At 69.9% G+C, this 56,580-nt stretch carries 49 protein-coding genes, 1 tRNA gene and 1 pseudogene (2 of these 51 only partly in view); 23 read left to right on the forward strand and 28 right to left on the reverse strand.

The genetic code is table 11. The annotated features are described in order from the left end of the window. Positions 1-15 carry the end of a histidine phosphatase family protein gene (locus B5557_RS27950; RefSeq protein ID WP_079662045.1) on the forward strand. The gene continues 579 nt to the left of window position 1, outside the view, so 15 of the gene's 594 nt are visible here — the last part of the coding sequence; its start codon lies beyond the left edge, outside the window; its stop codon occupies positions 13-15. A gap of 68 nt (positions 16-83) precedes the next feature. Here B5557_RS27950 and B5557_RS27955 read toward each other — a convergent pair whose 3' ends face one another. Continuing rightward, complete coding sequence (locus B5557_RS27955; RefSeq protein WP_079662046.1) at positions 84-1,544, reverse strand: hypothetical protein; 1,461 nt, start codon at positions 1,542-1,544, stop codon at positions 84-86. A 256-nt stretch (positions 1,545-1,800) separates the two neighbouring features. Here B5557_RS27955 and B5557_RS27960 point away from each other — a divergent pair, with 256 nt between their 5' ends. Continuing rightward, positions 1,801-2,190, forward strand: a complete 390-nt coding sequence (locus B5557_RS27960; RefSeq protein WP_079662047.1) for a hypothetical protein — start codon at positions 1,801-1,803, stop codon at positions 2,188-2,190. A gap of 130 nt (positions 2,191-2,320) precedes the next feature. Further along, a complete protein-coding gene (locus B5557_RS27965) occupies positions 2,321-3,190 on the forward strand; it encodes a spermidine synthase (protein WP_079662048.1) in 870 nt (289 codons plus the stop codon). 27 nt (positions 3,191-3,217) lie between these two features. Here B5557_RS27965 and B5557_RS27970 read toward each other — a convergent pair whose 3' ends face one another. Next, on the reverse strand, positions 3,218-3,796 hold the full coding sequence (locus tag B5557_RS27970; protein ID WP_079665038.1) for a hypothetical protein: 579 nt from the start codon (positions 3,794-3,796) through the stop codon (positions 3,218-3,220). A gap of 143 nt (positions 3,797-3,939) precedes the next feature. On the opposite strand from B5557_RS27970, the gene B5557_RS27975 reads away from it, so the two are divergent. The 9 genes and pseudogenes from B5557_RS27975 to B5557_RS28015 all read left to right on the forward strand — a co-directional run bounded on the left by B5557_RS27975 (position 3,940) and on the right by B5557_RS28015 (position 14,350). Next, positions 3,940-4,647 carry a response regulator transcription factor gene (locus B5557_RS27975; protein ID WP_079662049.1) on the forward strand — a complete coding sequence of 236 codons (708 nt, stop codon included), beginning with the start codon at positions 3,940-3,942 and terminating at the stop codon, positions 4,645-4,647. Beyond that, positions 4,644-6,014 (forward strand): sensor histidine kinase, encoded by a 1,371-nt coding sequence (locus tag B5557_RS27980; protein ID WP_079662050.1) that lies wholly within the window; start codon positions 4,644-4,646, stop codon positions 6,012-6,014. Before B5557_RS27975 ends, B5557_RS27980 begins: the two co-directional genes overlap by 4 nt. Continuing rightward, a pseudogene (locus B5557_RS27985) lies at positions 6,010-6,220 on the forward strand (hypothetical protein); the annotation flags it as partial. The gene B5557_RS27980 and the pseudogene B5557_RS27985, both read left to right, overlap by 5 nt. Positions 6,221-6,472: 252 nt before the next feature. Continuing rightward, a complete protein-coding gene (locus B5557_RS27990; protein ID WP_079662051.1) occupies positions 6,473-7,798 on the forward strand; it encodes an ABC transporter substrate-binding protein in 1,326 nt (441 codons plus the stop codon). Positions 7,799-7,939: 141 nt separating this feature from the next. Beyond that, the gene (locus B5557_RS27995; protein ID WP_443031369.1) at positions 7,940-8,917 is read left to right on the forward strand and encodes a carbohydrate ABC transporter permease; all 978 of its coding nucleotides are present in this window, start codon (positions 7,940-7,942) and stop codon (positions 8,915-8,917) included. After that, complete coding sequence (locus B5557_RS28000) at positions 8,914-9,798, forward strand: carbohydrate ABC transporter permease (protein WP_079662053.1); 885 nt, start codon at positions 8,914-8,916, stop codon at positions 9,796-9,798. The genes B5557_RS27995 and B5557_RS28000 overlap by 4 nt, the downstream gene beginning before the upstream one ends. Before the next feature lie 63 nt (positions 9,799-9,861). Next, entirely contained in the window at positions 9,862-11,886 is a 2,025-nt protein-coding gene (locus tag B5557_RS28005; RefSeq protein WP_079662054.1) for a beta-galactosidase, read from the forward strand. An 89-nt stretch (positions 11,887-11,975) separates the two neighbouring features. Then, complete coding sequence (locus tag B5557_RS28010) at positions 11,976-13,067, forward strand: hypothetical protein (protein WP_079662055.1); 1,092 nt, start codon at positions 11,976-11,978, stop codon at positions 13,065-13,067. A gap of 377 nt (positions 13,068-13,444) precedes the next feature. Continuing rightward, positions 13,445-14,350: a hypothetical protein gene (locus B5557_RS28015; protein WP_079665039.1), complete on the forward strand. Its 906-nt coding sequence runs from the start codon at positions 13,445-13,447 to the stop codon at positions 14,348-14,350. An 83-nt stretch (positions 14,351-14,433) separates the two neighbouring features. Here B5557_RS28015 and B5557_RS28020 read toward each other — a convergent pair whose 3' ends face one another. From B5557_RS28020 to B5557_RS28035, 4 genes are all read right to left on the reverse strand, one after another. Further along, positions 14,434-15,864 carry a GH1 family beta-glucosidase gene (locus B5557_RS28020; protein WP_079662056.1) on the reverse strand — a complete coding sequence of 477 codons (1,431 nt, stop codon included), beginning with the start codon at positions 15,862-15,864 and terminating at the stop codon, positions 14,434-14,436. Between the two features lie 134 nt (positions 15,865-15,998). Beyond that, positions 15,999-16,916 carry a carbohydrate ABC transporter permease gene (locus B5557_RS28025; RefSeq protein WP_443031277.1) on the reverse strand — a complete coding sequence of 306 codons (918 nt, stop codon included), beginning with the start codon at positions 16,914-16,916 and terminating at the stop codon, positions 15,999-16,001. A gap of 11 nt (positions 16,917-16,927) precedes the next feature. Next, positions 16,928-17,938, reverse strand: coding sequence for a carbohydrate ABC transporter permease (locus B5557_RS28030; protein WP_079662057.1), 1,011 nt, complete (start codon positions 17,936-17,938; stop codon positions 16,928-16,930). A 5-nt stretch (positions 17,939-17,943) separates the two neighbouring features. Further along, positions 17,944-19,275, reverse strand: coding sequence for an ABC transporter substrate-binding protein (locus B5557_RS28035; protein WP_079662058.1), 1,332 nt, complete (start codon positions 19,273-19,275; stop codon positions 17,944-17,946). 404 nt (positions 19,276-19,679) lie between these two features. Here B5557_RS28035 and B5557_RS28040 point away from each other — a divergent pair, with 404 nt between their 5' ends. Further along, on the forward strand, positions 19,680-20,735 hold the full coding sequence (locus B5557_RS28040) for a LacI family DNA-binding transcriptional regulator (RefSeq protein WP_079662059.1): 1,056 nt from the start codon (positions 19,680-19,682) through the stop codon (positions 20,733-20,735). A gap of 60 nt (positions 20,736-20,795) precedes the next feature. Here the strand turns inward: B5557_RS28040 and B5557_RS28045 are convergent, their stop codons facing one another. The 5 genes from B5557_RS28045 to B5557_RS28065 all read right to left on the reverse strand — a co-directional run bounded on the left by B5557_RS28045 (position 20,796) and on the right by B5557_RS28065 (position 24,204). After that, positions 20,796-21,311 (reverse strand): GNAT family N-acetyltransferase, encoded by a 516-nt coding sequence (locus B5557_RS28045; RefSeq protein ID WP_079662060.1) that lies wholly within the window; start codon positions 21,309-21,311, stop codon positions 20,796-20,798. A 75-nt stretch (positions 21,312-21,386) separates the two neighbouring features. Then, positions 21,387-21,459, reverse strand: a tRNA-His gene (locus tag B5557_RS28050). Between the two features lie 106 nt (positions 21,460-21,565). Continuing rightward, on the reverse strand, positions 21,566-22,168 hold the full coding sequence (gene orn, locus B5557_RS28055) for an oligoribonuclease (RefSeq protein ID WP_079662061.1): 603 nt from the start codon (positions 22,166-22,168) through the stop codon (positions 21,566-21,568). Between the two features lie 153 nt (positions 22,169-22,321). Beyond that, complete coding sequence (locus B5557_RS28060; RefSeq protein ID WP_079662062.1) at positions 22,322-23,557, reverse strand: helix-turn-helix domain-containing protein; 1,236 nt, start codon at positions 23,555-23,557, stop codon at positions 22,322-22,324. Positions 23,558-23,934: 377 nt separating this feature from the next. Beyond that, complete coding sequence (locus B5557_RS28065) at positions 23,935-24,204, reverse strand: hypothetical protein (RefSeq protein ID WP_079665041.1); 270 nt, start codon at positions 24,202-24,204, stop codon at positions 23,935-23,937. Positions 24,205-24,668: 464 nt separating this feature from the next. On the opposite strand from B5557_RS28065, the gene B5557_RS28070 reads away from it, so the two are divergent. Both B5557_RS28070 and B5557_RS28075 read left to right on the forward strand, forming a co-directional pair. Further along, on the forward strand, positions 24,669-25,196 hold the full coding sequence (locus B5557_RS28070) for a universal stress protein (RefSeq protein ID WP_079662063.1): 528 nt from the start codon (positions 24,669-24,671) through the stop codon (positions 25,194-25,196). Between the two features lie 118 nt (positions 25,197-25,314). After that, positions 25,315-25,881 carry a GPR1/FUN34/YaaH family transporter gene (locus B5557_RS28075; protein ID WP_079662064.1) on the forward strand — a complete coding sequence of 189 codons (567 nt, stop codon included), beginning with the start codon at positions 25,315-25,317 and terminating at the stop codon, positions 25,879-25,881. A 177-nt stretch (positions 25,882-26,058) separates the two neighbouring features. Here B5557_RS28075 and glmS read toward each other — a convergent pair whose 3' ends face one another. Then, a complete protein-coding gene (gene glmS, locus B5557_RS28080; protein WP_079662065.1) occupies positions 26,059-27,876 on the reverse strand; it encodes a glutamine--fructose-6-phosphate transaminase (isomerizing) in 1,818 nt (605 codons plus the stop codon). A 24-nt stretch (positions 27,877-27,900) separates the two neighbouring features. Then, positions 27,901-28,158: a hypothetical protein gene (locus tag B5557_RS28085; RefSeq protein WP_079662066.1), complete on the reverse strand. Its 258-nt coding sequence runs from the start codon at positions 28,156-28,158 to the stop codon at positions 27,901-27,903. Between the two features lie 185 nt (positions 28,159-28,343). On the opposite strand from B5557_RS28085, the gene B5557_RS28090 reads away from it, so the two are divergent. After that, a complete protein-coding gene (locus tag B5557_RS28090) occupies positions 28,344-29,906 on the forward strand; it encodes a purple acid phosphatase family protein (RefSeq protein ID WP_173877742.1) in 1,563 nt (520 codons plus the stop codon). Between the two features lie 75 nt (positions 29,907-29,981). Here B5557_RS28090 and B5557_RS28095 read toward each other — a convergent pair whose 3' ends face one another. The 11 genes from B5557_RS28095 to B5557_RS28145 form a co-directional block, all read right to left on the reverse strand. Then, a complete protein-coding gene (locus B5557_RS28095) occupies positions 29,982-30,854 on the reverse strand; it encodes a DUF4429 domain-containing protein (protein ID WP_079662068.1) in 873 nt (290 codons plus the stop codon). A 70-nt stretch (positions 30,855-30,924) separates the two neighbouring features. Beyond that, a complete protein-coding gene (locus B5557_RS28100) occupies positions 30,925-32,694 on the reverse strand; it encodes an IucA/IucC family protein (protein ID WP_079662069.1) in 1,770 nt (589 codons plus the stop codon). Beyond that, the gene (locus B5557_RS28105; RefSeq protein WP_079662070.1) at positions 32,691-33,248 is read right to left on the reverse strand and encodes a GNAT family N-acetyltransferase; all 558 of its coding nucleotides are present in this window, start codon (positions 33,246-33,248) and stop codon (positions 32,691-32,693) included. The genes B5557_RS28100 and B5557_RS28105 overlap by 4 nt, the downstream gene beginning before the upstream one ends. Further along, positions 33,245-34,525 carry a lysine N(6)-hydroxylase/L-ornithine N(5)-oxygenase family protein gene (locus B5557_RS28110; protein ID WP_079662071.1) on the reverse strand — a complete coding sequence of 427 codons (1,281 nt, stop codon included), beginning with the start codon at positions 34,523-34,525 and terminating at the stop codon, positions 33,245-33,247. Before B5557_RS28110 ends, B5557_RS28105 begins: the two co-directional genes overlap by 4 nt. Further along, positions 34,509-35,951, reverse strand: coding sequence for a lysine decarboxylase DesA (gene desA, locus B5557_RS28115; RefSeq protein ID WP_079662072.1), 1,443 nt, complete (start codon positions 35,949-35,951; stop codon positions 34,509-34,511). The genes B5557_RS28110 and desA overlap by 17 nt, the downstream gene beginning before the upstream one ends. Positions 35,952-36,043: 92 nt before the next feature. Next, positions 36,044-36,853, reverse strand: coding sequence for a siderophore-interacting protein (locus B5557_RS28120; RefSeq protein ID WP_079662073.1), 810 nt, complete (start codon positions 36,851-36,853; stop codon positions 36,044-36,046). Positions 36,854-37,001: 148 nt separating this feature from the next. Then, entirely contained in the window at positions 37,002-38,051 is a 1,050-nt protein-coding gene (locus tag B5557_RS28125) for an ABC transporter substrate-binding protein (RefSeq protein WP_079662074.1), read from the reverse strand. A gap of 168 nt (positions 38,052-38,219) precedes the next feature. Then, the gene (locus B5557_RS28130) at positions 38,220-39,380 is read right to left on the reverse strand and encodes an acyl-CoA dehydrogenase family protein (RefSeq protein ID WP_079662075.1); all 1,161 of its coding nucleotides are present in this window, start codon (positions 39,378-39,380) and stop codon (positions 38,220-38,222) included. A gap of 6 nt (positions 39,381-39,386) precedes the next feature. Further along, on the reverse strand, positions 39,387-40,322 hold the full coding sequence (locus B5557_RS28135; protein ID WP_079662076.1) for a hydroxymethylglutaryl-CoA lyase: 936 nt from the start codon (positions 40,320-40,322) through the stop codon (positions 39,387-39,389). Between the two features lie 8 nt (positions 40,323-40,330). Continuing rightward, complete coding sequence (locus B5557_RS28140; protein WP_079662077.1) at positions 40,331-42,508, reverse strand: acetyl/propionyl/methylcrotonyl-CoA carboxylase subunit alpha; 2,178 nt, start codon at positions 42,506-42,508, stop codon at positions 40,331-40,333. Positions 42,509-42,522: 14 nt separating this feature from the next. Next, positions 42,523-44,139 (reverse strand): carboxyl transferase domain-containing protein, encoded by a 1,617-nt coding sequence (locus B5557_RS28145; RefSeq protein ID WP_079662078.1) that lies wholly within the window; start codon positions 44,137-44,139, stop codon positions 42,523-42,525. 109 nt (positions 44,140-44,248) lie between these two features. On the opposite strand from B5557_RS28145, the gene B5557_RS28150 reads away from it, so the two are divergent. The 4 genes from B5557_RS28150 to B5557_RS43910 all read left to right on the forward strand — a co-directional run bounded on the left by B5557_RS28150 (position 44,249) and on the right by B5557_RS43910 (position 47,695). After that, the gene (locus B5557_RS28150; RefSeq protein WP_079662079.1) at positions 44,249-44,842 is read left to right on the forward strand and encodes an SACE_7040 family transcriptional regulator; all 594 of its coding nucleotides are present in this window, start codon (positions 44,249-44,251) and stop codon (positions 44,840-44,842) included. Positions 44,843-44,972: 130 nt separating this feature from the next. Continuing rightward, positions 44,973-46,130, forward strand: coding sequence for an acyl-CoA dehydrogenase family protein (locus tag B5557_RS28155; RefSeq protein ID WP_079662080.1), 1,158 nt, complete (start codon positions 44,973-44,975; stop codon positions 46,128-46,130). 46 nt (positions 46,131-46,176) lie between these two features. Further along, positions 46,177-47,049: an acyl-CoA thioesterase gene (locus tag B5557_RS28160; protein ID WP_079662081.1), complete on the forward strand. Its 873-nt coding sequence runs from the start codon at positions 46,177-46,179 to the stop codon at positions 47,047-47,049. 322 nt (positions 47,050-47,371) lie between these two features. Further along, positions 47,372-47,695: a hypothetical protein gene (locus B5557_RS43910; RefSeq protein WP_159424438.1), complete on the forward strand. Its 324-nt coding sequence runs from the start codon at positions 47,372-47,374 to the stop codon at positions 47,693-47,695. Between the two features lie 67 nt (positions 47,696-47,762). Here B5557_RS43910 and B5557_RS28170 read toward each other — a convergent pair whose 3' ends face one another. Then, positions 47,763-48,554, reverse strand: coding sequence for a phosphatase (locus tag B5557_RS28170; RefSeq protein WP_079665042.1), 792 nt, complete (start codon positions 48,552-48,554; stop codon positions 47,763-47,765). 227 nt (positions 48,555-48,781) lie between these two features. Between B5557_RS28170 and speB the strand changes: the two genes are divergently transcribed. After that, positions 48,782-49,762: an agmatinase gene (gene speB / locus B5557_RS28175; protein ID WP_079662082.1), complete on the forward strand. Its 981-nt coding sequence runs from the start codon at positions 48,782-48,784 to the stop codon at positions 49,760-49,762. Continuing rightward, entirely contained in the window at positions 49,759-51,450 is a 1,692-nt protein-coding gene (locus B5557_RS28180) for a thiamine pyrophosphate-binding protein (protein WP_079662083.1), read from the forward strand. The genes speB and B5557_RS28180 overlap by 4 nt, the downstream gene beginning before the upstream one ends. Before the next feature lie 41 nt (positions 51,451-51,491). Here the strand turns inward: B5557_RS28180 and B5557_RS28185 are convergent, their stop codons facing one another. Further along, entirely contained in the window at positions 51,492-52,031 is a 540-nt protein-coding gene (locus tag B5557_RS28185; RefSeq protein WP_173877743.1) for an ATP-binding protein, read from the reverse strand. A gap of 239 nt (positions 52,032-52,270) precedes the next feature. Between B5557_RS28185 and B5557_RS28190 the strand changes: the two genes are divergently transcribed. Further along, positions 52,271-53,041 (forward strand): GntR family transcriptional regulator, encoded by a 771-nt coding sequence (locus B5557_RS28190; RefSeq protein ID WP_079662084.1) that lies wholly within the window; start codon positions 52,271-52,273, stop codon positions 53,039-53,041. Positions 53,042-53,639: 598 nt separating this feature from the next. Here the strand turns inward: B5557_RS28190 and B5557_RS43915 are convergent. Together B5557_RS43915 and B5557_RS28195 are read right to left on the reverse strand one after the other, a co-directional pair. Beyond that, entirely contained in the window at positions 53,640-53,822 is a 183-nt protein-coding gene (locus B5557_RS43915; protein ID WP_143688236.1) for a hypothetical protein, read from the reverse strand. A 185-nt stretch (positions 53,823-54,007) separates the two neighbouring features. Next, positions 54,008-56,580: the end of an RHS repeat domain-containing protein gene (locus B5557_RS28195; protein ID WP_231976054.1), read on the reverse strand. It continues 3,961 nt past the right edge of the window; 2,573 of the gene's 6,534 nt are visible here — the last part of the coding sequence; its start codon lies off the right edge, out of view — the gene reads right to left on this strand; the stop codon is at positions 54,008-54,010.

Consider the following 56,580-nt stretch of genomic DNA (forward strand, 5'->3'; position numbering starts at 1 on the left):
GGGCACCTCGCGTAGGGACGGCCTTGGCTGCCCGGCCTGCCAGGGCGGTGACGCGAGGGCGGTGCGAGGGAGCGAGCCGGGGTTCACACCGTTCGCGGGGTCGAGGCGTGCCGTTCCAGGAACGTCGAGACGCCCGCCGCCCGCCGGTGCGGCAGCAGGACCCGCGCCGTTCCGGCCAGCATCGTCTGGATCCGGGACGACTGGACCTGGTCCAGCAGGTCCAGGACGCGCATCCCGGCCACCGCAGCCTCGTCGGGGCGGCCCCCGCGCGCGAGGTCGTCCGCCAGCTCGGCCGTGTACAGCGCGATGTTGCGGGTGAAGTGCGGGTCCTGGAGTTCCGCCGCCCGTCCCGCGTGCCGGGCCGCGCGCGGCCAGTCGCCCAGCGTCGACCAGCACTGTGCCTTGAGCCCCTCCAGCTCGGCCGCGCCGTAGAAGCTCATCCACTCGGGGTCGTCGTCACAGGGGCCGCGGTCGTAGAGGGCCTGCGCGCGGACCAGGGCCTGCTCGCAGCCGGTGCGGTCGGCGAGCCCCGCCCAGCCGCCCGCCTCACGCAGCGCGAGCAGCGACATCAGGCGCGGGGAGCCCAGCGGGCGGGCGACGCGCTGGGCGGCCTGGGCGGCGCGGACGGCCTCGCGGGGGCGGCCCGCGTCCCGGGCGAGGAACGCCGTGTTGCAGAAGGCGTGCGCCTCCAGCGCCTGGTCGCCGGTCATCCGGGCGGTGGCGAGGGCCTCCGCGTAGTGCGAGCGCGCGTCGTCGAACCGTCCCGAGTCGTGGGCCAGCCAGCCCACGGAGATGGCGAGCTCCCCGGCCCCGGAGTGGAGCCGGTCGGCGGTGGTCTGCCGGGTCGTCCCGGCGTCCAGCAGTGCGTAGGCGGCGCGCAGTGGAGCGGCCGCGCGCCGGTAGAGGCCGTCGGCCCCGTGCCGGTCGTCCAGCAGCCGGATCCGGCGGACCGCTTCTTCGAGGGCGCCCGCCTCGCTCGTCCCCGCGCGGCGCCCGGGCCGTGCCGCCGCCGACGCGTCGGGGGCGAGCCCCAGGGGGCCCAGTGTGGCGGCGGCCATCGTGGCTCCTCCGCCGGTCATGAATGCGCGACGCAGCACGTCGCTCTCCTCGTCGTTGTGGTGCGTGTCGTACGGGTCCTGCGTGTCATACGGCTCGTGCGCCCTGCCCGTCTCACCCGTGTTCCGCCCGTCACTCGTGGTGCGCTCCGGTCTTGTGGTGTGCGTGGAGGGCGCGTCCTCGGTGATGCGCGCCCCCCGTCCGCGAACGGACGAGCGGGGCGCGAACCCCAGATCGGTCAGCGTGCGGCCGGGGAACATGTGCAGGAACACCCGTTCGTACGCGTAGTTGGGGCAGCGGATCTCCCCCGCCTCGACCCGCCCGATGTAGCGCGCGTCACAGCTGACCCGCTCGCCGATCTCGCGGGCGGCCCGCCGTACGAGCGCGGCGAACTCGGCCGGCGAGCGCCGTCCACGCACCTGCCGGAAGGCGAGGTTGGGCCGGGCCGGCCGGTCGGGCCGAGGTGGGGGCACCGTTGACGACGCCATGGCCGGGTCCTCTCGTGCGAACCGTCGAACCATGCCGGAGTCGGGGTGAGTTGTCCGTGTGGCACCCTTGTTCCCGGCGGGCAAGAACGTACCTGCTGTGCTCGGGCCGTCATGCGCTGTTTGGCTACAAACCGGATATCTCATCCGTGATCTGCCATGAACTGCCATCCTTTGCGGCGGACTTCCGCCGTAGCCCTTGACGCCGTGCCGCGTTGAGCCTTGCGGACTACAGGCGGGCTGCGCGGTGGAGGCCGGGATGGAGACCAGCCAGAGCAACGATCCTTGTGTGCCGTCGGGGGCGGCGTGCGACCTGGTGACGGTGCCGACCCGGCAGGGGCTGGAGGCCGTCGACATCCTGCGGAGGGCGTCGGCCGGGGACGGGGTGGGGCCCGTCCTGCACGACGACGGCGGCGGCACCCTCGGCTTCGTGGTCCCGGCCGGGACGGCGGCGGCCTGGGACGTACCGGGCAGCACCTGCACACAGACCGACGGCCGCGGACTGAGACTCGCCCCCGAGCCCCCCGTCAAGGGCTCGGACTGGCTGGTGCCCCCCGGCGAGGCAGACCTCGCGACGGACCCGGCGGTGCTGCGACAGGCGTTGGGCGAGGCAGCCCGAATGATCGAAGCAGCAGACAGCTGCCGCTGAGCCGCGACCGGTCGGCACGGGCGCACCGGGCCGCTGCTGCCCCGCAGGCGGTCGGCAGTCGGCGCCGTCCCCGCAGGGGGTGGCTCGGCTGGGCGCGCGGGGGGTCTTCGGGGGCTGCGAAAATGTTGTCATGGGAAAGTCCAGGAACACCCGGCGTGAGCGGGACGCCGAAGCCGCTGTCGTCGAGACCGTCGACGGCGGACTCGCCCAGCTCATCCCCGACCGGGATCGGGCGCGGGCCTGGACGCTGCTCATAGACGGAGCCCCCCAGTCGCACGTCGACCTCGACGACCCTGCCCACCTCTCCTTCGAGTACCAGCGCCGTCTCGGCCATGTCATCGACCTCACCGCACCGCCCGGCAAGCCGCTGCACGCCGTGCACCTCGGCGGCGGCGCCTTCACCCTCGCCCGGTATGTCGCCGCCACCCGCCCCCGCTCCACCCAGCAGATCGTCGAACGGGACGCGGCCCTCGTCCAACTGGTGCGCCGGGAGTTGCCGTTGGATCCGGGGGCGCGGATCAGGGTCAGGTCGGCCGATGCGCGCGAAGGGCTCGCCAAGGTGCCCGACGGGTGGGCCGACCTCGTCATAGCCGACGTGTTCAGCGGCGCCCGCACCCCCGCCCACCTCACGTCGACGGAGTTCCTCGACGAGGTCCGCAGGGCGCTGAAGCCCGGCGGGCGCTACGCCGCCAACCTCGCCGACGGCCCGCCGCTCGCCCACCTGCGCGGCCAGATCGCCACCGCCGCCGCCCGCTTCCCGGAACTCGCGCTGGTCGCCGACCCGACCGTGCTGCGGGGCAAACGGTTCGGTAACGCCGTACTCGTCGCCTCCGACCTGCCCCTGCCGATCGGCGAACTGACCCGCCGGGCCGCCTCCGACCCGCACCCCGGGCGGGTCGAGCACGGCCGCGCCCTCATCGACTTCACCGGCGGGGCGGTGCCGGTCGCGGACGCGTCGGCGGTGGCCTCCCCGGCCCCGCCGCCGTCGGTGTTCCGCTAGCGGAACAAGCGCATCGGCGGTCCTCGTCTAGTACGTGCCCACCTCGACGTGTGGTGGGCCGTCGTGCCAGGTGCAGAACACCGAGACGCGGTCCGCGCCGGAGCTGAACTCCACCCGGATCCATGACTCCGTCTTCCACACCTGCATCGACCAGCCCGCGCCCGGGGTCGCCGAGACGAGCGTCGCGGAGGTCGTGCCGAGGTCGAAGACGACCCGGCCGCCGTCGGTGTCGTAGCTCTTGACCGTGCCGGCGGGGGTGGGGGAGGACGGCTTCGTGGGGGTCGTCGGGGCGGGCGCGGGGGAGGTGCGGCTGGGCGTCGGGGACGTGCTGGACGTGCTGGACGTGCTGGACGTGCTGGACGTGCTGGACGTGCTGGACGTGCTGGACGGACTCGGTGAGCGCGACGGCGGCCGGCTGGGCGTCGGGGTAGGTGTCGTCAGGGGTTTCGCGTCCTGGGTGGTCGCCTCGCCCGCCGTCAGCGGCAGGGCGCGCGGCGGGTCGTAGGCCGTCCCCGCCATCACCGCGTGGACGCCCCACCACGACAGCGTGACCGCCGCGCCCGTGGCGAGCGCCCAGGCCAGCAGGTGTAGGAGTCCTCTGCGCATCGCGGCCATCTTGCCCCACGCGCCTCACCCGTGTCGCACAGATGTCCCCTCCACCACGCACGGCCGCCTCACCGGTTGTCCACAATCGCTTGGTTGTCCACAGGCCCGGATGGGGCTCGGCGGTATGGCGTAGGTTGCGGCGCATGGCAAGTGTGCTCGTGGTCGAGGACGACCAGTTCGTACGCTCGGCGCTCATCCGGCAGCTGACCGACGCCTCGCACACGGTGCGCAGCGTCGGCACGGCGCTGGAGGCGCTGCGCGAGGTCGCCCATTTCCGCTTCGACGTGGTCGTCCTCGACCTCGGACTGCCCGATCTGGACGGCTCCGAGGCCCTGAAGATGCTGCGCGGCATCACGGACGTGCCGGTCATCATCGCCACCGCGCGCGACGACGAGACGGAGATCGTGCGGCTGCTCAACGCGGGCGCGGACGACTATCTGACGAAGCCGTTCTCGGTGGAGCACCTGTCGGCCCGGATGGCGGCGGTGCTGCGGCGGGCCCGGCCCGGCGCCGGGGAGCCCCCGCCCTCCGCCGTCCTGCGCGTCGGCGGCCTGACCGTCGACCCGCTGCGCCGCCAGGCCGAGTTGGACGGCGTACGGCTCGAGCTCACCCGCCGCGAGTTCGACCTGCTGGCCTTCCTCGCGGGCCGGCCGGGGGTCGTCGTCCCGCGCCGGGAGCTGCTGGCCGAGGTGTGGCAGCAGTCCTACGGCGACGACCAGACCATCGACGTCCATCTGTCCTGGCTGCGCCGCAAACTGGGCGAGACGGCGGCCCGGCCGCGCTATCTGCACACCCTGCGGGGCGTCGGCGTGAAGCTCGAACCACCGGGGGAAGCGGAGCCGGCACTATGAGGTGGGCGCTGGTCAAGGTCTGTCTGGCGGTCACCATGATGGTCGTGGTCGCCTTCGCGGTCCCGCTCGGACTCGTCATCAAGGAGATGGCCCGCGACCGCGCGTTCTCCAACGCGGAGCGGGAGGCCGCGGTCGTGGTCCCGGCGCTGTCCATCACGACCGACCGCGACCAGCTGGAGCGGGTCGTCGCCTCGGCCGGGTCCGACGACGGCATGGCCGTGCACCTGCCGGCGAGCGACGGCCGGACCGCCGTCGACCTCGGCCGGCAACGCGCCGCCGACCCCGACATCGCCGCCGTACGGAAACTGGGCCGCGTCTCCACCGCCGAGGTCCCCGGGGGTTCCGCGCTGCTCCAGCCCGTCGCGCTGAGCCTGGGGACGGCGGTGATCGAGGTGTACGTCCCCGAGTCCGAGGTGAGCAACGGCGTCGGCACGGCCTGGGCGGTGCTCGCGGCCGTCGGGATCGCGCTGGTCGTCGGCTCGGTCGCGGTCGCCGACCGGCTGGGCGTACGGATGGTGCAGCCGGCGAGGCGACTGGTCGAGGGCGCGCACGAGTTGGGGGAGGGAAAGCTGGGGGCGAGGGTCCCGGAGGAGGGCCCGAACGAACTGCGCCTGGCAGCGGCGGCGTTCAACGCCATGGCCGACCAGGTAGTACAACTGCTGGCGAACGAACGGGAGTTGGCGGCAGACCTGTCGCACCGCCTGCGTACCCCGCTCACCGTGCTCCGGCTCAACGCGGCTTCCCTCGGCGACTCCCCGGCGGCCGAGCAGACGAGGACGGCGGTCGCCCAGTTGGAACGCGAGGTGGACACCATCATCCGTACGGCGCGGGAGGCGAAACCGCAGACGACGGCCCTCGGTCCGGGCGCCGGCTGTGACGCGGCGGAGGTGGTCCGGGAGCGGATGGCGTTCTGGTCGGCACTCGCGGAGGACGAGGGCCGCAAGGTGCGCACGGCCGGCGTCGACCGCCCGGTCCGCATACCCGTGGCCCGCACCGATCTGGCCGCCGCCCTAGACGCCCTCCTCGGCAACGTGTTCCGGCACACCCCGGAGGGCACGGCCTTCGCGGTCGACGTCCACAACGGCGAGGACGCGGTGATCGTCCTGGTCTCGGACGCGGGGCCCGGCATACCCGACCCCGAGTCGGCGATGGCCCGCGGCCGTGGCTCGGGCGCCACCGGCTCGACCGGCCTGGGCCTGGACATAGTCCGCAGACTCGCCGAGTCGACAGGCGGCGACGTCCGTATCGGCTCATCGGTGCTGGGTGGCACGGAGATACGCGTCTGGATCCAGCTGGGCGGGCGGGAGCCGGTGCGCAAGGGGCATCGGGGGGCGGTGCGGAAGCGGAGACGGGCGGTGGTGAAGTGACACCCGCCGCGCCCAGGCGATCGCCAGGCTCCAGCAGCAGCACCCGGGCCTCGATGTCTCCTTCACGCTCCCCGTCATGCCCGAGGGGCTGACCCAGGACGGTGGAGATCGAGGACGCCACCCAGCTCGTCGTTTTCGCGAAGTCGAAGGGTCTCGGCCGGCTCTCGATGTGGTCGGCGACCCGCGACAAGCAGTGCCCGGGCGGGGAGTTGAGGAGGTGATCAAGAAAACGATCAGGAAAACGATCAGAAAAACGATCAAGGAGGGTGGGTGTATGTGACCAACGGGTGATCAAGGTGTGTCGATTACGTTTCGACAAATGAGGTCAGCGGCTCTTGACGCATGGCCGGACATAAGGCTGTTATTGCGCCACCCCGTGTTCGGTCAAGTTGATTTCTGGTCGATTGAGATCAATTTTCAGCCAATCTCATGGCCGAACCTCGCGTCAGGAGCCGTTCATGCACCACCTCACCCCCTCCGGCCGCCTCTCCCTCCCCTCGCTGCCCTCGGCGAGTCGCCGCTCGGTACTGCGCGGCATGGGCGCCGCGGCCGCCCTGGGCGCCGGCATACCCCTGCTGTCGGCCTGCGGCGGCAGCGGCACGGCGACGGACTCGAAGACGGTCACCCTCGGCTCCAACGCCTCCGACGCCGTCCCGAAGAACGCCTTCGCCGAGATCTACGCGGCGTTCAAGAAGCAGTCCGGGATCACGGTCGACGTGAACACCAAGGACCACAACACGTTCCAGGAGCAGATCAACTCCTACCTCCAGGGCACCCCGGACGACGTGTTCAACTGGTTCGCCGGCTACCGCATGCAGTTCTTCGCGGCCAAGAAGCTCGCCACCCCCATCGACGACGTGTGGCAGACCATCGGCGGCAACTTCCCCGACGCGATGAAGGCGCTCAGCAAGGGCGAGGACGGCAAGTACTACTTCGTGCCGCTGTACACGTACCCCTGGGCGCTCTTCTACCGGAAGAGCGTGTTCCAGCAGCACGGGTACACCGTGCCCACCACCTGGGACCAGCTGGTCGCGCTCTGCAAGCAGATGAAGAAGGACGGGCTCGTCCCGATCGCGTTCGGTGACAAGGACGCCTGGCCCGCGCTCGGCACCTTCGACCAGATCAACTTCCGCACCAACGGCTACGACTTCCACGTCGAGCTGATGGCGGGCAAGGCCTCCTGGACCGACGCCAAGGTCCGCAAGACCTTCGACCACTGGGCCGAGATCCTCCCTTACCACCAGGACGGCGCCGTCGGCCGCACCTGGCAGGACGCCGCCCAGACCCTCGTCTCCAAGAAGGCCGGCATGTACCTGCTGGGCACCTTCGTGGCGCAGCAGTTCACCAACAAGGCCGACGCCGACGACCTCGACTTCTTCGCCTTCCCGGAGATCGACCCGACGTACGGCCAGGACACCGTCGAGGCGCCCACCGACGGTTTCATGCTCTCCAAGGCCCCGAAGAACAAGGCGGCCGCCGTCAAGCTGCTGGAGTACCTGGGCACCCCGGCGGCCGAGGCGATCTACCTCAAGGCCGACCCGAGCGTGGTGGCCGCCTCCTCCAAGGCCGACACCTCCTCGTACTCCGCGCTGCAGAAGAAGGCGTACGCGATGATCAGCGGCGCCAAGCACCTGACGCAGTTCATGGACCGCGACAGCCGGCCGGACTTCACCTCCACGGTGATGCAGCCCGCGCTGCAGAAGTTCGTCCGCGACCCCAAGGGCATCGACAGCCTGCTGACGTCGATCGAGCGGCAGAAGAAGACGATCTTCGCCTCCGGCTGAGACCGCTGAGACCGCTGAGTCGGCCGAGTCGGCCGAGTCGGCCGAGTCGGCCGAGTCGGCCGAGACAGCTGCGACTGCCGAACCGGCCGAGACCGCCGAGACGGCCGAGACCCTTCTGCTGAGCGGATGAGCACCGACATCATGACCGTGGACACCACGAAGAACCCGGAGGCGGCCGCCGTGCCGCCTCCGGGCACCGCATCCCCGAAGAAGCGGGCCGTGCAGGGCCACCGGCGCCTGCTGACCCGCCGCGACCGGCTCACGCTCGGCCTGATGGCCGGCGTGCCGACGATCCTGCACGTGGCCCTGGTGTGGGTCACCGCCCTCGCCTCGGTCGCCCTGGCCTTCACCACCTGGGACGGCATCGGCTTCGACTCGATCAAGTGGGTGGGGCTGGACAACTTCAAGGAGCTGTTCACCAACAACCCGCAGTTCTGGCCCGCTGTCGAGCACAACGTGATCTGGTTCGTCGTGCTCATCCTGATCCCGACCCCGCTGGGCCTGTTCCTCGCCATCCAGCTCGACAAGAAGATCCGGTTCAGCCGGGTCTACCAGACGGCCTTCTTCCTGCCGGTCGTCGTGTCGCTGGCGGTCACCGGCTTCGTCTGGCAGCTGGTCTACAACCCCGACACGGGCCTGATCAACAGCATCATCGGGGCGAACAAGCCCGGCCACTACATCGACTGGATCGGCGACCCGCACCTCAACCTGTGGGCCGTCCTGGTCGCCGCCTGCTGGCGGCACACCGGCTACATGATGATCCTCTACCTGGCCGGTCTGAAGGGCGTCGACCCGTCCCTGCGCGAGGCCTCCTCGCTGGACGGCGCCAACGAGTGGCAGACGTTCAAGAACGTCATCTTCCCCACCCTGCGCCCCACGAACACCGTGGTGCTGGTGGTCACGATCATCGAGGCCCTGCGCGCCTTCGACCTGGTCTTCGTCTTCAACAAGGGAGCCCAGGGCACCGAGCTGCTCTCGATCCTGGTCACCAACAACATCATCGGTGAGTCCAGCCGTATCGGATACGGCTCGGCGATCGCCGTCGTCCTGCTGGTGATCTCCCTCGCCGTGATCATCCCGTATCTGATCGCGACCTTCCGGAAGGAGCGGCGAGCATGAGCGCGACCCTCGTGACCAAGCAGCGCACCCCCATCCGCCCCGCCCGGATCCTGCTGCACACCTTCCTCGTCGGCACGGCCCTGGCCTGGCTGGCGCCCCTGCTGTGGGCCCTGTTCGCGGCCCTGCGCCCCTACAGCGAGACCAGCGCCAAGGGCTACGTCTCCTGGCCCGACAAACTGAGCTTCGACAATTTCACCAACGCCTTCCAGCAGTCGGACATGCTGCACTACTTCGGGAACACGCTGATCATCGCGGTCCCGGCGGTGCTGCTCACCCTGTTCCTGTCGTCCTGCGTGGCCTTCTACGTCAGCCGCTTCGACTTCCGGGTCAACCTGTTCCTGCTGCTCGTCTTCACGGCCGGCAACCTGCTGCCGCAGCAGGTCATCATCACCCCGCTGTACCGGCTGTACCTGCTCGTCGACCTGCCCGGCATCACCGTGAGCGGCAAGCTGTACGACTCCGCGCTCGGCCTGGTCCTGATCCACGTCGCCTTCCAGTCGGGCTTCTGCGCGTTCGTGCTGGCCAACTACATGCGTTCGCTGCCGCACGAGCTGACCGAGGCCGCGCTCGTCGACGGCGCGTCCGTGTGGCGCCTGTACTGGCAGATCGTGCTGCCGCTGTGCAAGCCCGCGATGGCCGCCCTGGCGACCCTGCTGTCCATCTGGATCTACAACGACTTCTTCTGGGCGATCGTGCTGATCTCCACCGGCGAGAACATGCCGATCACCTCGGCCCTGAACAACCTCTCCGGCCAGTACTTCACCGACCCCAACCTGGTCGCCGCCGGCGCCCTGCTCACCGCGATCCCCACGCTGATCGTGTACTTCGTCCTCCAGCGCCAGTTCGTCAGCGGCCTGACCCTGGGCGCCAACAAGGGCTGAGCGGGCCGACAGGACCGACACCTCCCCACCCTCCGCCCGTCCCCTATCCCCGGAGCACCACCAGTGAGTACCGCACGCCGCCTTCGCCTGCCCGGCATCGCCTACGGCGGCGACTACAACCCCGAGCAGTGGTCCGAGGAGGTCTGGGCCGAGGACATGCGGCTCATGGCCGAGGCCGGCGTGACCATGGTCAGCGTCAACATCTTCTCCTGGGCGCTGCTGGAGCCCGCCGAGGGCGAGTACGACTTCTCGCGCCTGGACCGCATCCTCGACATGCTCTACACCCACGGCATCGCCGCCGACCTGGCCACCCCGACGGCGGCCCCACCGGCGTGGTTCTTCCGGGCCCACCCCGAGGCGCTGCCGGTGGACCAGGACGGCCGGGGAATGTCGTACGGCAGTCGCCAGACGTTCTGCCCGTCGAGCCCCGCCTACCGGGAGGCGGCGCTGCGGATCGCCCGCGCGCTCGGCGAGCGGTACGCCGACCATCCGGCGGTCGTCATGTGGCACGTCCACAACGAATACGGCTGCCACAACGCGGAGTGCTTCTGCGACACGAGCGCGCAGGCGTTCCGCCGCTGGCTGCGGACCAGGTACGCCGACGACCTGAAGGCGCTCAACGACGCCTGGGGCACCACCTTCTGGAGCCAGTGGTACTACGACTGGGACGAGATCATCCCGCCCCGCGCCACCGGCGCCGTCCCCAACCCCACCCACCGGCTGGACTGGCGCCGCTTCTGCAGCGACGAACTGCTGTCGCTGTGCACGGCGGAGCGGGAGGTGCTGGCGCAGGCGGCTCCCGCCACCCCCGCCACGACCAACTTCATGGTGATGTACAACTTCGACGCGCTGGACTACTGGCGCTGGGCGCCGGAGCTGGACATCGTCTCGAACGACCACTACCTCCGGTCCACGGACCCCGAGTCGGAGATCGACATCGCGATGAGCGGCGACCTGGTCCGCTCCTTGGCCGGTGGCCGCCCCTGGCTGCTGATGGAGCACTCGACGGGCGCGGTGAACTGGCAACCCGTCAACAGGGCGAAGACCGCAGGGGAGTTGCGCCGCAACGCGCTCGCCCACGTCGCCCGAGGCGCCGACGGCATCGCCTACTTCCAGTGGCGGGCGGCGAAGGCGGGCGCCGAGCAGTGGCACTCGGCGATGCTGCCGCACGCGGGCACGGACAGCGTGATCTGGCGGGACGTCGTGGAACTCGGCGCGGATCTTCGGTCGTTGGCGGAGGTGCGTGGCAGCACCGGCACGGCCGAGACGGCGATCGTCTGGGACTGGGACGCGAAGTGGGCGCTGGAACTCCCCTCGCAGCCAAGCGAGTTGATCCGCCACCTGGAGCTGGTCCGCGCCTGGTACGAGCCGCTGTGGCGGGCCGGCGTCGCCGTGGACTTCGTCCGCCCGGACGCGGACCTGTCGGCGTACCGCCTGGTCCTGGCCCCGAGCCTGTACCTGGTCGACGACGCGGGCGCGGCGAACCTGACCGCGTTCGCCGAGCAGGGCGGCACGCTGGCGGTCGGCTTCCACAGCGGGGCGGTGGACGAGAACTGCCATGTGCGGCTGGGCGGTTACCCGGGCGCGTTCCGTGAGACGCTCGGCGTCCGCACGGACGAACTGTTCCCGCTGCTGCCGGGCGAGACGGTCGGCCTGGACGGCGGCGGCACGGCCTCCCTGTGGTCGGAGCGGGTGCGGCCGGCCGGCGCGCAGACGGTGTCCTCGTACACGCAGGGCCCCCTGGCGGGCGTCCCGGCGATCACCCGACACGGCTACGGCACGGGCACGGCCTGGTACGTGGCGACCCTGCCCGACCCGCCGACCCTGGCGGCGCTGCTGGGCCGTGTCCGGGAGGAGGCGGGGGTGCGGCCGGTGCTGGACGGCGGCGTGCCGCCGGGCGTGGAGGCGGCCCGGCGCCGGGGGAACGACGCCGACTACCTCTTCCTCATCGACCACGCCGGCGCGGGAGCGAAGGTGACCGTGGCCGCCGAGGCGCTCGAACTCCTCACCGGAAAGCCGGTGTCGGACGGCTCGGTGACGGTCCCGCCGGGCGGGGTCGCGGTCGTGAGGGAGCCGCACGGAGCGTAGCCGTGGGCGGGGAGGCCCTCTTGTCGCCCGGCCGAGAGCCTCCTAGCCTGCTCCTCCCGCAGTGTCACGCGTTGACGAGGGGAGCGGCGTTGGCCTCGGTCGTACCGTCCGACGAAGAGATCCTGAAGGCCGTCGAACGGCACATCTCTCAGCACGGAGCTCCCGTCGACCTCTCCGGGCCGGGCGCGGCGAAGGTCTCCTGGCGGTCGCTGTTCGAGTTCCACGTCTTCCGCTCCATCGAGAAGCGGTACGAGCAGCAGGCGAGGGAGAAGGGCAGGTACGAGGACGTCGCGACCCGGGCCACGTACACCGACCTCGACGCCTACCCCGTCGCACCGCCCACCGACCCCGAGCGGACGTATCGGACCAAGCTCGTGCGCGAGGGCACGATCGACGAGGAACTATGCGGCGGCTGCGTCGGCGGCAAGAACCCGTGCGGGGTGTGCAAGGGGCGCGGAGGAATGCCCTGCCCCGCGCGCGTCGAGTGCGAGGGCTGCCACGGGAGCGTCGACGCGTGCTGGGAGTGCGACGGCACGGGAACGCCCCGCACCCGCCGGGCCCGGGCCGGGAGTCGGCCCCGCGACCCGGACGCCCAGGAGCGGGTCACCTGCCGACGCTGCAAGCGCCGGGACGTCGCCTGCCCGAGGTGCCACGGCGAGACGATGATGACCTGCCCGGACTGCGACGGGACGGCGTCCACGCCCTGCGAGGAGTGCAGGGGCGCGAAACGTGTGGTGCACGACCCGTGCGGCGGCACCGGCCGCTTCACCGTGTGGACGGAAGGGATCATCGCCCACACCCCGGACCCCGACGAAGTGAAGCTGTCCGGCCCGCAGTTCGCCTGGCTGAAGACGGACAGTCTCGGTGAGAGGATGCGGGCCGAACTGACCGGCGTCACCAAGAAGCTCCCCGACTTCCTGGAGGACGCCCACCGAGAACTCGTCGTCCCCTACCTGCCCGCCAAGAAGGGCGAGATACACCGCCGCATGACGTTCGCCTACCTCCCCCTGGCCCGCGTGGAGGTGACCGCTCACCCGGACCGCGTCTACTACGCCTTCCCCGCAGCCACCGGCATCGAGGTGACCCGCCGCCCCAGCAGAGACCGCGTCAGGGCCCTGGCCTGGGCCGCCGTTGCAGTCGCCGCGCTGGTCACGGTGGTGTCCCTCACGGTGCTGCGCTGAGACCGCCGTCCTTCAGCACGCGCAGGAGGCTCGCGAGGGCCTGGGGCGCGACGGCGGTTATCCGGTGCGGCTGGCCACGACGAGGACGGCCGCGGCATCCACCTCGTCTCCACCGGTGCCGACACCTGGGGCGTCTGCACCCATGGCCCGGGCCGCGGCAAGGCCACCTGGTTCGAGCTCGTGGATGCGGACCTCGAGCGGCGGCCGCCCGCGCTGACACGGCTCGCGGCGCGGGCTGACGCGGGTGACTTCGACGTGCTGCTGGAGAAGGGCAACTATCGAAGCGACTGGCATGAGCCAACGGCATAGTCACTCGTACGGCTGAACGGGCTTCCGTTCGACCACCGGACCTGGGGCGCCTCACTATGTTCGGCCTCATGGTCAGCTCAGCACACGAGGCGATGCACCAGATCTTCAGGGAGGATCCGGGGCTGTTCGCCCGCGCCCTCCCGAGGGCCGGCATCCCCTTCCCCGAGCCCACGGCGATCCGGACCCTCGACACGGATCTCACCGAGATCAAGCCGCTCGAACGCCGTGTGGACACCCTGCTTCGGGTCGACACGGCAGACAGCGGCAGCTTCCTGCTCGCCGTCGAGGCCCAGAGCAGACCGGACCAGGACAAGCTCAACAGCTGGACGTACTACTTGGCCCACCTCTATGCCAAGTACGCGCTCCCGCCGATCCTGCTGGTCGTCTGCGGGGACAAAGCCACCGCGTCCTGGGCGGCGGAACCCATCCGCATCGGTCTTCCCGTCCACACAAGCCTGGCGGTTTTCCCGCTGGTCCTGGGCCCGGGGAACCTCCCCGCGATCACCGACCCCGACGAGGCGGCCCGGGACCTGCCCCTCGCCGTCTTCTCCGCGCTCGCTCACGCAAAAGACCCGGCCCTTCCTGCGATACTGGCAGCGCTGGCGACGGCGCTGACCGGCGCCCATGACAAGACCGCAGAGGACTGGGCCGAATACACCGAGATCGGCCTGGGCGACGCCCGGGCCCGTCGACTCTGGAGGCAACTGATGAACCTGCCGCCCGCCAGCCGCTTCCCCGGCAGTGGCACTCTCATTGAGGAAACCCGCCTCCAGGGGCGAGCCGAGGGTGAAGCCAAGGGCCGAGCCGAGGGTCGAGCCGAAGACATCCTCCGCATCCTCGGCCTGCGCGGGGTCGACGTCCCCGAAGACGCTCGCGAGCGCATCACCTCCTGCACCGACCTGGACACCTTGGGCACCTGGTTCGACCGGGCGCTCACGGCCGTGAACACCGACGAGTTGTTCGAGGGGCCGTAACCAGCGGTCGGCAGGCGGTCGGAACACAGCAGGGCGCGGCACGCCCCCACGGCGTGCCGCGCCCTTCCCCTACCCCCCGGGGGTCAGGTGGTCTCGGGCTTCGGGAGCGTCCCCGTCCGGGCTGCCTCCCCGTACCACCGGGCGCTCGACTTCGGGGTGCGGGCCAGCGTCGCGTAGTCCACGTACACCGCGCCGAACCGCTTTTCGTAGCCGTACGCCCACTCGAAGTTGTCCATCAGCGACCACAGGTAGTAGCCCCGGACGTCCGCGCCGTCGGCGATGGCCCGGTGGACGGCCGACAGGTGGCCGTGCAGGTAGGCGATGCGCTCCGGGTCGTGGACGCGGCCGTCGGGGTCGGGCTTGTCGTCGTAGGCGGCGCCGTTCTCCGTCACGTACAGCGGCAGGCCCGGGGCTTCCCGGGTGTAGCGCATGATCAGCTCGTGCAGGCCCGTCGGGTCGATCGTCCAGCCCATCTCCGTGCGGTCGCCGGGCGTCTGGTGGAAGGCGACGTCGTCGGCGGCCGGCCAGGGGGAGTGGTCGCTCGCGCCGTGGCCGTCCGTGCGCGGGCCCTTCACGGAGGCGTCCGCCGCCGAGACCAGCGTGGGCGTGTAGTAGTTCAACCCCAGCGCGTCCAGCGGCTGGTTGATGCTGCGCAGATCGCCGTCCAGGACGTACGACCAGTCCGTCAGGGACGAGGTCGCCGCCAGCAGGGTCTCCGGGTACGCGCCCCGCAGGATCGGGTCGTGGAAGACGCCGTTCGCCAGGTCGTCGATCTTGCGGACCGCCGCGAGATCCGCCGGGTCGCCCGGGGACAGCGGACGCACCACCGACGAGTTGAGGCTGATCGCCACCGCGTTGCGGGCCGGCATGGCCGCGCGCAGCGCCGAGGTGCCGAGGCCGTGCGCCAGGTTCAGGTGGTGGGCCGCCTTCAGCGAGGCCGCCGGGTCCGTGCGCCCCGGCGCGTGCACCCCGGAGGCATAGCCGAGGAACGCGCTGCACCACGGCTCGTTCAGCGTGATCCAGTTCTCCACGCGGTCGCCGAGCGCCTCCCCGACGATCTGCGCGTACTCCGCGAACCGGTACGCCGTGTCCCGCTCCGGCCAGCCGCCCGCGTCCTCCAACTCCTGCGGAAGGTCCCAGTGGTAGAGGGTGACGGCGGGCTTGATGCCCTTGGCCAGCAGCTCGTCCACCAGTCGGCGGTAGAAGTCCAGGCCCACCTGGACCGCGGGACCGCGCCCCGTCGGCTGGACCCGCGACCAGGAGATTGAGAAGCGGTACGCCGTGAGGCCCAGCTCCGCCATCAGCGCCACGTCGTCGCGGTAGCGGTGGTAGTGGTCGACAGCGATGTCACCGTGCTCGCCGCCGGCCGTCTTGCCCGGCGTATGGCTGAAGGTGTCCCAGATCGAGGGCGTGCGGCCGTCCTCGCGCACCGCCCCCTCGATCTGGTACGCGGACGTCGCGGCGCCCCAGAGGAAAGCGGGAGGAAAGGTCACCGCAGTGACGGGCTCAGGCATGGAAGCGCTCCCATGAAAGGTCGTCGAGACCGACGAAGGTTGGGGGGAAGTGGTGCGAAGGGGGCCGAGACGGCGGTGACCCGGCCCCCGGGGAAGTCACGGGCGGGGGGCGTCGTACGGCGGGGCGGGCGTCGTCACCCCTTCACCGCGCCCTGCATGATGCCGCCCACGATCTGCTTGCCGAAGATCGCGAAGACCAGCAGCAGCGGCAGCGTGCCCAGCAGCGCGCCCGCCATGATCAGGGACTGGTCCGGTGTGTAGCCACGGCCCAGGCCCGCGACCGCGACCTGCACGGTCGGGTTGCCGGTCTGGCTCAGCACCAGGAACGGCCACAGGAAGTCGTTCCAGGTCTGGACGAACATCAGCATGCCGAGCACCGCCATCGCGGGGCGTGCCGCGGGGAACACCACGTGCCACACCACACGCCAGCTGCTCGCGCCGTCCACCCGGGCCGCCTCGATGATCTCGTCGGGCAGCGCCTGGATGAGGTACTGCCGCATGAAGAACACCCCGAACGCGCTCACCAGCGACGGCAGGATCACCGCCTGCAGCTGATCCGTCCACTCCAGCTTGGCGACCATCATGTACAGCGGGATCACGCTCAGCTGCGGCGGCACCATCATCGTGCCGATCACGATCAGCATCAGCGCGCCCCGGCCCCGGAACCGCAGCTTGGCGAAGGCGAACCCGGCGATCGTCGACAGGAAGACGATCGTCGCCGCCGACGTGCCCGCCACGATCGTCGTGTTGACGAACGCCTTGCCCAGGTTCGCGTCGTTCCAGGCCACGTCCAGGTTGTGGAAGAGGTTGGAGCCGAACACGAACGGTGGCGGGTTCTGCGCCAGCCGGTTGTTGTCCCGGGAGGCGGCGATCGCCGTCCACACCAGGGGGAACAGCGAGCCGATGGTGAACAGGATCAGGATCGCGTACGCGATCGGGCCGCCGTGCATCTGCCCGCCCGCCCGCGCGGACTTCGGCCGGTGCACCTTGCGGGCCGCCGGCCCGGCGTCCTCGGGTTCCACGGTCTTCGCGGTCGTTGTCGTCGTCGTCACGGCCGGTACTCCTAACTACTGGCGCGCAGCCGGCGCGAGATGACGTAGTTGACGATGCCGACCACGATCAGGATGAGGAACATCGTCCAGGCGATCGCCGAGGCCCGGCCCAGGTGCTGGTTCACCCAGCCCTGCTCGTACAGGTACAGGCCCAGCGTCTGGAACTGGTGCTCCGCGCCGCCCGACGCGCCCTTGTTGGCGTCGAACAGCAGCGGCTCGCCGAAGACCTGAGAGGCCCCGATCGTCGACACGACGACCGTGAACAGGATCGTCGGCCGCAGCGACGGCAGCGTGACGTGCAGGAACTGCCTCCAGCGGCTCGCGCCGTCCAGCGCCGCCGACTCATAGAGGTCCTGCGGGATCGCCTGCATCGCGGCCAGATAGATCAGCGCGTTGTAGCCCGTCCACCGCCAGATGACGATCGACGACACCGCGATCTGCGACGGCCACTTGTCGTTCTGCCAGTCGATCGCGTCGATCCCGACGAAGTGCAGCGCCCAGTTGATCATGCCGTAGTCGCGCCCGAAGAGCAGCACGAAGACGAGCGAGGCGGCCGCGATCGACGTCGCGTACGGCGCGAGCATCGCGACCCGGTAGAAGGTCGAGGCCCGCAGCTTGTAGTTGAGGATGTGGGCCAGGCCCATGGCCATCAGCAGCTGCGGAACGGTGGAGATGATCCCGATCGTCAGGGTGTTCTTCGCCGCGTTCCAGAAGAAGTCGTCGTCGAAGATGCGCGTGTAGTTGCGCATCCCCACCCACGTCATGTCGGTGGGCGCGGTCAGCTCCACCTGGTGCAGCGAGGCCCAGCCGGTGTAGAGCAGCGGAAACAGGCCGAACGCGAGGAAGAGCAGGAAGAACGGCGAGACGAACGCGTACGGGCTCCAGCGGATGTCCCGCTGCCAGCGGCGGGACAGCCGGGCCCGGCGCCGTTCCTCCGCCTGCGGTGAGACGGCGGGCGGGCGGCCCGGGGCCGCGCCCCCCTCCTTCACGGGGGGCGCGGCGGTGTCGTGGCGGGTGGCCATACGGGTCACTTGTCCAGGTTGTTGTCGATGGTCTTGGTCGCCGCGTCCCAGGCGTCCGCCGCCGACTTGCCCTTCGTCACCAGGATGACGCCGTTGTCGCTCAGACCCTGCATGATGATCTGGTCCTTCGGGCCGATCACCTGGACCGGGGCGGCCTTGGCGGCCTCGGCGAAGATCGTGCCGATGTTCTGCTCACCGGTCATCTGGTTCTTCGCGCCGGTGACTTCGGGCATCGTGTACGTGCTCGGCGCGCTCGGGAAGTTGCCCTGCACCTTGAACAGCTTCGCCTGCTGCTCGGGCGCGGTCAGCCAGGCGGCCAGCTTCTCGGCCTCCTTCACGTGCTTGCCGCTGGAGGGCACGCCCAGGAAGGCGCCGCCCCAGTTGCCGGACTTCGGCGCCACCGCGACGGCCCACTTGCCGGACGACTCGGGCTTCGACTTGCCCTTGATCGTGCCGAGCATCCACGGCGGGCAGGCGATGGTGGCGAACTTGCTGTTGGCGATCGTCGTGTCCCAGGTCTGCTGGAACTGCGTCTGGGGCTGGACCAGGCCCGCCTCGGCGGCCTTGGCGGTCAGGTTGAAGCCGGCTTTGATGGCGGGGTTCGACTTGTAGATGATCTCGCCGGAGGAGTCGTAGAACTTCTCCTTCTCACTGCTGAGGACCGCGTTGAGCAGCCCGCCGGGGGAGTCCATGAAGTACGTGCCCGAGGGCGCGTTCTTCTTGTACTGCTCGCCGACCGAGATGAACTTGTTCCAGTCACCCGCCCACAGTGCGCCGACCGCCTTGGGGTCGGTGGGCAGACCGGCCTGCTTGAAGAGGTCCGTGCGGTAGCACAGGGCCATCGGACCGACGTCGGTGCCGAGGCCGATCGTCTTGTTGTCCTTGGCCGTGGCCTGTGCCCACTTCCATCCCAGCCAGTTGCTCTTGCTCACCCCCGAGACCTTGGACATGTCCTGGAACTTGCCCGCCTGGGTCGCGACGACCTCGGCGATGTTGGCCACTTCGATGGCCTGGACGTCCATCAGGCCGCTGTTGGTGGTCAGGTGGTTGACGAGCGCGGGGTAGTAGTTCTCGTTCCGCTCGACGACGTTCTCGGCGATCTTGATGTTCGGGTTGAGCTTCTCGTACTCGGCGTAGAGTCCGGCTTCCTTGTAGCCGAAGGTGCCGAAGAGGCCCAGCGTGATCGTGGTCTTGCCCTTGCCGCCGCCCGACGACGCGCCGTCCGAGGCGTTGTCGTCGCCGCTGTCGTCGGCACAGCCGGCCAGCAGACCGGCGCCCAGTGTCGCGACGGTCGCGAGGACTACCGCCCGGCGGGCGGTTCGGGTACGTGCTCGCATTGCGTCCTCCTGTTGCCCTGACGTGCCGACCCCCCGGCCAACTGCATTGTTGGGCCCGTTAGTTACTCGCTGCGGCTCGGGCGGGGAACGTGCGGGATGTGTATGTGTCAGGTACCGTGGGAGCGCTCCCACAAGTGATGTGTTGAAGAGTCGTCGGTTCGGGCGGGGGTGTCAAGGGCGGGGACCCGGAGAGATGCGTTCAGTTATCGGCCCGTTAGCTAACTCGCCGGGACAGCGCTTTCCCGCCAGGGGGGCCGAGTTGGGCCCGGCGCGCGCGGGGCGCCGACGGCTCGCGCGGTGGTTCCGGGGCGCGCGCCGCCCGGCGACGGCGGCCCGACCGGGCCGGATCGGACAGGACTGTTAGATTCCAGGCCAGCGCGAACAACGGCGGGAAGGCGGAGCCCATGGCAAGCCACGGAACGCGGGGGCGGAGCGGTGGCCGGCCGACCCTCGAAGAGGTGGCCGCACGCGCCGGCGTCGGCCGCGGCACGGTCTCCCGGGTGATCAACGGCTCGCCCCGGGTCAGCGACGCGACCCGCGCGGCGGTGGAGGCGGCGGTCGCCGAGCTCGGCTATGTCCCGAACACCGCGGCCCGCGCCCTCGCCGCCAACCGCACGGACGCGATCGCGTTGGTGGTCCCCGAACCGGAGACCCGTTTCTTCGCGGAACCGTACTTCTCGGACATGCTGCGCGGTGTCGGCGCGGAGCTCTCGGAGACCGAGATGCAGCTGCTGCTGATCTTCGCGGGCAGCGACCGCGAACGCCGCCGGCTGGCCCAGTATCTGGCGGCGCACCGGGTGGACGGCGTCCTGCTGGTCTCGGTCCACGCCGACGACCCCCTGCCCGATCTGCTCGCCCAGCTGGAGATCCCGGCGGTGATCAGCGGCCCGCGCTCGGCCGGGGAGACGCTCCCCTCGGTGGACTCCGACAACTACGGCGGCGGCCGCTCGGCGGTCGAGCACCTGCTGTCCCGCGGCCGCACCCGTATCGCCCACATCACCGGCCGCCTCGACGTCTACGGCGCCCAGCGGCGCGTCGACGGCTACCGCGACGCCCTGCGCGACGCGGGGTACGAGGTGGACGAGGGTCTTATCGCTCCGGGTGACTTCACCGAGGAGGGCGGCCACCGCGCGATGCGTGAACTCCTCGCCCGCACCCCCGCCCCCGACGCGGTCTTCGCCGGCTCCGACGTCATGGCGGCCGGCGCCCGCCAGGCCCTGCGCGAGGCGGGCGTGCGCATCCCGGAGGACGTCGCCATGGTCGGCTACGACGACTCGGCCATCGCCCGCCACATGGACCCGCCGCTGACCAGCGTCCGCCAGCCCATCGAGGAGATGGGCCGCAGAATGCTGGACCTGCTGCTGACCGAGATCGCGGACCGCCGCCCGGCGGTGTCCCGGGGTCTGGAACGCCGACAGGTGGTGCTGGCCACGGAGTTGGTGGGGCGGGCCTCGTCCTGAGGCAGTCCGGGCGGGAGCGTCGCCGGGGCTTTCGGGGACTCCGGCGCCGGGCGGTGTGGGTCACTGCCGCAAACGCGACCGCCACCGGATCTCGCCGTCGTGTTCCTCGCCCGTCGGGGACAGTCCCGCCGCGGCGGCGACGGCGGCCGAGGCGTGGTGGTCCGGGTGGATGTGGGCGATGACCGTGTGCACGCCCTGCTCGCGCAGCCACCGCACGAGCCCTCGCGCCGCCTCCGAGGCGAGGCCGCGGCCCTGCCAGGGGACGCCGGTGACCCAGGCGATCTCGGCGGTGCGGCCCCGGTCTGTGACCGTCGCCTGGACGGTGCCGGTCAGGCGGTCGGCGTCGCGCAGGCGCAGGACCCAGTTGCACCAGGAGACGGCCGGGTCGGGGGAGCCGGCGACAAGACGTCCGTAGCGGGTGTGCAGGGCTTCGGGGGTGCTGGGGGCGCCGCCGATGAAGGTGTGCAGGGCGGGATCGGCCAGGACGGTCGCCATCTCCGCCGCGTGGTCCACCCGCAGGGGGAGGAGATCGAGGCGGGCGGTGCCGATCGGTTCGGCGTGGACTGCCGGCCCCATGAACGAACGCTCCCGTTCTCGGAAACACATCAGCCGGTGACCTCCCTTACGGGAAGTCACCGGCTGATGACTCAGGGTGAGTGACGGGACTCGAACCCGCGGCATCCTGGACCACAACCAGGTGCTCTACCAGCTGAGCTACACCCACCACGCCCGGCAGTTGGACTTTGTGGTCTCCCTACCGGCCGAGAAAAAGTGTACAGGGTCCGAAGGGGTGCTCGCGCACGGCTTTTCCGGGCGCCTCCCGCGGCCCCCTACTCGGCGGGCAGGACGTGCTTCGCGGCGATGGCCTTGGCCGTCTCGGAGTCCGGGCCGGGCTGCGGTACGAAGACGGCCTCGCGGTAATAACGCAGTTCCGCGATGGACTCGCGGATGTCGGCGAGCGCGCGGTGGTTGCCGTTCTTCTCCGGGCTGTTGAAGTACGCCCGCGGGTACCAGCGCCGGGCGAGCTCCTTGATGGAGGAGACGTCCACGATGCGGTAGTGGAGGTAGTTCTCCAGGGTCGCCATGTCCCGCGCCAGGAAACCGCGGTCGGTGCCGACGGAGTTGCCGCACAGGGGCGCCTTGCCGGGCTCCTTCACGTGCTTGCGCACATACGCCAGCACCTGCGCCTCGGCCTCCGCGAGTGTCGTCCCGCCGGCCAGCTCGTCGAGCAGCCCCGACGAGGTGTGCATCTCACGCACCACCTCCGGCATCGTCTCCAGTGCCTTGGCCGGCGGGCGGATGACGATGTCCACACCGTCGCCGAGGATGTTCAGCTCGGAGTCGGTGACGAGGGCGGCAACCTCGATGAGAGCATCGTCCGACAGCGAGAGGCCGGTCATCTCGCAGTCGATCCACACCATGCGATCGTTCATGCGACCACCCTAAAGCTGACGTCGCCTTTTGGGACGCCCCGCGTTTGTGTGGGCCTTGTCCAGGAGTGCACGCTGCGAGAGGGCACGTCCGCGAGGGCCGCGTCGAACGCCGGACGGGTCGAGTCGGTCCACCCGTCCGGCGTCACGAGGCACTCAGCTACCGCTGCGCTGCCCCGGCAGACTCGCCCGCGACGTCGCGTACGCCTCGCGGGCGTGCTCGGACGGCAGGGACGACGACGAGCCCACCGCGCCGGCCGCCGCGGTCGCCGTGCGCCGGATCTGCGGTGGGACCGGCCCCGGCCCCTCCGGGTGCAGCGACGGCGGCGGTGGCGGTGGTGACGACGGCTCGCTGTCCGCCGTGCGTTCGCCCTGCGGCCTGCGCGCCCGGTACGCCGCCCGGTACGCCGCCGGGGACGAACCCAGCTGGCGCCGGAAGTGGCCGCGCAGGGCCACCGGCGAGCGGAAGCCGCAGCGGCCCGCGACCTCGTCCACCGAGTAGTCCGACGTCTCCAGCAGACGCTGCGCCTGCAGCACCCGCTGGGTGATCAGCCACTGCAGTGGCGCACTTCCGGTCAGCGACCGGAAGCGGCGGTCGAAGGTGCGGCGGCTCATATAGGCGCGTGCCGCCAGCGTCTCCACGTCGAACTGCTCGTGGAGGTGTTCCAGTGCCCAGGCGACGACCTCGGCGAGCGGGTCGGCGCCGATCTCCTCCGGTAAAGACCGGTCGAGATAGCGCTCCTGGCCGCCGGACCGTCGCGGTGGGACGACGAGACGCCGGGCGAGCGCGCCCGCCGCCTCGTTGCCGTGATCCGTCCGCACGATGTGCAGACAGAGATCGATTCCGGCCGCGGTGCCCGCCGACGTCAGGACGTCGCCGTCGTCCACGAAGAGTTCTCGTGGATCGACGTGCACCGACGGGTAGCGCTTGGCCAGCGTCGGTGCGTACATCCAGTGGGTCGTCGCCGGGCGGCCGTCGAGCAGGCCTGCGGCGGCCAGCACGAACGCGCCGGTGCACAGGCCCACGATGCGGGCGCCCTCTTCGTGCGCCCGGCGCAGCGCGTCGAGCGCCTCCTCCGGCGGCGGCGAGGTGATCGAACGCCAGGCCGGCACGACGACCGTGCCCGCCCGTGAGATCGCCTCCAGGCCGTGTGGCGCGGTGAGTTCCAGGCCCCCTGTGGTCCGCAGCGGGCCTTCTTCGCCGCCGCACACCAACAAGCGGTAGCGCGGCACGCCGGCGTCCTGGCGGTCAATCCCGAACACCGACAACGGAATGGAACTCTCGAAGATGGGGCCGCCGCTGAACAGCAGCACCGCGACGATCTCCTTGCGGCGTCGCCCGGACAGTTTCCGGGCCGCGGCTTCCGGCGCGGCAGTGGAGTCGTGGCTCATCCTGCTAAGCCCCCCTCGGTGGTCGCGGCTCCTCGGTTGTGTCGCTCCTGCACGTTTCCCCTCGGTCCTGCACGAGTCCCCCGCCGTAGACAGTCAAGATCGAATCTACTGTGTCGCATGATGCCGGCGTGGCCAGTTCACCACCCGGCAGATTGTCGACATGGCAACTTGGCGTGAAGCATTCGATCACGAAGCGTTGCACTAGTGGGCCGTGCAGGGAAGTGCGCCTCGGTGCGGTGGCCAATCCACGTAGGGTGCGCAGGGCCCCGGAGGCCCTTTCCGTGCAGGTGGAACGGGGGGTGGGGGGTGGTTACGGCAAGGAATGCACAGGGTCGGGAAGTTGGCTGAAAAGAAGCGGGTTCGTGCGCGAAAACCGGTCAACCGACCGGTGAGTTTCCCCCGGAGTGACGACCGCCACGATGTGACCCTGTTCCGGTGCGCTGATGGCGCCCCCGGTGGTGCGCCTGCGGCGCGCGCTCGTCGTCGAGCAAGCGGGCCGCGCACCGCTCGGACCGGCGCAGCAGCACCCGGCAGACCGCCGTGACGGCGGCGAGGCCGAGGGCCGTGCCGGCGGCGCCGGCCAGCGAGGTGCCGTACCAGAGGAGGACCACCGGGACCAGGACACAGCTGAAGGCCGCCCAGCGCATCAGATCGGTCGTCCGGTCGTCGCGGGGGGCGGTGTCGCGGGCGGCGGGGGACGTGGGCACGGGGCGGGCTCCTTCCTGGGGCGACGGTACGGCGGGCGGTGCGCGGGTGACGGTGTGCGGGCGGCGTGCGGCGGGGCGGTGCGGGGGCTGGCGGTGTGGGGGGTGGCGGTGCGGGGGGTGGCGGTGCAAGGGGTTCAACGCCCGTTCCGGCGGTCGGTCACTGTCGAGGGTCGGTTCCGCGTAAATGAATCCTGTGCAAACCGCCTGTACGGGGCAGCAACCATTGCGTTACGGGCGTCCGCTCGTGCATGCTCCCTGGAACCCCCGCCGGGGGCGTGCGGGATCTGGGCCCAGGATGAGTGCCGCCGTACCCTTGGGGGTATGGGGTTGGGAAGACAATTCCCGGACAGCTCCGCCGCTCACCGCCGTCCCACCCGTATAAGGATCGATACGCCGAGACAGCCATGGCCGGTCACGAATTCTTCGAACCCGCGGACCGCAAGCGGCCCGTCGCCGACCCTACGGCGGCCGAGCCCCTGGCGGCGGAAGACGCACGCCACACCTGCGATCCCGCTTTCAAGCACGGTGTGGTCGTCGGCTTCGACGGCTCCACGTCCAGTGAGCGCGCGCTGGCGTACGCCATCGGCATGGCCCACCGCTCCGGCTCGGGCCTGATCATCGTCCATGTCGCCAACCGGCTGCCCACCACGGTGTGGGCCGGCTGCGAGCCGCCCGTCTTCGTCGACGTGCCGGACCACCGCACCGAGGTGCTCGGTCTGGAGCTCGCGTGCGCGGACTACCTCGCCGAGGTGCCCTGGATCCTGGTCGAGCGCGGCGGCGACATCTGCCACGAACTCGAAGAGGTGGGGCGGGAGTACGAGGCCGACGCGATCGTCGTCGGCTCGACCCACGGCATCGTCGGGCGCATCTTCGGCTCCGTCGCGGGGCGGCTCGCCAAGCGGGCGAAGCGGCCCGTCATCGTCATTCCCTGACGCGCTTGTGCGCAGCGTAATGCTACCGATGCGTAGAGGTGTTTGTGCCCTTGTGAAGGGTATATATCGCTCACACACCTGCACATGCGTGAAGCATGAAGCGTGAAGGGAGCTTGCCGTGGACAACGACGTCTCTGCGGGAAGCAGCATCACCACCATCGCCGGCCGACTGGCCCTCGGCGTCACCCTGTTGGCCTTCGGCCTCGGGTGCACCGACCTCATCGACGGCGTGACGGCTGCGGACGCCGTAACCATCGCCCACTACGTCGGCGGCGTCGCGCTGTTCGTCGCCGGCCTGTTCGCCCTCCGGGACCGCGACACGGCCACCGGAACCGCCTACACCGTCCTCGGCGCCTTCTGGTTCACCTGGGCGATGTCCGCCGGGACCCAGGTCTCCGACAACGCCGCAGGGCTCTTCCTGGTCCTGTTCGCCCTCGTGGCGCTCTCCCTGACCGTCGCGGGCGGCGACCAACTGACCCAGGGAACCTACGGGTTGTTCCTCGTCGGGCTCGTCCTGCTCGCCGTCGCCCGGTTCGCCGACAGTTCCTCCCTCGGCAAGGTCGGCGGCTGGTTCGCCGTCGCGGCGGGGGCGGTCGCCTGGTACGCGGCGACGGCGGCGCTGGCGCACTGGCCTACGGCGGTTTCGCGACGGGCTGCCCGCCCCGGGGTGACGGCCACGGGCTGAATGGCAGCCGCGCGCCGGGGAGTTGGGCTTCCCCGGCGAACGAGAGCGGACCCCCCGTGACTGGTGGCGTCACGTGGGGGTCCGTTCCGTTCGTCTCGCCTCCGTGGGCGCGTGGGGGTTCTCGCGCCCACGCGGCGGAGCCGCACATTGATACAGCCCCGCGCCCCTAAAAGCCTTCTACTCGACCGTTACCGACTTGGCGAGGTTGCGGGGCTTGTCGATGTCCCTGCCGAGGGCCTTGGCCGTGTAGTAGGCGAGGAGTTGGAGGGGGATGCCCATGAGGATCGGGTCGAGTTCGTCCTCGTTCTTCGGGACGACGATCGTCTGGTCGGCCTTCTCCTGGCACTCGTGGGCCACGGCGAGGATCCTGCCGCTGCGGGCCTTGATCTCCTCCAGGGCCGCGCGGTTCTTCTCCAGCAGGTCGTCGTTCGGGACGATCGCGACGGTCGGCAGGGCGGGCTCGATGAGGGCCAGCGGGCCGTGCTTGAGCTCGGAGGCCGGGTAGGCCTCGGCGTGGATGTACGAGACCTCCTTCAGCTTCAGGGAGGCCTCACGGGCGACGGGGTAGCCCCGGACGCGGCCGATGAAGAGCATCGAGCGGGCCTCGGCGAACTCCTCGGCCAGCTTCTTGATCTCCTCCTCGTGGGAGAGGATCTCGGCGATCTGGCCGGGCAGCTTGCGCAGTCCCTCGATGATGCGCTTGCCGTCGCGCACGGAGAGGTCGCGGGTGCGGCCGAGGTGCAGGGCGAGCAGCGCGAAGGCCACCGTGGTGTTGGTGAAGCACTTGGTGGACACGACGCAGACCTCGGGGCCGGCGTGCACGTAGACGCCGCCGTCGGCCTCGCGGGCGATCGCCGAGCCGACGACGTTGACGACGCCCAGCACCCGGGCGCCCTTGCGCTTGAGCTCCTGGACGGCCGCCAGCACGTCGTAGGTCTCACCGGACTGGGAGACGGCGATGTACAGGGTGTCGGGGTCGACGACCGCGTTGCGGTAGCGGAACTCGGAGGCGGGCTCGGCGTCCGCGGGGATGCGGGCCAGCTCCTCGATCATCTGGGCGCCGATCATGCCCGCGTGGTACGAGGTGCCGCAGCCGAGGATCTTCACGCGGCGGATCTGGCGCGCCTCGCGGGCGTCCAGGTTGAGGCCGCCGAGGTGCACGGTGGAGAAGCGGTCGTCGATGCGGCCGCGCAGCACGCGGTCCACGGCGTCGGCCTGCTCGTGGATCTCCTTGTGCATGTAGGTGTCGTGGCCGCCCATGTCGTAGGAGGCGGCCTCCCACTCGACGGTGGTGGGCTCCGCGGTGGTGCGGGTGCCCTCCGTGGTGTAGGTGCGGAAGTCGTCGGCCTTGAGGGTGGCCATCTCGCCGTCGTCGAGCGTGACTATCTGGCGGGTGTGGGCCACCAGCGCGGCGATGTCCGAGGCGACGAACATCTCCTTCTCGCCGATGCCGAGGACGACCGGCGAGCCGTTGCGGGCGACGACGATGCGGTCGTTGAAGTCGGCGTGCATGACGGCGATGCCGTAGGTGCCCTCGACGATGCGCAGCGCCTCGCGGACCTTGTCCTCGAGCTTGTCGGCCTGGGCGCGGGCGATGAGGTGGACGAGGACCTCGGTGTCCGTCTCGGAGAGGAACTCGACGCCGTCGGCCTCGAGCTTCTTGCGCAGGTCGGAGGCGTTGTCGATGATGCCGTTGTGGACGACGGCGACCTTGAGGTCGGCCGACATGTGCGGGTGGGCGTTCACGTCGGAGGGGGCGCCGTGGGTGGCCCAGCGGGTGTGGGCGATGCCGGTGGTGCCCTTGAAGCGCGCCGGGACCTTGGCCTCCAGGTCACGGACCCGGCCCTTGGCCTTGACCATCTTCAGGCCGGCCGTCTTCGGGGCGGTGACGACTATGCCCGCGGAGTCGTACCCGCGGTACTCCAGGCGCTGCAGGCCCTCCAGGAGCAGGGGAGCGACGTCACGCTTCCCGATGTATCCGACGATTCCGCACATATACAGGTATCCCCAAGCTTCGGTTCAGCCGTAGACGATGCGCCGCAGTTGCCTGAGCGTGAGCTCGGGCGGGGCCACCGCACGGTATTTCAGGTCCGCCTCGATCCGTTCGAAGATCTCCGTGTTCACCAGGCCCTGGGCCTGGAGCTCGCGGTGGCGGCGACGGACGTAGTTCTCGGTCGACTCGTCGAAGTAGGCGAGCACGTCCTGGATCACCCGCAGTGCCTCGCCCCGCTGGAGGGGCGTGGAACGCGTCAGGTGATCAACAAGTTCGTCGTGCACCCGTAGATCCTGAGGGACGCGAGCCGGTTTCGCAAGAAACGTGCCCGATTTCGGGCAGACCCCTGATAGGGAGACTTGGGGGAACGTTGAATGTGTTATGAGCCCCTGTTCGCGATCCGTCCATTTGGCGTCTTGCGGCCCGTCGCTCGAGGCCACGAGTTTCAGACGTCATGGACACTCCTCGCATGGGCGTACCCGAGCAGCTCGCCGACCGTATGAGCATGGCCGAGCAGCACGAGTACCTGCGCGCCAAGTTCTCCCGGCGCACGATGATCAGAGGCGGCGCCGTCACGCTCGGCGCCGTCACCGGTGGCGCGTTCGTGACCGGCGCCACGGCCCAGGCCGCTGTTCCCACGCAGCCCCTCACGCACACCGAGTCCGTCGACGGGGCCCTCGTCGCGCCCTTCGGCCGCCACCTCGCCTACGGCAACGACCCGCGCACCGAGATCACCGTCTCGTGGCAGGTCCCGGTCGCGGTGAAGAAGCCCTTCATCCGCATCGGCGCCCACCCCTGGGACCTCTCCCGCAAGATCGAGGCCGAGGTGCGCACCCTGTTCACCCCGGCGGGCGTCGGCGCGAGCGGCAACCACACCCAGTACTACGTGCACGCCAAGCTCACCTGCCTCAAGCCCGGCAAGACCTACTACTACGGTGTCGGCCACGCCGGCTTCGACCCGGCCGCGCCGCACCTGCTGGGCACCCTGGGCACCTTCACCACCGCCCCCGCCCACAAGGCGCCGTTCACGTTCACCGCCTTCGGCGACCAGGGTGTCAGCTACCACGCGCTGGCCAACGACAGCCTGATCCTCGGCCAGAACCCGTCCTTCCACCTGCACGCCGGCGACATCGCCTACGGCGACCCGGCCGGCCAGGGCAAGACCTCCGACACGGTGTTCGACTCGCGCACCTGGGACCAGTTCCTCGCCCAGACCGAGTCCGTCGCCAAGTCCGTGCCGTGGATGGTGTCGTACGGCAACCACGACATGGAGGCCTGGTACTCGCCCAACGGCTACGGCGGCGAGGAAGCCCGCTGGAGCCTGCCCGACAACGGCCCGGACGCGAAGAACCTCCCGGGCGTCTACTCCTTCGTCTACGGCAACACGGCGATCATCTCGCTGGACCCCAACGACGTCTCCTTCGAGATCCCGGCCAACCTCGGCATCTCCGGCGGCACCCAGACCAAGTGGTTCGAGGCGCAGCTGAAGAAGTTCCGCGCCGCCAAGGACATCGACTTCATCGTCGTGTTCTTCCACCACTGCGCGTACTGCACCTCCACCGCGCACGCCTCGGAGGGGGGCGTGCGCCAGGAGTGGGTGCCGCTGTTCGACAAGTACCAGGTGGACCTGGTCATCAACGGCCACAACCACCAGTACGAGCGCACCGACGTCATCAAGGGCAACACGGTCACCAAGAAGCTGCCGATCGGCGGCACGGCCTACTCCGAGACCGAGGGTGTCGTCTACGTCACGGCGGGCGCGGCGGGCCGCAGCCTGTACGCCTTCACCGCCCCGGACTCCTACGAGGGCCACGAGCACGAGGTCGACTCCGTGGCCTCCTTCGTCAACCTCAAGGACGGCAAGCAGAACGAGACCGTCACCTGGTCGCGCGTCCGCTACCTGAACTACTCGTTCCTGCGCGTGGACGTCACCCCCGCGCCGAAGGGCCACTACACGACGCTGAAGGTCCAGGGCATAGCCGAGACGGGCGACCGGATCGACCACTTCACGGTGGCCCGCAAGGCCAAGTAACCGGCCGAGTAACCGTATGAGTGCGTCCGGAAGGCGGGGCGCACACCCCACGCCGGCAGGCGGTCCTCGCTCGCGCTACATGCGCTTGAGGACCGCCTGTTTGGCCATCGTGAACTCCTCGTCCGTCAGGACGCCGTCGCGGTGCAGTTCGCCGAGCTCGCGCAGCCGGCGCAGCAGCGCGTCGTGGTCGCTGCCCGGCAGCGGGTCCGGCTCTGGCCGCTGCGCCGGTACGGCGTCCTCGGGGGCGGCGGCCGGGTGCGGCAGCCGGGCCTGCACCGCGGCCGCGACCAGCGCCATCAGCGGGTCCTTCTTGAAGCCCCACAACTGCACCGCGTTGGGGTCGTACTGCGGCGGTGTCGTCGTGACCGCACCGCGCACCCGGAACCGCAGGAAGCCGCTGTCCAGACCGCCCGCGGGATGCCACTCGACGCCCACGATGTCCTCGACGGCGAGGGTGCGGGTGCCCGCCGAGGACTTGGCCTCCTCCGTCTTCCAGTTCCACTCCAGGCGCACCTGCTCGCCGTCGAAGCTCGCCGTGCCGTCCCCGGCGGAGGCCGACAGGGGCACGGCCGGCCCCGGCAGCAGATACCGGTCCACCGGCCCGGCCGGGACCCGGTCCAGGAGCAGCGCGCTGCGCACCTCGTCCACGATGTACTCGGCGACGCCGTACCGGTCGGATTCGACGGTGAGCTGGTAGGGGTCGTGCGGCTCGGTCAGCCGTCCGCCGGTCGCGTGCAGCAGCGGGTCCGCGCCGTCGCGCAGCCGCAGCCTCAGCCGCCCGGTCTTCTTGCCCTGCTCGAACGAGATCCCCGCCAACGCGCCCAGCGGGACGACGAATTCACCCAGTTCACGGCGGAGCAGACCGACGTTCTTGTCCCGCCCCGGGGTCAGCCGCAGGGCGTCGCCGTCGAAGACCCAGGTGCCGTCCTTCTGGATGATTTCCGCCATGCGGCGATTGTCCCAAAGAACAGGGCGGACGCCCCCGAGGACCGTACTCGGGGGCGCCCGCCTGTCGTGATCAGAACCCTGAGACGGGATTCTTCAGGGTGCCGATCAGCTGGAGGGCGCCCGACGGGTCGGCGAGGTCCACCATCTGCCGGTTGTCGCGCAGCTGGAGCCGGTTGAGGCAGGACAGGGCGAACTCCGGCGCGAACAGGTCGTACTGGCGGAACCTGTCGGCCAGTTCGGGGTTGGCGTCCTGGTATGCGCGGGTGACCTCGGCGACCGTGCGCCAGAAGTCGTCCTCCTCCAGGATGCCCTCGGTGGCGAGGCCGGCCGCGAGGAAGCGGAAGAAGCAGTCGAAGACGTCCGTGAAGATCGACAGCAGCTTCGTGTCCTCGGGCACGTCGACGCGGATCCGCCGCACCTCCGGCGGCAGCACCGCGTCCGGGTCCATGACGGCGATCTCCTCGGCGATGTCCTTGTAGACCGCCCGCTGCACGACCCCGGCCTTCAGCACCAGGATCGTGTTCTCGCCGTGCGGCATGAAGGCCAGGTCGTAGGCGTAGAAGCTGTGCAGCAGCGGGGTGTAGTAGGCCTGGAGGTAGTGGCGCAGCCACTGCGCCGGCGCCAGGCCGGACCGCTCGATGAGCGCGCCGGCCACCGACCGTCCCTCGTGGTCGACGTGCACCAGTGAGGCCATCGTGGCGAGCGACTCGCCGTCCTGGAGCGTCGGCACCGGGCTCTCCCGCCACAGCGCGGCCAGCATCTTGCGGTACGGCGAGTAGCGGTCCGTCGCCGCCTCGTACTCCAGGTGCCGGTAGCCGACGGCCGCCCGCTCCCGGATGATCGACAGACCGGTCGACTTCAGCACCGGGTCGTTGTCGATGAGCTGCGCGAGCCAGTCGTTGATGGCCGGGGTCGCCTCCATGTAGGCGGCCGACAGCCCGCGCATGAAGCCCATGTTGAGGACGGACAGCGCCGTCTTCACGTAGTGCTTCTCGGGGTGCGAGGAGTTGAAGAACGTCCGGATGGACTGCTGGGCCAGGTATTCGTCGTCGCCCTCGCCCAGGCACACCAGGTTCTGGCGGGCGATCTCGGCGGCGAAGGTGACGGTGAGCTTGTTCCACCACTGCCAGGGGTGGACGGGGATGAGGAGGTAGTCGGCGGGGTCCAGCCCCCGCTCGCGCAGCCGGCCGTCGAACCGTTCGACGGTCGCCTCGCCCAGCTCCTCCCGTAGGAACGACTCGTAGTCGATCCCGACGCCGGCCGTGAACGCGGCCCGTGAGCGGTGCGCGGCCAGCCACACCAGCCGGACGGGGCTCGCCGTCTCCGGGGCGTACGACAGGTACTCGTGGATGCCGAAGCCGAGCCGCCCGTTGTTGGCGACGAAGCAGGGGTGGCCCTCGGTCATGCCGGTCTCGATGGCCTGGAAGCCGCCGCGCACCAGCTCGGCGGAGGTCACCTGGGGCTTGGTGAGCTTGTAGCAGGTGCCGGAGAGGGTGGAGGAGATCTCCTCCAGGTAGACCGGCAGGATCTCGTCGCTCAGGCCCAGCGTCCTCTTCAGCTCGACGAGGAAGTCCAGTGCGGCGACGGGGAGTTCGGCGCCGTCGCGGGTGCGGGTGATCGAGTCGGCGTCCACCTGCCAGTGGTCGAGGGCGCGGCGGACGGCGGTGAAGCGGTAGTACGTCAGCCCGTCGTCGCTGCGGACGACGTACCGGCCGCCCTTCTCCTCGGGAGTGATGAGCCGCTCGTGCGCGAACTCCGCGAGGGCCTTGCGGACGAGGAGACGGTTGGCCTTCTCCCAGCGTTCGGGGGAGAGGTGGGCGACGGCGTCGGCGAGGCTCATATGTTCGCCCCCTGCGCGGCGGCGCGGTGCCTGTCGACGAAGCGCTCCCGGGTGCAGAAACTCAGCAGGGCCTTCTTCTCCGGCTTCCGGATCTCCCGCTCGGGCACGAATCCGACGGCCTCGTTCAGGGCGTGCACGGCCTTGTTGGACACGTCCGGCTCGACGACGACGCGCCGCACCGCCGGGTCCTCGAAGAGGTGGGCCATGACGGCGGTGATGACGGCCCGGGTGAAGCCGTGCACGGGCGTGTCGGTCGGCGGGGTGAGGAAGTGCATGCCGACGTCGCCCGGCCGCGGCTCGTAGAGGCCGACCAGCTCGCGGTGGGCGGGGTCGTACATCTCCATCAGGAAGGCCGGGACGCCGTCCTCGTCGAGGCCCAGCAGCGCGTGGTGGTGCTCGTCGGCCGCGATGTCCATGTAGGCGCGCTCGACGTCCACCAGCGTCGCGTCCTGCATCATCCAGAAGGCGGCCTTGGGGTGGGTGACCCAGGTGTGCAGCAGCTCGGCGTCCTTCAGGGGGTCGAGCGGGCGGAAGGTGAAGGTCGTAGGGCTCATACGGCGAACTCCTGGAACGCGATGGTCTTCTCGACCGGGTAGTACTCGCCGCCGAGCAGCTCTTGGATGATGCAGCTGTTGCGGTAGGCGCCCATGCCGAGGTCGGGCGAGGTGATGCTGTGCGTGTGGACGCCCGCGTTCTGCAGGAACACGCCCCGGCCCGTGGTGTCGATGGCGTAGTTGCGGGCGACGTCGAAGTTGCCCCGGGAGTCGTAGCGCAGTCTGTCCTTGACCGGCGCCAGGAACTCCGGCTCGGCGTACCGGTAGCCGGTGGCCAGGACCAGGCCCTGGGACTCGATCTCGAAGTCCTTCTCCTGCTCCTCCTGACGGAAGGACAGGGTGTACGACCCGTCGGCGTAAGTGGCGTTGGTGAGCGCGGAGTTGGTGAGCAGCCGGGTGGGGACGGGACCGCCGAGGTTCTTCTGGTAGAGCAGGTCGAAGATCTCGTTGACGAGGTCGCCGTCGATGCCCTTGAACAGGCCCTTCTGCTCGGCCGTGAGGCGGTAGCGGGTGCGCTCCGGCAGGGCGCGGAAGTAGTCGATGTACTCCGGGGACGTCATCTCCAGCGTGAGCTTGGTGTACTCCAGCGGGAAGAAGCGCGGGGAGCGGGTGACCCAGTTCAGCCGGTAGCCGTGGACGTCGATCTCGCCGAGCAGGTCGCGGTAGATCTCGGCGGCGGACTGGCCGGAGCCCACCAGCGTGATCGACTCCTTCTTCTGCAGCTCCGCCCGGTGCCGCACATAGCGGGAGTTGTGGATGAAGTCGCCGCCCAGGCCGGCGCAGGCCGGCGGGACGTAAGGGGAGGTGCCGGTGCCGAGGACCAGGTGACGGGCGCGGTATACGTCGCCGGCCGTGGTCCGTACGGCGTACAGCGCGTCGCTCTCGTCGTACGTCACCTCCGCGACCGTCGTCGAGAAGCGCACGCTGCTGAGCTTGCCGGCCGCCCAGCGGCAGTAGTCGTCGTACTCGACGCGCAGCGGGTAGAAGTTCTCGCGGATGTAGAACGAGTACAGCCGCCCTTTCTCCTTCAGGTAGTTGAGGAAGGAGTACGGCGAGGTCGGGTCGGCGAGGGTGACCAGGTCCGACATGAACGGCGTCTGGAGGTGGGCGCCGTCGAGGAACATGCCGGCGTGCCACTCGAAGTCCGGCTTGGACTCCAGGAAGATGCCGTCGAGTTCGTCGATGGGCTCGGTGAGACAGGCGAGGCCGAGGTTGAAGGGGCCGAGCCCGATCCCCACGAAGTCATGGACGCGGCTGGCTTTAGGAAGCGCAGTCAAGGGACTCTCCCAGGTACTGCTCGGCGTGGCCGGCGATCAGGTCGAGGACGGCGGCGATGTCGTCGGTCGTCGTCTCGGGGTTGAGCAGGGTGAACTTCAGGTAGTGGCGGGCGCCGACCTTGGTGCCCGCGACCACCGCGTCGCCGGAGGCGAACAGGGCCTTGCGCGCGTAGAGGTTGGCGCGGTCGATCTCGGACGGGTCGGTGACGGCGGCCGGGATGTGGCGGAAGACCAGGGTGGAGAGCGAGGGCTGCACGACGACGTCGAAGCGGGGGTCGGCGGCCAGCAGTTTCCAGCCCTCGACGGCCAGGTCGCAGACCTCGTCGAAGAGCTGCCCGATGCCGTCGGCGCCCATCGTGCGCAGCGTCATCCACAGCTTGAGCGCGTCAAAACGGCGGGTCGTCTGCAGGGACTTGTCGACCTGGTTGGGGATGCGTTCCTGCACCATGCGGCGCGGGTTGAGGTACTCCGCGTGGTAGGTCGCGTGCCGCAGGGTCGACGCGTCGCGCACCAGGACGGCGGACGAACTCACCGGCTGGAAGAAGGACTTGTGGTAGTCGACGGTGACGGAGTCGGCGCGCTCGATGCCGTCGATGCGGTCCCGGTACCTGAGGGAGGCGAGCAGCCCGCAGCCGTAGGCGGCGTCGACGTGCATCCAGGTGCCGTACTGGGTGCACAGTTCGGCGATCTCGGGCAGCGGGTCGATGGACCCGAAGTCGGTGGTGCCGGCGGTGGCGACGACGGCCATGGGGACGAGGCCGGCCTTCTTGCAGCGCTCCAGCTCGTGGGCGAGCGCGACGGTCTGCATGCGCTTGTCGTGGTCGACGGGGATGGAGACCACCGAGTCCTGGCTCAGTCCGAGGAGTTTCGCGGACTTCTTCACGCTGAAGTGGCTGACCTCGGAGGCGAAGATGCGCAGTTTGGCGGGGGAGTCGGTCTTGGCCTCCTCCCGCGCGAGCAGCAGGGCCTGGAGGTTGGACTGCGTGCCGCCGGAGGTGAACACCCCGTCGGCGGCCGGGCCGAGGCCGATGCGCGCGGTCGTCCAGTCGATCAGTTTCCGCTCGATGAGGGTGCCGCCGGCCGACTGGTCCCAGGTGTCGAGGGAGGAGTTGACGGCGGACAGGACCGCCTCGCCCAGCACGGCGGGGATGACGACCGGGCAGTTGAGGTGGGCGAGGTAGCGGGGGTGGTGGAAGTAGATCGCGTCGCGGAGGTAGACCTCCTCCAGCTCGTCCAGGACGGCCGCGGTGTCGTGCAGCGGCCGGTCCAGGTCGATCCCGTCGATGCGGGGCGCGAGGGCGTCGACCGTGACGCCGGTGAACGGACGGTCGGTGGCGGCGAGTTTGGCGGCCACCCGCTCGACTCCTTCGGTCACGGAGCGGCGGTACTGCTCCGCGGTCGTGTCATTGAGCAGGTGCGAGCGCATGAGGGGCCCTCCGAGGGTCGCTAAACTTAGGTAAGCCTAACCTAACTAACATCGGGGAAGCTCTGTCCCTGTGGTGACCGTGATCACGTCGCTCACTCGCTCTCGCGGAGCTGTTCCTCCGTCAGGCCCTGGCGCCAGTACCCGACGAAGGTGACCCGCCGCCGGTCGACCCCGCGCTCCCGCACGAAGTGCCGGCGCAGCGCCTTCACCGACCCCGACTCGCCCGCGATCCAGACGTACGGGTGCGCGGCGGGCGGGAGCTGTGCTCCCCGGAGGGCGTCGATGGAACTCTCCCCGACCGTCCAGGTGATCTCGGCGTCCGCCGCGGTCGCCAACTCCTGTACGTCACCGGCGTCATGCACCTGCAGCCAGACCCGCGCCCGCTGCCCGGCCGACAGCGACTCCAGGATCGAGGCGATCGCCGGCAGCGCGCTCTCGTCGCCCCACAGCACGACCAGATCGGTGTCCTGCGGCGGCCGGAACCGGATCGCCCGGTTGTCGGTGATCGCGGGGCCCAGCAGGACCACCCGGTCCCCGGCGGCGGCCCGGGCGGCCCACGCGCAGGCGGGGCCGGCCGGTGTGTGCAGCACGAAGTCGATGTCGATCTCGTCGGGTTCGCGCCGCAGAGCCCGGAGCGTGTACGACCGCATCACCGCCCGTACGTCGTCCGGCAGCTCGCGCCACCCCTGCCACCAGCCGTCCCCGAGCTCGAAGGGAACGGCGGGCTCCGACTGCCCCGGCTGCGGCAGGAAGAGGGAGAGCGACTGATCACGCCCGTCGGAGAAGAAGTGCTCAAGGTCTTCGCCGGCGAAGCTGACCCGGACGAGAGAGGACGAGATCTGCCGGGTTCGCACGACGTGAAGGGAGAAGAACCGGAATGGGGCGGCGACGGCGGTGGTCATGGGGGACTCCTGAGACTTCGTCAGGTTGTAAGTGGGGGTGGGGCGGCTAACTCAGGGGCGCGGGGCTGTGTCGATATGCGGCTCCGCCGCGTGGGCCCGACCGGCCACAACCGGCCCGCAGCTCACCCACGACCTCAAGCCGCCCTGATCAGGCGACCTTCTTCGCCTTCTCGAGAGCCTCGGCGAGGTTCTCCAGAAGCGGCACACACTTGTCGTACGAAAGGATCGGTTCCGGCGACCGGGCGATGACCTGCCCCGCCTTCACCGCGGGCAGCTTCTTCCACGTGGCCTCCGTGATCGCCGAAGGCTGAATCGTCGTGGACCGGTCGTCCATCATGATGATGTCCGCCGGGTACTTGTCGACGTTCTCCCAGCTCAGCGACTCGTACCAGCCGCCCCCCTGCTTCTTCGCGCTCTCCGGCGGCTCGACGAAGTTCACGCCGAGCGCCTTGAAGTACTCCAGGTCGATGGAGAGGTTGGTGCCGGAGACGTAGAACAGCTCGGCGCTCGCGGAACCGGCCATCACCTTGATGTCGGGCTTGGCCTTCGCGGCGGCGCGCAGCCGGGCGGCCGCGTCCTCGAACCTCTTCTTCGCGGCGGTGACGGCGGCCGCCGTCATGTCGGCGCCGAGGGACTCGGCCAGCTCCCACATGCGCTGCAGCGGGGCGGTCAACTGACGGTCGTAGACGGAGATGCCGACGCTCGGGGCGAGCTTCGCGATCTTGTCCTTGGAGGCCTCGGGGACGTACCAGAGGGTGCCGACGTCGTCGAACATCGTGGAGATGAGGACGTCGGGCGCGAGGGCCGCGTACTTCTCGACGTTGAACTCGTCCCAGACGTTGCCGAGGATCTCGACCTTGGTGATGTCCATGTCGCCGGCCTGGACGTCGGCCTTGCCGGTGGTCGTCCTGGTCGGGCCGAACACGCCCTTGACCTGGATGCCGTAGTCGTGGAGGGCGGCGCCGACACCGGTGAACGCGACGATGTTCGCGGGGGACTTGTCGAGCTTCACCGTGGTGCCGCGGTCGTCCTTGAACGTCCAGGGGCCGGACTTGCCCGACGTGCTCGCCGACGACCGGGAGCCGCTGCTGCTCGCGTCGTCGTCCCCGCAGGCGGCGAGGACGGCGCCGAGCCCGAGGGCGCCGCCGGCGGCGAGGATGCCACGGCGGGTGGGACGAGCGGCACTGGTGTTGGGCATGGCTCTGGCTACTTTCGAACGGGGCGGATCACCCGAGGACGGTTCGAATGTAGGTTAGCCTAACCTCAGTTTCTGTCCAGGAGGCGTCAAGAGGGCAGCAAAAGGGCGGCCTCAGGGGGAGCCGTTTTGCCGCCCTGAGACCGCCCTGAGTCCGCCCAGTCGGACCGATCAGCCCGCCAGGCCCAACTCCCTCGCGATCAGCATCCGTTGCACCTCGCTCGTGCCCTCCCCGATCTCCAGGATCTTGGAGTCGCGCCACATCCGGGCCACCGGGTACTCGTTCATGAAGCCGTACCCGCCGTGGACCTGCGTGGCGTCGCGGGCGTTGTCGACGGCGATCGTCGAGGAGTAGAGCTTGGCGAGCGCCGCCTCCTTCTTGAAGGGCTCGCCGGACACCAGACGGGAGGCCGCGTCGCGCCAGGAGAGGCGGGCGGTGTGGGCCTTCATCTCCATGTCGGCGATCTTGAACTGGATGGCCTGGTTGGCGCCGATCGGCCGGCCGAACGCGTGCCGTTCCTTCGCGTACTTCACCGACTCGTCCACACAGCCCTGCGCGAGCCCGGTGGCGAGGGCCGCGATGGCGATCCGGCCCTCGTCGAGGATCCGCAGGAACTGCGCGTACCCGCGGCCCTCTTCGCCCAGCAGGTTCGCCGCCGGGACCCGCACGTCGGAGAAGGACAGCTCACGGGTGTCCGAGGCGTTCCAGCCGACCTTCGAGTAGGGCGCGGCGACCGTGAACCCCGGAGTGCCGGACGGCACGATGATCGCCGAGATCAGCGGCCTGCCGTCCGGCTTGCGGCCCGTCACGGCCGTGACCGTGACCAACCCCGTGATGTCCGTGCCCGAGTTGGTGATGAAGCACTTGGTGCCGTTGATCACCCACTCGTCGGTCTCCGGGTCGATCCGCGCGGTCGTCCGGGTCGCGCCCGCGTCTGAGCCGCCGTCCGGCTCCGTCAGCCCGAAGGCGCCCAGGATCTCGCCGGAGCACAACCGCGGCAGCCACTGACGCTTCTGCTCCTCGGTGCCGAACAGATGGATCGGCATCGCGCCCAGCGAGACGCCCGCCTCCAGGGTGATCGCCACGGACGAGTCGACGCGCGCCAACTCCTCCAGCGCGATGCCGAGGGCGAGATAGTCGCCGCCCATGCCGCCGTACTCCTCCGGGAACGGCAGCCCGAACAGGCCCATGCGGCCCATCTCGCGGACGATCTCGTACGGGAACTCATGCCGCTCGTAGAAGTCGCCGATCTTGGGCGCGACGACGTCGTGCGCGAACTCCTCGACGGTGCGCCGGAGTTCTTCCAGCTCGGGGGAGAGACGGTGGTCCATGTCGGGTCACTGCTCCTTGTGGGGCTGTGGTGTCCTGCCGAGGGCGCGGACGGTGCGGGACGGGCTGGGTCGGCCCAGTTGGTCGGCCATCCACTCGCTGGTGGCGACGAGACGGCCGAGGTCGACCCCGGTGTCGATACCGAGGCCCTGAAGCATCCACACGAGGTCTTCGGTGGCGAGGTTGCCGGTGGCGGACTTGGCGAACGGGCAGCCGCCGAGACCGCCCGCCGAGGCGTCGACGACGGTGACGCCGTGCTGGAGCGCGGCAAGGGTGTTGGCGAGCGCCTGGCCGTAGGTGTCATGGAAGTGCACACCGATCACGTTCGTCGGCACGCGCTGCTCGTTGAGCGACGACAGCAGCTCCAGGACATGGCCCGGGGTGGCGACGCCGATCGTGTCGCCCAGGCTCAGCTCGTCGCAGCCCATGTCCCGCAGCGCCGTGCAGACCCGCACGACCTGGTGCAGCGGGACCGATCCCTCCCAGGGGTCGCCGAAGCACATCGACACATAGCCGCGGACGTGCGCGCCCTCGTCCTTCGCCCGCCGCACCACCGGCTCGAACACGGCGAGCGACTCGTCCACCGTGCGGTTGAGGTTGGCCTTCGCGAAGGACTCCGTGGCACTGGCGAACACGGCGACGCGCCGCGCGCCCAGCGCCAGCGCCCGGTCCAGCCCGCGTGCGTTCGGCACGAGGACCGGCAGTGCCACCGGCAGGCCGGAGACGAGCGGGAACAGCTCCTCGGCGTCGGCGAGCTGCGGCACCCACTTGGGGTGGACGAAGCTCGTCGCCTCGATCGTCGTCAGGCCCGCGTCGGCCAGCCGGCGCACGAACTCCGCCTTCACTGCCGTCGGCACGGTCGACTTCTCGTTCTGCAGCCCGTCGCGCGCGCCGACCTCGTGGATCCTGATCCGCGCGGGCAGGTCCGGGGCTGGTACGACCATGGGGAGTGTCACTGGTCCTCCTCTGCCGATGCCTCTGCCGATGCCTCTGCCGATGCCCCTGTTCCTGCCGAGGTCTCCGCGGGGGTGTCTGCGGGGGTCTCTGCGGGGGTCTCCGCAGGGGCGATGACGGCGAGCACCTGGTCCATGGCGACCGTCGTCCCCGGGCTGACGTCCAGCTCGGCGACCGTGCCGGCGTGCGGGGCGGAGATGACGTGTTCCATCTTCATCGCCTCGACGACCAGCAGGCTCTGGCCCGCGGTCACCTCGTCGCCGACGGCGACCTTGACGACCGTCACCGTGCCGGGCATCGGCGCGGTCAGCGAGTCGGCGCCCGCGTGCGCGGCGCCGGACAGCGACGCGGCGACCGGATCATGGTCACGCACCTGCCAGGCGTCGCCGTCCCGGCCCAGCCAGGAGCCGTCCGGCAGCGCGACGAAGGTGTGACGGACGTCGTCGAGCCGGAAGCCGAACCGGTGTCCGGCCGCGCCCCGCGGGGGCACGCCCCCGGACCCCCGCAGGGGCCGGTCCGCGCCGGGCAGGAGCAGCTCCGTCGCGTCGCCCGGCGTGCTGCGCACGCGCACGGTCACCGGCTCGTGGCCGGCCGCCTGGAGGTGGTGCGGTGTCCAGGCCCGCTCACCGCCCAGGCGCCAGCCGTCGGCGGCGGCGAACGGGTCCGCCCAGCCGGAGCCGGAGCTGGAGCCGGAGCCGGAGCCGGAGTGAGCGCCGGCGGCGGACGGGGCGTTGGAGCCGGAGTGGGCGTCGGTGTCGGGGGCGAGCGCGCCATGGCGCAGCAGCGCCGCCGCCGCGTACACCTCCTGCGGCACCGTGTCCGAGATCAGCCCGGCCACCTCGCGCTCGACCAGCCCGGTGTCCAACTCGCCCGCCACCACCGCCGGATGGGCGAGCAGCCGGCGCAGGAAGCCCGCGTTGGTCTGCACGCCCAGCGTGACCGTCTCCGCGAGGGCGGCGCGGAGCTTGCGGAGCGCGGTGGCGCGGTCGGGGCCGTACGCGATCACCTTGCTCAGCATCGGGTCGTACAGGCTGCCGACCTCGGTGCCCTCGCTGAGCCCGGAGTCGGTGCGCACGCCGTCGCCCTGCGGTTCGTGCAGCTTGAGCACCGTCCCGCCGGAGGGCAGGAACCCGCGCGCGGGGTCCTCGGCGCAGATCCGCGCCTCGACGGCGTGCCCGGTCAGCCGGATGTCCTGCTGTCCGAAGGACAGCGGCTCGCCGGCCGCGACCCGCAGCTGCCACTCCACCAGGTCGAGCCCGGTGACCAGCTCGGTGACCGGATGCTCCACCTGGAGCCGGGTGTTCATCTCCATGAAGAAGTACGACGACGGGTCCTCGCCGGGGACGATGAACTCCACCGTGCCCGCGCCCCGGTACCCGCAGGACCGCGCCGCCTGCACGGCCGCCTCGCCCATCGACGCGCGCGTGGCCTCGTCGAGGAGCACGCTCGGCGCCTCCTCGATGATCTTCTGGTGCCGGCGCTGGAGGGAGCACTCGCGCTCGCCCAGGTGCACCACGTTGCCGTGCCCGTCCGCCAGGACCTGGATCTCGATGTGCCGGGGCCGGTCCACCCACCGCTCGACGAGCAGCGTGTCGTCGCCGAAGGAGGCGCGGGCCTCGCGGCGGGCGGCGGCGATCTCGTCGGCCAGCAGTGCGGCGTCCCGCACCAGCCGCATGCCCTTGCCGCCGCCGCCCGCGCTCGGCTTCAGCAGCACCGGGACGCCGATCTCATGGGCGGCGGCGACGAGCTGGTCGTCCGTCAGCCCGCTGCCGCTCGACCCCGGGACGACCGGCACCCCGGCCGCCCGCACGGTCTCCTTCGCCCGGATCTTGTCGCCCATGAGGGAGATGGCGTCGGCGGGCGGCCCGATGAAGACGAGCCCCGCGTCGGCGCACGCGCGCGCGAAGCCCGCGTTCTCGGCCAGGAAGCCGTACCCGGGATGGACGGCCTGCGCGCCCGTCCGCGCGGCGGCCGCCAGCAGCCGCTCCACGGACAGATAGCTCTCGGCCGCCGCGGCCGGACCGATCCGTACCGCCGTGTCGGCCTCCCGGACGTGCCGGGCGTCCGCGTCGGCGTCCGAGAAGACGGCCACCGAGCGCACGCCCATCGACCGCAGCGTCCGGATGACGCGGACGGCGATCTCGCCCCGGTTGGCCACAAGCACCGTGTCGAACATTGTCGTCATGCCCCTCACATCCGGAAGACGCCGAACTGGGGGTCGCCCAGGGGCGCGTTGGCGCAGGCGGTCAGTGCCAGCCCCAGCACCTGCCGGGTCTCCACGGGGTCGATGACCCCGTCGTCCCACAGGCGGGCCGTCGCGTAATAAGCGTTCCCCTGGCGGTCGTACTGCGCACGGATCGGATCCTTGAAGGCCTCCTCGTCCGCGGTGGGCCAGGACTCGCCGCGCGCCTCCAACTGGTCCCGCTTGACGGTCGCGAGCACCGACGCGGCCTGCTCGCCGCCCATGACGGAGATCTTGGCGCCCGGCCACATCCACAGGAAGCGCGGCGAGTAGGCCCGGCCGCACATGGAGTAGTTCCCGGCGCCGTACGACCCGCCGATCACGACCGTCAGCTTCGGCACGCGTGTGCACGCCACGGCCGTCACCATCTTGGCGCCGTGCTTGGCGATGCCCCCGGCCTCGTAGTCCCGGCCGACCATGAAGCCGGAGATGTTCTGCAGGAACACCAGCGGGATCCCGCGCTGGTCGCACAGCTCGATGAAGTGGGCGCCCTTCTGGGCGGACTCGGAGAACAGGATGCCGTTGTTGGCGACGATGCCCACCGGGTGGCCGTGGATCCGGGCGAAGCCGGTGACCAGGGTCTGCCCGAACTCGGCCTTGAACTCCGCGAACCGGGAGCCGTCGACCACGCGCGCGATGACCTCCCGTACGTCATACGGGGTGCGGGAGTCGACCGGCACGGCGCCGTACAGCCCGAAGGGGTCCACCTTGGGCTCGACGGACGGCCGCACCTCCCAGGGGAGGGGACCGCGCGCGGGGAGCGTGGAGACGATGTTCCGCACGATCCGCAGCGCGTGCGCGTCGTCCTCCGCGAGATGGTCGGTCACGCCCGACACACGCGCGTGCACCTCGCCGCCGCCCAGTTCCTCCGCGGTGACGACCTCACCGGTGGCGGCCTTCACCAGCGGGGGCCCGCCCAGGAAGATCGTCCCCTGGTTGCGCACGATGACGGCCTCGTCGCTCATGGCCGGGACGTACGCCCCGCCGGCCGTGCACGACCCGAGGACGGCCGCGATCTGGGGGATGCCCGCCCCCGACATCCGGGCCTGGTTGTAGAAGATCCGCCCGAAGTGCTCCCGGTCCGGGAACACCTCGTCCTGCATCGGCAGGAAGGCGCCGCCGGAGTCGACCAGGTACAGACAGGGCAGGCGGTTCTCCAGAGCCACCTCCTGCGCGCGCAGGTGCTTCTTCACCGTCATCGGGTAGTAGGTGCCGCCCTTGACGGTGGCGTCGTTGGCGACGATCACGCACACGCGCCCGGCGACCCGCCCGATCCCGGCGATGACCCCCGCGGCCGCAGCCTGTCCGTCGTACATCCCGTCGGCGGCCAGCGGCGCGAGCTCCAGGAACGGCGAGCCCGGGTCCAGCAGGGCGTCGACCCGGTCCCGGGGCAACAGCTTGCCGCGCGCGGTATGGCGGGCCCGCGCCTTCTCGCCGCCGCCCAGCCGGGCCGCGGCGAGCTTGCCGCGCAGCTCCTCGACGAGGACGCGATGCGCCTCCTCGTTGGCCTGCCAGGCCTCCGACGCGGGATCCGCCGCGCTCGTCAGCTCCGGTGCCTGCTCCATCCTGCGGTTCCCCTCACCCGTGACTGACTGCTCGTCCTCGGCTGTTAATGAGCGTTAACCATTTCCTTCAGGTTAACGACCGCTAACCTCCCTGTCTAGAATTGCTTTCATGGCCACGAGAACCGACGCCCCCACCCGCCGCGAGCAGATCCTCAAGGAGGCCGCGCGGCTGTTCGCCGAGCGCGGCTTCCACGGCGTCGGGGTGGACGAGATAGGGGCCGCGGTCGGTATCAGCGGTCCGGGGCTGTACCGGCACTTCCCGGGCAAGGACGCGATGCTCGCGGAGCTGCTGGTCGGCATCAGCGGCCGACTGCTGACAGGTGCGAAACGGCGCCTCCAGGAGGCCGACGGCGTGCCCTTCGAGGCGGTCCTCGACTCGCTCATCGAGGGGCACATCGACTTCGCCCTCGACGACCGCCCTCTGATCACCCTGCACGACCGCGAGCTGGACCGCCTCCGGGACAGCGACCGCAAGCTGGTGCGCCAGCTCCAGCGGCAGTACGTCGAACTGTGGGTGGAGGTCGTCCGCGAGGTCTACCCTGCGTTGACGGAGCCGACGGCCCGTTCGGCGGTGCACTCCGTCTTCGGCCTGCTGAACTCGACCCCGCACCTCGGCCGGCCGGGTGCCCTGCCGGGCCGCGGGGTGACCGCGGAGCTGCTGCACCGGATGGCCAGGGGGGCGTTCGCGGCGGCCGGGGCGTGACGAGCGTTACCCCGGGCGCACCCTGGACGGCCTCTGTACTCGCCGGTACGGTTGTCTGAGCAAGCGCTTAGACATGCATGCGCTTGGACAGGGCGAAGTTCGCGATGCAGGTACGTGGAGGTGGCGGAGAGTGCGCCGTACGGTGTTCAACGAGGACCACGAGGCGTTCCGGGAGACCCTCCGGGCCTTCATCGAGGCCGAGGTCGTCCCTGTCTACGACGAGTGGCTCGCCGCCGGCCAGGCGCCGCGCGACTTCTACTACAAGCTCGCCGAGCTGGGCGTCTTCGGCATCCGCGTCGACGAGGAGTACGGCGGCGCCGGCATCGACTCCTACAAGTTCGAGGCCGTCCTGTACGAGGAGACGGCCCGCGCGGGCATCACGTTCGGCGGCTCCGGCGTGCACGTCCTGCTCGGTCTGCCGTACATCAAGCTGCTCGCCACCGACGAGCAGAAGAAGCGCTACCTGCCGAAGTTCGTCTCCGGCGAGGAGATGTGGGCGATCGCGATGACCGAGCCGGGCACCGGCTCCGACCTCGCGGGCATGAAGACCACCGCCAAGCTCAGCGAGGACGGCACGCACTACGTCCTCAACGGCTCCAAGACCTTCATCACCGGCGGCGTCCACGCCGACCAGATGATCGTCTGCGCCCGCACCGCCCCGGCCGGCGCCGACGACCGCCGCCACGGCATATCCCTCCTCGTGGTGGACACCAAGTCCGAGGGCTACTCGATCGGCCGCAAGCTCGACAAGCTCGGCCTGAAGACCTCCGACACCGCCGAGCTGGCGTTCGTCGACGTCAAGGTGCCCGTCGAGAACCTCCTCGGCGAGGAGAACAAGGGCTTCTACTACCTCGGCCACAACCTCGCCTCCGAGCGCTGGGGCATCGCCTACGGCGCGTACGCGCAGGCCAAGGCCGCCGTCCGGTTCGCCAAGCAGTACGTGCAGGAGCGCACCGTCTTCGGCAAGCCGGTCGCGCACTTCCAGAACACCAAGTTCGAGCTGGCCGCCTGCCAGGCCGAGGTGGACGCGGCCGAGGCCGTCGCCGACCGCGCCACGGAGGCCCTCGACGCGGGCGAGCTGACCCCGGCCGAGGCCGCCAGCGCCAAACTGTTCTGCACCGAGGTCGCGCACCGCGTCATCGACCGCTGCCTCCAACTGCACGGCGGCTACGGCTTCATGAACGAGTACCCGATCGCCCGCCTGTACGCGGACAACCGCGTCAACCGGATCTACGGCGGCACCAGCGAGATCATGAAGTCGATCATCGCCAAGGACATGGGCCTGTAAGGCCCGCGAAACCCCAGGAAACGACTGGCGGGTACAACTGTCTCCCATGAGCCAGGCACTTCAGGATCTCCTCGATCTGCTCGACCTCGAGCAGATCGAGGAGAACATCTTCCGCGGCCGGTCCCGGTCCGCCGTCGTCCCACGCGTCTTCGGCGGGCAGGTCGCGGCCCAGGCACTGGTCGCCGCCGGACGCACGGTCCCCGAGGACCGTCTCGCCCACTCCCTGCACGCGTACTTCCTGCGCACGGGCGACCCGGGCGCGCCCATCGTCTACACGGTCGACCGGATGAACGACGGCCGTTCCTTCACCGCGCGCCGCGTCATCGCCGTCCAGCACGGACAGCCGATCTTCGCGCTGTCCGCGTCCTTCCAGCGGTACGAGGAGGGCTTCGAGCACCAGGCGCCCATGCCCGCCGCCCCGGACCCGGCCACGCTCCCCACCTCGGAGGAGCGACTGCGCGGCTACGACCACCTCGCCCCCGAGATCGTCGAGAGGTTTCTGGAGGCCCGCGAGGCGGTCGATCTGCGCTACGTCGACGAGCCGCCGTACGGCCGGTACGGCGAGCCGCGCGAGCCGCACTCCCAGGTGTGGTTCCGCGCCAACGGCAAGCTGGCCGACGACCCGCTCCTGCACGTCGTCCTCGCCACCTACGTCTCCGACATGACGCTCCTGGACTCGATCCTCCTCGCGCACGGCCGCGGCGGCTGGGCCGTCGGCGACGTCGTGGGCGCGTCCCTGGACCACGCGATGTGGTTCCACCGCCCGTTCCGCGCCGACGAATGGCTCCTCTACGACCAGGAGTCACCGTCCGCGCACGGCGGCCGGGGCCTCGGCCAGGCCCGCATCTACACCCAGGACGGCCGCCTCGCGGTATCGGTGGTCCAGGAGGGCGTGGTCCGCGTTCCCCGCGAACGCTGACGGACAAGCTGACGGACAACGGGAGCGGGCCGCCGCCCGACATGACGCACGGCGGATGCGGGATTAGGCTCTTGGAGTGAAAGCCGCAGCGCACGGCACGCCCGGCCGACGAGGCTTCCGGACACCGGACCTCAGCCGCAGTGCCGGTCCGCGAGAACCACGGGCGGACCGACTGCAGGCGTCGGCGGTGAAGCAGCCGTGCAGGTCATGACCCAGCGGTGACCCAGGTCGACGCCGCATCCCTTTTCTCGGCGGCGGCGGCCATTCGCCTCGCGAGCTCCTTCTGGGGCCGCGGGGGACGATGGACGAAAGGGTTCCTCTCATGCGAGCACAGCGCGCGAGGCGTGTCCTCGCGGCGTCGGCTGCCGGCCTGCTGATGGCGGGTGGCGCCGCGATCGGCTCGGCGGGCGTCGCATCGGCGACCGACTCCAACAGCCACGACCACAGCAGCTTCAGTCGGAACTGCGACGACAACGATTACGGCTGGTGGAACAACAACGACGACGACTGCGACAACAACGGCCGTCACGACAACGACCACAGCGACCACCGCGACAACGGAGATCGCAACGGAGACCACGACAACGGAGACCATGACAACGGAGACCATGGCAACGGAGATCACGGCGACGACTACGGTCGGTGACGACTGATCCGGCGTCTCCCTGACGCAGTGCGACGTGCGACCCCCAGCGGGCCGCACGTCGGCTGCTTCACGCCGCCAGTCCCGCCTCGGCCAGCAGATACGCCGTCATCGGGTCGTAGTGGCGGGGGCTCACCACATGGTCGTCGAGGGGGACCGCCACCTGCACGGTCCCCTCGGACTCCGCGATGAACAGCGCCGGGTCGTTGCAGTCGGCGTACCCGACGGAGTCCACACCGTGCTGCCCGGCGTAGCCCGCCCAGCCGTGGTCGGCGACGACGAGGTCGGGCAGGGGCCGGCCCGCCCGCTCCAGCGCGGTGAGGATGGCCTTCATCGGCTCCCCCGAGTGCGTGTGCCACAGCGTAGCCCCGTGTTCGAGGACCGCCACGTCCGCGACCTGCCAGACGTAGCCCTCGTCCGTCTGGAGCCCGCTCGGGATGACGACGATCTCGCAGCCGGCGGTGCGCAGCGCGGCGGCGGTGGCGCGATGCACATCGAGCAGACCGCCGGGGTGACCGGTGGCGAACAGCACCCGCTGCCGCCCGTCGGCGGCCTTGCGCAGCCGCGCCGCCAGCCGGTCCAGACCGCCGGCCGTCAGCTCGGGGTCGATGGTGTCCTGGCCGTAGCGGTACTCGGGATCGTCGTTCACGCCGACCCGCTCGGCCATCACCGCGAGCACGTCCTGCTCGTCGCTCCAGCGGTCGCCGAGCTCCAGCCCGAGCCAGAAGTTGCGGACGCCGTTCGCGAGTTGGCGGTAGTGGGAGAGATTGTTCTCGCGAGGCGTGGCGACATCCCCGGCGATACGGGTTCTGACGAGGTGGTCGAGGAGTTCGACGCGGCTGGGCGTCCCGGGTATCGGCATGCCTCCCATTGTGGGGCAGCCGACTGTGCGCGTCTTGGCTGTTCCGGACGCCGGGACGCGCGTCAGTGGATGTACGTTCCCTCCACTCCGTGGCTCACAGCTGGACGAAACGTACACTTCGCAGCCGCTTTCCCGCTGCCTAGGGTCGGTGGTCGTCATCGTCATCAGTGCAGTCGCCAGAGAAGCAGTGCATACGCGACAAGGCGTAAGAAAGAGAGCATTTCTCCATGAGCAGCAACGAGACGCCTCGCGGCCCCGTCGACTCCTCCCGCATCCCGAGGTATGCCGGACCCGCGACCTTCGCCCGGCTGCCCCGCCTCGACGAGGTCGGCCGCGCCGACGTCGCCGTGGTGGGCGTGCCGTTCGACTCGGGCGTCTCCTACCGGCCGGGCGCCCGCTTCGGCGGCAACGCGATCCGTGAGGCGTCCCGGCTGCTGCGCCCCTACAACCCCGCGCAGGACGCCTCCCCCTTCGCCCTCGCCCAGGTCGCGGACGCCGGCGACATCGCCGCGAACCCCTTCAACATCAACGAGGCCGTCGACACCATCGAGGCGGCGGCGGACGACCTGCTGGGCACGGGCGCGCGCCTGATGACCCTTGGCGGCGACCACACCATCGCGCTGCCTCTCCTGCGCTCGGTGGCGAAGAAGCACGGCCCGGTGGCCCTCCTCCACTTCGACGCGCACCTCGACACCTGGGACACGTACTTCGGCGCGGAGTACACGCACGGGACGCCGTTCCGCCGGGCGGTGGAGGAGGGCATCCTGGACACCTCCGCCCTCTCCCACGTCGGCATCCGCGGCCCGCTCTACGGCAAGCAGGACCTCACCGACGACGAGAAGATGGGCTTCGGCATCGTGACGTCGGCGGATGTGATGCGGCGCGGTGTGGACGAGGTGGCGGACCAGCTGCGGCAGCGCATCGGCGACCGCCCCCTCTACATCTCCATCGACATCGACTGCCTCGACCCGGCGCACGCGCCCGGCACGGGCACGCCGGAGGCGGGCGGCATGACCTCGCGCGAACTCCTGGAGATCCTGCGCGGCCTGGCGTCCTGCAACCTGGTCTCGGCGGACGTCGTCGAGGTGGCCCCCGCGTACGATCACGCGGAGATCACGTCGGTGGCCGCCTCCCACACGGCGTACGAACTGACCACGATCATGTCCCGCCAGATCGCCGAGGCCCGCAAGGAGAACGAGGCCAAGTGACCCACGACCACGACCTGGAACTCCGCCCGACGGCCGCCCAGACGAAGGCGGCACTTAACCCTCCTCCGGGCCGCACCGGCGGAGACCTGGTCGTGGAAACGCTGTCCGGGCTCGGCGCCACGACGGTCTTCGGCCTGCCCGGCCAGCATGCGCTCGGCATCTTCGACGCCCTGCGCCGCTCCTCGCTGCGCTACATCGGCCTGCGGGTGGAGAACAACGCGGGCTTCGCGGCGGACGCGTACGGCCGCATCACCGGCGAGGCGGCCCCGCTGCTCCTCTCGACGGGCCCGGGCGCGCTGACGTCCCTGGCGGCGCTCCAGGAGGCGGCGGCCGCTTCGGCGCCGGTGCTGGCGATCAGCAGCCAGATCCCGACGGCGGGCCTGGGCGGCGGCCGCCACGGCTATCTGCACGAACTCCCCGACCAGGCGGCCTCGTTCCGAGGCGTGGTGAAGTCGGTCCACCAGGTCCGCACCCAGTCACAGATCCCGTCGGCGATCGCGGAGGCCTGGAAGTCGGCGCTGACGGCGCCGCACGGCCCGGTGTGGGTGGAGATCCCGCAGGACGTCCTCCTCGCCGAGACGATGCTGCCCGTGGTGACGGCACCGGACGCGACCCCGGAGGAGCTGGTCCCCCGCCCCGAACTAACGGCCCTGGCAGCCCACTTGCTGTCGAACGCCGCCCGCCCGGCGATCATCGCGGGCGGCGGAGTGGTGCGGGCGGACGCGTCCCGCAAGCTGCGCCAGTTGGCGGAGAAGATCAACGCCCCCGTCGTCACGACCTTCGGAGGCAAGGGCGCTTTCCCGTGGACGCACCCCCTCTCCCTCCAGTCCTGGTTGGAGGACCGCCACACGACGGACTTCTTGGAGGACGCGGACGTCCTGCTGGTGGTGGGCTCGGGCCTGGGCGAATTGTCGTCCAACTACCACACGTTCAAGCCGCGGGGCAGGATCATCCAGATCGAGGCCGACCTCGGCAAACTGGAGTCCAACCACCCGGCGCTGGGCATCCACGCGGACGCCCGCCTGGCGCTCCAGGCGCTGCTGGAGACGGTGGAGGAACGCCCGGACGAGACGGCGAGGAACCGGGTGGAAGAACTCCTGACGAAGGTGGCCGACCGCATCACTGCCCAGGAACTCCCCCTGGAACAGGGCCTGTTGAAGTCGATCCGCCGCGCCCTCCCCGCCGACTCCCCGTCCTTCTGGGACATGACGATCCTGTCCTACTGGGCCTGGTCGGCCTTCGACGCCAAGGCCCCCAACACCATGCACTCGGCCCAGGGCGCCGGCGGCCTCGGCTACGCCTTCCCGGCAGCGCTGGGCGCGGCAGCGGCCGACCCGATCAGCCCGGTCCTGGCGGTCTCGGGCGACGGCGGCGCGCTCTACTCGATCGCCGAGTTGGCGACGGCGAAGCAGTACGCCCTCCCCGTCACCTGGCTGATCATCGACGACGGCGGCTACGGCATCCTCCGCGAATACATGACAGCCGCCTACGGCGAGCCAGCAGCGACGGCGACGGAACTGACCCGGCCGGACTTCGTGGCCCTGGCGGAGTCGTTCGGGGTACCGGGGGTGCGGACGTCCCCGGAAACCCTGGAGACGGACCTGGCGAAGGCCCTGGGGGCGCCCGGCCCGTCGGTGCTCGTACTCCCGGCGGTACTACGGATGTTCGCGCCCACGCACCTGGGCTGATCGGTACTTCAACTCCAAGGCGTCTCGTTCGGAGTGTTCCGTCAAGATTGGGTAGCCAGATCGGCGGGTCCGTCGAACATGGCGTTCCTCAATACCGCCATGGCCTCGGAGTCGTCCCCGAGGGAGGACGGGGAACTCAGCGGGAGTCCGCGCGCGATGTGGTCCAGGGCCACTTCCTCCGGGGTGCGCCCTTCCAGCGGCAGTTCGGCCCAGATTGCTTTGCCGATGCCGTGTCGGCGGGGGCAGCAGCCCCATCGCTGTGCGAGGGCGTCGATAAGAGCAAGGCCTCGGCCGTGCTCGTCCGTGTCGATGGCTGTTCTCAACTGCGGTCGGCTGTTGTTGGCGTCGGCGACCTCCACGCGCAGTCGTTCGTTGTACCGGGCGACTCTCACCCCGATCTCCCGTCCGGCCGGCATCCGTGCGTGCAGGAGCGCGTTGGTGACCAGTTCCGAGAGCAACAGCTCAGCAGTGAAGGCTACTTGAGCGTCGATCTTCCATTCCAGGAGTTGAATGCGCAGAAGGTCCCGGGCGCGCCTGGCGCTGCGAGGGCTGTGCGATAACCGCCACTGGGCCTCTGACATGCCGGTAGTTGAGTTGTGCGGGGGCGTGGCGTGGGCTGACATGGCGTCGACCTCCGGGCAGTCAGTGAGATGAGAACCGGACATCTCTAGAGATGTAGCCAGTGAAGCAGTTGTGCAGCCATCTCCGCCACACATCTCTAGAGATGTGAACGAAAGTGCTCGGATGGCGTCGTCGCCAGGCTGTAGCGCGTGACGCTTGATGCCTAGGATGTCTAGAGATGATCAGAGGAGAGACCTGCATGAGCAGCCGGGACGCGGGGCGTCAGCCCAAGTACCAGCGCATCGCCGCGGAACTGCGGGCGGCCATTGAGGCGGGCGAGTACGGGCCCGGTGAGCGCCTCCCCGGCGAGAACGACCTCATGGCGGCGCACGGCGTGGCCCGTATGACGGCCCGGCAGGCGCTCGGCGTTCTGCAGGCGGAGGGGATCGTCGAGGCGCGCAAGGGCGCCGGGGTGTTCGTCCGGGACTTCAGGCCCATCCGCCGCCGTGGCATCGAGCGGCTCGCCCACGCGCAGTGGGGAGAGGAGCGATCCGTCTGGGAGGCCGATGCCGCCGGTCGTGAACTCCTCGTCGACTCGGTAGAAGTGAGTGAGGAGGATGCCCCCGATGTGATCGCGGGGGTCCTCGACCTGGCCGTGGGCGAGGGCGAGGGCGAGAAGGTCTGCGTCCGCCGCCGCCGTTACACCCTCGACGGCAAGCCGGTGCTGCTCGCCACGTCCTATCTGCCCGCCGACCTCGTCTCCGGCACGCCGATCACCCAGCCCGACACAGGGCCCGGCGGCCTCTATGCCCGGCTCGCGGAACTGGGCCGCAAGCCCGTCCGCTTCCGTGAGGAGATCCGCTCCCGCATGCCCAGCGCGGACGAGGCCGAGCAACTGGCGTTGCCTTCAGGTGTGCCCGTGGTCCTGGTAGCCCGTACGGCTTTCGACGCCGAAGGCGCTGCCGTCGAGGTGAACGAGATGGTGCTGGACTCGTCGGCGTACGTGCTGGAGTACGGCTTCGAGGCGTGAACCGAGGATGCGGCTTCATGGCGCACGATCTGACACGGATGTTCTTCAGGCTCCGCCATTCCGCTTCGGGATTCTCTTGGGGATCACGCCCTGCCGGCACCCTCTGCCCCACACTGACATGAATTGGGATCGCTGGGAGTTCATGTACACGGGGACTGCCACCGAACCTTGGTATTCTATCTGGAGCCGAGGGCTGACGGTGATCTAAAACAGATAGAGGCCGGACCTGAAATACCTCAAAAAAGGAATCCCCGAGTGGAGCCGCACCGGCGACCGGTTCACCGCACCGTATTCCATTCTCCGTCTCCTGGCGTGGCGAAGGTTGCACGTTATCGGCGCCGAACGCCCTTACGTGCGTGGTTGATCGCCTACTCGGGTGTGTTGTGGTCCTCTCGACCGATGCCCAAGGCCGCCGCTTCGCCACCCCTGGTGGCGTAACAGCCGCGCGCCCGGTGCGGACAGTCCCCGGGAAGGGAAGGTCTGCACCGGGCGCGCCAGATACTAAGGAGCGGCCTGGGCGTTCACGTACATCACCCGCGCTCAGAGGCCTTCACTTTGAGCGAGCGCCGATGCCCTCGGATTGACAGCACTGACTGCATCAGGCGACAGGATCCTCAGCCGTGATCGCGTCGCGTGTCACCTCGTAGGCAGCTTCCGCTTCCGGATCCCGTTCCATCATGCGCTCCCAGAAATCTCCTGCGATCCATTCCTTGGGCCCCAGGCTCAGCCCGCCTTGCTGGTAGATCTCCACACTCCACCGGGAAGGAATGGTGTCAGACACCTGCTCAAAGAACTCCCCGCTGTACAGGCCAGCGAGGTCGTCTGGTGAGTGCTCGATCCGAAGGGAGGAAGAACCGTCTCTGCGTACGTGCAGTTCGAGTACGACGTATTCCTGTCCTGGAGTGAAGTAATACCTGCCATCAACAGGTCTGGGAGGGGCGTCTGGGGCTCCCAGATATCTAACTCTCACTTTCTCTTCCCTCCGCCAAACTTCACCTTGTAGTCGTATAGGTAGACTTCTCCGCTCACTTCGTTCATGTAGAAGTGAATATCCAAGGTTCCTTCGCCTCCCGGGGTGTTGACTCGAGGGGTGCCGTACTTGCCCCACTGGTCAACACCACCGTGCGCTTTGAAATACTCCTCCAGGTGAGGATTCTCAATTTTGGAGCCCTCTATAATTTTCTCGGAGCGCGCGATGGTTTCCGCAGTGAGGTTGCCATCCGTAGTGAACAGTTTGGCCGCTGCGGCTGCATCGGCCTCGTACTGTAGCTGCTTCCCAAGCCGTGGCCCGTTAGCGGCGTTGGCCGCGCCTCCATGGGCGGCACCGGATGGCATGCTGCCACCTGCGGCACCGCCTGTTCCTATTTCGGCTATGACTTCACCGCAACCTGCAGGGTTAGCCAGGCATGCCGCGGTGAGCTCTGGCCCGACAGCTGCAACGACCGGGGCGGCGACCACGGCCGCAGACACAACGGCGACGACGCCCAGGACCACCTTCTGCCAAGTCGCGAGCTTGCCTGCATCCGGAATGTCGTTGGCGTTGGGGTCGTAGTGCGGGTTCGTGCCCATGGCCCAGCAGGCGTTGCAGTAGCCGTCGTCCTTCTTGGGCTTCGGGTCAGGTCCCTTCTTGAAGACCACCTTCGCCGACTTGACGCCCCCGTCGGTGCGGACGGTGACGGTCATGGTGCCGCTTCCGACGGTGCCGCCCGAATTCTGGTACTGGAACGACTGGGTGTACGTCCGCGTGGAGTGGTAGACCCACTTCCCGTTGGACATTGTCATGTGGTCCCGGTAGGTGCCGCCCTTGCCGTCGCTGCACCCTTGGTCACAGGCCGTTATCGGCCGCAGGCCGGTGGGGTCGGACATGGTGACGGGGGTGTTGTTGGCGTAGGCGTAGCCGTTGAGGGACTCGTGGTCCTCGGGGGCGAGAACCGGGTCGACGGAGAGGAAGCGTCCGGTGGTCGGGTCGTACTCGCGGGCGCCGACGTGGGTGAGGCCGGTGTCGGTGTCGGTCGGCTTGCCCAGGAAGCCCTTGTCGTCGGGCCAGACCGACGGTGTCGTGCCGCGAGACTCGCCGAAGGGCTTGGTGTAGCGGCGGGTTACGGCCTGCGTGGTGGCGTCCACTGTCATCGAGGCGGTGCCGTGGTGGTCGTCGACCATCCAGGACAGGCTGGTCTCGGTGCGGACGGCGGTGGCGTCGCCGGCCGGGTAGTAGCGCTGGGCGGTGAACTTGTTGGCGGCCGTGTCGTAGTGGAGTTCCTGGCCGGCCAGGTAGAGGACGGTTTTGTCGGGGCCGCGGCGGATCAGGAGTTCGCCGTTGGCGTCGTAGAGGTAGTCGGTGGTCTTGGCGCCCTCGGTGAGGCGGGTGAGTTCTCCTTCGATGTCCCAGGCGAGGTCTTGCGCGTTGCCGGTGGGGCCGTAGCGCCTGGTTGTGTTGCCCTGCTCGTCGTAGGTGAACGAGGTGGCGGCGGTGCCGTCGACGGTGACGGAGGTCAGGGTGTGGGGCTGGCCTGCGCCGGTGGCGTTGACGACCGGATAGCCGTATGCGGTCGTGGTGTCACCGGTGGCCTTGTGCTCGGTCTGGGTGTCGCGCAGGCCCCCAGGCTTGTAGGTCCAGCTGGTCCAGTACGGGGCCGGGCCGCCGAGGGCGGCTGCCGAGCGGGCGGTGGCGCAGTCGTTGGAGGACGGGGTCCACGCTTCGGTCAGACGGCGGTAGCCGTCGTAGGCGAAGCACTGGGTGTCCTTGCCGTTGGCTTGATCAGTGAGCGACAGGACGTTGCCGGTGGCGTCGTAGGCGTAGTCGACGTCGCTGGTGTAGCCGGTGTTGGTCTGGTCGACGGTGTGGGTGTTGGTCAGGCGGCGGGTGCCGTCCTCGTAGCGGTTGAGGATCTGGAGCTGCTTGGCGCCGGTGGACGTGCCCAGGCGGGTCTCCTCGACCTCGCCGTACGGGGAGTAACCGATGTTCTGGACGTAGCCGGTCATGCCTGAGGCGCCGGTGAGCATTCCGAGGTCGTTGTAGGTGTTGGCCACGGTCTCGGCGGGCAGGCCGGCTGCCGCGGGCATCGAGGTGGACTGGACGGTGCCGTCTCTGTTGTAGACGGTCGAGGTGGCGAAGGTCTGCGGCGCCCCGGCGACGACCAAGGGGTCGGTGGCGGCAAGGACGGTCTTGGTGCCCTTGGCGCGGCCGAGGGAGTCGTAGCCGGTGACGACCTGGGAGTAGATCTTGCCGGTGGTGCCGCCGACGTAGCGGATCGAAGCGGTCGGCTGTCCCTTGGCAAGGGTGTCGTAGGTGAACTTGGTCAGCTGGTGGGCGTCGTCCTTCGCTCCGTCCCAGGTACCGATCTTGCGATTCAGCACGTCGTAGTCGGTGATCAGGGTTCGTGAGACGCCGTTGAGGGTCGTGGTGACGGTCAGCGGCTGATCGGCATCGTTGTAGGCGGTGGTGACAGCGCCCTTGTCGGGGTCTGTGGAGGCCGTCTTGCGGCCGCGCAGGTCGTAGCCGTAGGTCCAGACCGCCCCGTCCGGGCCGGTCAGCTTCT

Source organism: Streptomyces sp. 3214.6 (genome assembly GCF_900129855.1).
Taxonomy (GTDB): Bacteria; Actinomycetota; Actinomycetes; order Streptomycetales; family Streptomycetaceae; genus Streptomyces; species Streptomyces soliscabiei.

What these genes read in the sequence shown, in the direction of transcription:
- B5557_RS27955 (WP_079662046.1), bottom strand. Translation starts at nt 1,544, where the DNA reads ATGGCGTCGTCAACGGTGCCCCCACCTCGGCCCGACCGGCCGGCCCGG.
- B5557_RS27960 (WP_079662047.1), top strand. Translation starts at nt 1,801, where the DNA reads ATGGAGACCAGCCAGAGCAACGATCCTTGTGTGCCGTCGGGGGCGGCG.
- B5557_RS27965 (WP_079662048.1), top strand. Translation starts at nt 2,321, where the DNA reads ATGGGAAAGTCCAGGAACACCCGGCGTGAGCGGGACGCCGAAGCCGCT.
- B5557_RS27970 (WP_079665038.1), bottom strand. Translation starts at nt 3,796, where the DNA reads ATGCGCAGAGGACTCCTACACCTGCTGGCCTGGGCGCTCGCCACGGGC.
- B5557_RS27975 (WP_079662049.1), top strand. Translation starts at nt 3,940, where the DNA reads ATGGCAAGTGTGCTCGTGGTCGAGGACGACCAGTTCGTACGCTCGGCG.
- B5557_RS27980 (WP_079662050.1), top strand. Translation starts at nt 4,644, where the DNA reads ATGAGGTGGGCGCTGGTCAAGGTCTGTCTGGCGGTCACCATGATGGTC.
- B5557_RS27990 (WP_079662051.1), top strand. Translation starts at nt 6,473, where the DNA reads ATGCACCACCTCACCCCCTCCGGCCGCCTCTCCCTCCCCTCGCTGCCC.
- B5557_RS27995 (WP_443031369.1), top strand. Translation starts at nt 7,940, where the DNA reads ATGACCGTGGACACCACGAAGAACCCGGAGGCGGCCGCCGTGCCGCCT.
- B5557_RS28000 (WP_079662053.1), top strand. Translation starts at nt 8,914, where the DNA reads ATGAGCGCGACCCTCGTGACCAAGCAGCGCACCCCCATCCGCCCCGCC.
- B5557_RS28015 (WP_079665039.1), top strand. Translation starts at nt 13,445, where the DNA reads ATGGTCAGCTCAGCACACGAGGCGATGCACCAGATCTTCAGGGAGGAT.
- B5557_RS28020 (WP_079662056.1), bottom strand. Translation starts at nt 15,864, where the DNA reads ATGCCTGAGCCCGTCACTGCGGTGACCTTTCCTCCCGCTTTCCTCTGG.
- B5557_RS28030 (WP_079662057.1), bottom strand. Translation starts at nt 17,938, where the DNA reads ATGGCCACCCGCCACGACACCGCCGCGCCCCCCGTGAAGGAGGGGGGC.
- B5557_RS28035 (WP_079662058.1), bottom strand. Translation starts at nt 19,275, where the DNA reads ATGCGAGCACGTACCCGAACCGCCCGCCGGGCGGTAGTCCTCGCGACC.
- B5557_RS28040 (WP_079662059.1), top strand. Translation starts at nt 19,680, where the DNA reads ATGGCAAGCCACGGAACGCGGGGGCGGAGCGGTGGCCGGCCGACCCTC.
- B5557_RS28045 (WP_079662060.1), bottom strand. Translation starts at nt 21,311, where the DNA reads ATGGGGCCGGCAGTCCACGCCGAACCGATCGGCACCGCCCGCCTCGAT.
- orn (WP_079662061.1), bottom strand. Translation starts at nt 22,168, where the DNA reads ATGAACGATCGCATGGTGTGGATCGACTGCGAGATGACCGGCCTCTCG.
- B5557_RS28060 (WP_079662062.1), bottom strand. Translation starts at nt 23,557, where the DNA reads ATGAGCCACGACTCCACTGCCGCGCCGGAAGCCGCGGCCCGGAAACTG.
- B5557_RS28065 (WP_079665041.1), bottom strand. Translation starts at nt 24,204, where the DNA reads ATGCGCTGGGCGGCCTTCAGCTGTGTCCTGGTCCCGGTGGTCCTCCTC.
- B5557_RS28070 (WP_079662063.1), top strand. Translation starts at nt 24,669, where the DNA reads ATGGCCGGTCACGAATTCTTCGAACCCGCGGACCGCAAGCGGCCCGTC.
- glmS (WP_079662065.1), bottom strand. Translation starts at nt 27,876, where the DNA reads ATGTGCGGAATCGTCGGATACATCGGGAAGCGTGACGTCGCTCCCCTG.
- B5557_RS28090 (WP_173877742.1), top strand. Translation starts at nt 28,344, where the DNA reads ATGGGCGTACCCGAGCAGCTCGCCGACCGTATGAGCATGGCCGAGCAG.
- B5557_RS28095 (WP_079662068.1), bottom strand. Translation starts at nt 30,854, where the DNA reads ATGGCGGAAATCATCCAGAAGGACGGCACCTGGGTCTTCGACGGCGAC.
- B5557_RS28100 (WP_079662069.1), bottom strand. Translation starts at nt 32,694, where the DNA reads ATGAGCCTCGCCGACGCCGTCGCCCACCTCTCCCCCGAACGCTGGGAG.
- B5557_RS28105 (WP_079662070.1), bottom strand. Translation starts at nt 33,248, where the DNA reads ATGAGCCCTACGACCTTCACCTTCCGCCCGCTCGACCCCCTGAAGGAC.
- desA (WP_079662072.1), bottom strand. Translation starts at nt 35,951, where the DNA reads ATGCGCTCGCACCTGCTCAATGACACGACCGCGGAGCAGTACCGCCGC.
- B5557_RS28120 (WP_079662073.1), bottom strand. Translation starts at nt 36,853, where the DNA reads ATGACCACCGCCGTCGCCGCCCCATTCCGGTTCTTCTCCCTTCACGTC.
- B5557_RS28125 (WP_079662074.1), bottom strand. Translation starts at nt 38,051, where the DNA reads ATGCCCAACACCAGTGCCGCTCGTCCCACCCGCCGTGGCATCCTCGCC.
- B5557_RS28130 (WP_079662075.1), bottom strand. Translation starts at nt 39,380, where the DNA reads ATGGACCACCGTCTCTCCCCCGAGCTGGAAGAACTCCGGCGCACCGTC.
- B5557_RS28135 (WP_079662076.1), bottom strand. Translation starts at nt 40,322, where the DNA reads ATGGTCGTACCAGCCCCGGACCTGCCCGCGCGGATCAGGATCCACGAG.
- B5557_RS28140 (WP_079662077.1), bottom strand. Translation starts at nt 42,508, where the DNA reads ATGTTCGACACGGTGCTTGTGGCCAACCGGGGCGAGATCGCCGTCCGC.
- B5557_RS28145 (WP_079662078.1), bottom strand. Translation starts at nt 44,139, where the DNA reads ATGGAGCAGGCACCGGAGCTGACGAGCGCGGCGGATCCCGCGTCGGAG.
- B5557_RS28150 (WP_079662079.1), top strand. Translation starts at nt 44,249, where the DNA reads ATGGCCACGAGAACCGACGCCCCCACCCGCCGCGAGCAGATCCTCAAG.
- B5557_RS28160 (WP_079662081.1), top strand. Translation starts at nt 46,177, where the DNA reads ATGAGCCAGGCACTTCAGGATCTCCTCGATCTGCTCGACCTCGAGCAG.
- B5557_RS43910 (WP_159424438.1), top strand. Translation starts at nt 47,372, where the DNA reads ATGCGAGCACAGCGCGCGAGGCGTGTCCTCGCGGCGTCGGCTGCCGGC.
- B5557_RS28170 (WP_079665042.1), bottom strand. Translation starts at nt 48,554, where the DNA reads ATGCCGATACCCGGGACGCCCAGCCGCGTCGAACTCCTCGACCACCTC.
- speB (WP_079662082.1), top strand. Translation starts at nt 48,782, where the DNA reads ATGAGCAGCAACGAGACGCCTCGCGGCCCCGTCGACTCCTCCCGCATC.
- B5557_RS28185 (WP_173877743.1), bottom strand. Translation starts at nt 52,031, where the DNA reads ATGTCAGAGGCCCAGTGGCGGTTATCGCACAGCCCTCGCAGCGCCAGG.
- B5557_RS28190 (WP_079662084.1), top strand. Translation starts at nt 52,271, where the DNA reads ATGAGCAGCCGGGACGCGGGGCGTCAGCCCAAGTACCAGCGCATCGCC.